Consider the following 47,571-nt stretch of genomic DNA (forward strand, 5'->3'; position numbering starts at 1 on the left):
AAAAAGCCAACAAAAATTGTTGGCTTTTTTTATTAATTTTATAGAAACTTAAAAAACTAAAGTTGCAAACAAAAGAACTCACAACAATTCAGGAAATGCTTTCTCAATTTGAGACTATGAAATTTCTGTATCCAAAACTCACTATCCAGAAATACGAATCCTATCTTCAGGAAATGATTACGCGCAATTATACTCAAATTACCGTTTTTGATAATGAAGAATGTATTGGAATAACAGGTTGTTGGTTTGGTATAAAACTTTGGTCGGGGAAATATTTAGAAATCGATAATTTTATTGTGCACCCAGACTATCGATCGAAAGGAATAGGAAAAATTCTCACCGATTATGTAAACCAAAAAGCTTTAGATTTAGGTTGTACAAACATTGTTCTCGATGCTTATACACACAACTTTACAGCACATCGTTTCTTTTATAATCAAGGTTATGGTCCAAAAGGGTTTCACTTTGTAAAAATTCTAGATGAAGAAGGTTTAACATAAAATAACTTTCGGCACCTTTTTTGTTATACCTTTATATAAATATCTTCAAATTGTACTAAAATGAAAAAAAGTGTAATCATACTATTGTTTTTTTTTAGCGGGATTACAACTTGTTTTTCACAAGTGGTAATGTCTAAATATTTTGACACAAAAATCCAGAAAGTATATTACCAAAACTGGGTAGCTGGTGTAAGAGGCGGCGGTGGCGGAACAAATGTTTCTATCGAATTTACAGAAAAACCATCTAAACACTTTGTTTTAAATCATTTGTATTTTAGAAATAAAAAAGTAAAAGTCACAGAATCAACCGACAATGTTTACTTTGCAAATTTGGTTAGAGATATAAATCGAAGAGTGAACGATGAGATTACTGACGATGCAAACCCATCGGAGAAAGAAAAAAGAATAAAAACACCGTTTCCAATTTCAGAAAAAGAAGCCATTTTAGAATATACTTATAAAAACATGAAAAGATATTACAAAATTTCTAAAATAGAAGAAAAAGAAATGCTCATGTATCCATCGGCAAAACCAATAAATTAGTTATTTTTGTTACTGAAAAAACAAATTCTAAATAACAGAAAATTTGCGAATTTGCGGTAAAATATCCCAACATTGAGTCTATACAAATCACTTTTCAAACAAACATTAATCTACGGATTGGCAACAGTATTGCCTAGAATGATTAGTTTTTTACTCAATCCGCTGTATACAAAAGTTTTACCAAAACAAGAATTTGCGGATGTTTCCATTGTATTTGCCTACTTGGTTTTTTTCAACGTAGTACTTTCTTATGGGATGGAAACCGCTTTTTTTAGATTTTATAATCAAGAGGACACAAGCAATAGCGAACTGGCGAAGCAAAATAAGAAAAAAGTAATTTCTACAACCACAATTTCTATATTCTGGAGTACAATTGCGTTTCTTGTTTTAGGTTTGTTGTTCAGGAAATCGCTTTCACATTGGTCTGACATCAACGTGCAATACATCACCTATACAATCTGGATATTAGTACTCGATGCACTAGTAATCATCCCATTTTCTAGACTTCGTGCCGAAAAAAAACCAATGGTTTATGCCATAATCAAAATAGGAAATGTAACAACAAATTTTTTACTCAATTTATTTTTTTTACTATTATTACCCAAAATTGCAGTATCAAATCCGACAGATTTTTTAAGCACTATATATTTCGAAAACTTTCAGGTAGGCTATATATTTGTGTCAAGTTTACTGTCAAGTTTGCTTACATTTATAGTCCTTTCCCCCAATTATTTCAAAATAAAATGGAAATTCGATTTCCCACTCTGGAAAAAAATGATGCAATACGGATTCCCCATTCTAATCGCAGGCATCGGGTTTGCTATCAACGAGCATTTCGACAAAATTCTACTTGATTGGTTTCACGTTTCTAAGTCAGATATTGGCGCCTATTCCGCATGCTACAAAATAGGAATGTTCATGGTTTTATTTAGAACCGCCTTTACTTTAGGTATAGAACCATTTTTTTTCAGTCATGCAGGAAACGAAAATGCACCACAAACCTATGCAACAGTAACCAAATATTTTGTCATAACAGGATCATTCATCTTGTTGTTCGTCATCGTTTTTGTCGATATTCTCAAAATACTTTTGGTGCCAAATCCAAGTTATTGGGAAGCAATGAAAGTTGTCCCACTTATTATTTTAGCTAACTTTTTCCTAGGAATTTATACTAATTTATCCGTTTGGTACAAAATCATCGACAAAACAAAAATTGGCGCCTATATTTCAATCATAGGAGCAGTAATCACGTTGCTTCTAAATTATTTATTAATCGAAAAATTCAGTTATTATGGCTCAGCCATTGCCACGATAACCGCCTACGGAAGCATGATGTTTATATCCTATTATCTTGGTCAAAAAAAATATCCAATTCCCTACGAAATCAATAAAATAGGCTCTTATTTAGGAATTTCAATCCTACTTTCGGGATTATCCTTTTACATACCACTTTTCAGAGACAGTTATATCTTCGGAATATTTGCACTAATCCTATTTGGTTATTATATTTACCGAAACGAAAAACAAGTACTTTTAAAAATTTTAAAGAAAAATTAGGAGCTATTTCCTGCTGTCCGCTATATCTTTTCTCCCGCAAAAAAGCGGGGAAAAAGGATGCTGCTTCCATCAGGGCTAAAAAAACGTAAAAACAAACACTAAATAATCCGCGAAAATCGGTTCAATCCGTGTTATCCGCGTGCCAAAATCCAAAAGATGCAAATAAAAATAATCAACAAATCCCAACACGAATTACCCAACTACGAAACCATAGCTTCGGCAGGAATGGATTTACGTGCTAATATTCAAGAACCTATAACCTTGCAACCACTCGAAAGAACACTTGTAAAAACAGGCCTTTTTATAGAGTTGCCAATAGGTTTCGAAGCGCAAGTGCGACCACGTAGCGGATTGGCTTTCAAAAAAGGAATAACAGTACTCAATTCACCAGGAACAGTCGATGCCGATTATCGTGGAGAAATTGGAGTAATTTTAGTAAATTTATCCAATGAAGTATTTGTAATCGAAAACGGAGAACGAATCGCACAACTCATCATTGCCAAACACGAACGCGCCCAATGGATAGAAGTACAAGATTTATCTGAAACTTCACGTGGCGAAGGCGGTTTTGGGAGTACAGGAGTAAAATAAAATTTAATAATTCAAAGATTAAAAAATTTAAAGATTATGATTATTAATTTTTAAATCTTTCAATCCTTAAATCTTTCAATATAAAAATGAAAATAATAGTACCAATGGCTGGTCGTGGTTCACGTCTTCGCCCACACACGCTAACCATCCCCAAACCATTAATTCCTATTGCTGGAAAACCAATCGTGCACCGTTTGGTCGAAGATATTGCAGGCGTTATCAATCAAAAAATTGATGAAATAGCTTTTATCATTCACAAAGATTTTGGCAAACAAGTAGAAAAAGATCTTATAGCCATTGCCGAAAAATTAGGATCAAAAGGAACCATATATTACCAAAACGAAGCTTTAGGAACCGCTCACGCTATTATGTGTGCCAAAGATTCTATGACTGGACCAATCGTTGTGGCTTATGCCGATACACTTTTTAGAGCCGATTTCACGTTAGATACTTCTGCCGATTCTGTAATTTGGGTAAAACAAGTGGAAGATCCAAGTGCTTTTGGTGTAGTACAACTCAATGAGAACAATCAGATTGTCGATTTTGTCGAAAAACCAACAGAATTTGTTTCAGATTTGGCTATCATCGGAATTTATTATTTTAAATCTGGTGAAGCATTGCGTTCGGAATTGCAATATTTATTGGACAATAACGTTGTAAAAGGTGGCGAATACCAACTAACAGACGGTTTAGAGAATATGAAACAAAAAGGCATGAAATTTGTGCCTGGTAAAGTTGATGAATGGATGGATTGTGGGAACAAAAACGTAACAGTCGAAACCAATTCTCGCTTGCTAGGTTTCCTACACAACGACGGAATACATTTAGTAGATTATGATGTAAAATCAGAAAATTCGACAATCATTCCGCCATGTTACATAGGCGAAGATGTTGTTTTGATAAATGCAACTGTAGGGCCAAATGTATCTTTAGGAAGAGGAACGCATGTCGTGAATAGTACTATAAAAAACAGTTTGGTACAAACTCACGCACACATAAAAAATGCTAAATTAGACAATGCCATGATAGGAAATCATGCTAGTTTCGATGGTAATTTTACAAGTATAAGTATTGGTGATTATTCGGTTTTAGAATAAAAAAATGAATAAAAAAGTGTCAAATATAAAATACTTTATTATCGGAATGTTTATCATTTCTGCAAACGTATTGGCACAAACCCAACCGGAAGATGTAGCGTTAGAAAAAGATGATTTTAAAGAATCTTATTACGAATCGCTCATTCAAAAAGGAATCGAAAATTATGACAAAGCTGTTGTTTCTCTCGAAAAATGTTTAAAAATTCAACCAGAAAACCCGGTTATTTATCACGAACTAGGTAAGAATTATTTTTTCCAGAAAGACTATCAAAATGCCGAACAAGCTTTTACAAAAGCAGCACAACTCGACACAAAAAACAAATGGTATTTGATCGATTTGTATGAAGTGTATTATGAAACCAAAAATTACAATCAAGCGCTAGTTATTGCACAAAAAATAATTCCGTTAGACAAGAAATATAAAGAAGATTTGGTGTCGCTTTATATGTACACACAACAGTTTGACAAAGCTTTGGTGTTAATAAATGAATTGGACGAAAATGTAGGCAATACGGAACTTCGAGATAGATACAAACTGCAAATCACATCACAAACTAGAACCAACTCGTCGGACAAAAACACTTTAGAAAAAGCTATTGAACAATCGCCTAACAACGAGGAAAATTACCTTTCGCTAATTTATATGTATTCTGATAACAATCAGGAAGAAAAAGCCTTGCAAGTGGCTAGAAAATTAGAAAAAAACATTCCAAATTCGACTTGGGCGCAAGTTTTTTTATACAAATACTACATTAATAATAACGATGGAAACAGCGCTGTAAAATCTTTAGAAATGGTTTTAAATAGCCCTAAAATAGATAAAAAAGTCAAGTACCGAGTGTATAATGAATTTCTCATTTTTGCATTAAAAAATCCAACTTTCGAAAACGAACTAAACAAAGCAACAGTCTATTTTGAAAACGATTCCGAATTTAATGTTTACAAAGAAATTGGGAAGTTCTATTACAAGAAGAAGAATTGGGATTTGGCTATAAAAAACCTAGAAAAAGCATCGAATACCGATTTGGAAACAAATATATTTCTGTTAGCTTCTTACGAAGAAACCAGTAAATTTGAAGTTTTAGCAACCAAAGCTTCGGAACTAATAGATACTTTTCCCAACCAACCAGAATATTATTTTTTTGCTGGAAGAGCTTCCAATCAATTAAAAAATTATAAAAAAGCAAGTGATTTTCTAGAATCTGGTATAGATTATGTTATAGATAATGTAGCTTTAGAAATCGATTTCCTAAACCAACTAGCGGAAGCTTCAAAAGGACTTGGAAATACACAAAAAAGTGACCAATATTTGGCGAAAGCCAACAACCTAAAAACAACACAAAAATAATGCGCAGAATTCTCCCTTTTTTATTGGTTTTGGCTTTATTGTCTTGTAAATCGAAGCAAAAAACAATTGCATCACAACCTGTGGTTACAGGAGAAACGGCAACGGTTTCTAATATTATAAAAAATCATTATGCGATAAAACGCGATTTTAAAACAGCTTACATCAAAGCAAATATCGATTATGCAGATGATAAACAATCTCTAAGCCTTTCGGCAGATATTAGAATAAAAAAAGACGAAATTATTCTGGTTAGTATAAAAATGTTGGGAATAACAATGGCAAAAGCCATAATTACGCCAACTCAAGTTCGTTATTACGAAAAAATTGGCGGTAAATATTTTGAAGGAGATTACAAAACATTAAGCAATTTGTTGGGAACCGATTTAAATTTTCAGAAAGCTCAAAACATGCTGTTAGGTCAAACTATCGATGATTTATCTAAAGGAAATTATTCTCTTTCTATGGAAGAAGGATCTCCAAAATTAGAAGAAATAACAAGAGAAAATTTTAATAAAAGTTACCTTTTCGATGGAAATTCTTTTTGGCTAAAACGTCAAGAAATCACTCAAAAAACACCAGTAAGAAAAATGATGGTCAATTATTCTAATTATAATTCGTATCCTGAATGTGTTTTACCAGGAGAACTTCTTATTTTTGCAAATCAAGACAATAAAACCACTAATATTACTATCGAATATAAAAACGCTACTTTCAACGAAGATTTAACATTTCCGTATAGTGTTCCAGGTGGTTACGAGCAAATCAAATTATAATAATTAGATAAAATTTTAGGATGTTAAAATATATCATTTGTTTTCTGTTAATACTTTCAACTTCGCTCTCATGGGGGCAAGAAGAGGAAAGACAACGCAAACTCGAAGAGCAAAAAGAACGTTTGCAACAAGAAATTAGAGCGCAAGAAAAATTATTGCAAAGTCAGAAAACTAAAGAAAAATCGGTAGTAAAAGTGGTGATACAACAAACCGCTAAAATTAATTTGCAACAAAAACTGATTAATACAACAGCCAAACAAGCAAAAGTTTTGGGAAATAGCATGTACATTAATCAGGTAAATGTAAACAAACTAAATAAAGATTTAAAAATCCTAAAAGAGGACTATTCTAAAATGATTGTAAAATCATACAAAAGTCGTTCTGAGCAAAGTAAAGCGATGTTTTTACTTTCGTCCGAAAACTTTTTGCAAGCCTACAAACGAGCACAATATATGAAACAGTATTCTAGTTTTAGAAAATTGCAAGGAGAAGAAATAAAAATAAAAACCATAGAATTAGAACGTTTCAACAACAAACTTTTGGGGCAAAAACAAGAAAAAGTAAAGCTAATTGCCGAAAGCGAAAAGGAAAAACAAGTTCTAGAAAAAGATAAACAAGAGCAACAAAGATTATTGTTTTCTATAAAGAAAGACAAAGGAAAAATCATTGCCGATATTAGAAAAAAGCAAAAAGAATCTAAAGCAATAGAAAGACAAATAGAGAGATTAATTAGAGAATCTATTGCCGCAGCAAATAAAAAAGCAGGTAACACAACAAACACAACAACATTTGTATTAACGCCTGAAGCAAAAGAATTAGCAAACGATTTCAAAACCAATCGCGGTCGCTTACCATGGCCAGTAGAAAAAGGATTGTTAACTAAGAAATTTGGAAGACAACCACATCCGCTAGAACCATCTATCATGATTGAAAGTAGCGGAATAGAAATTTCTTCAGAAAGAGGTGCAAAAGCACGTTCTGTATTTGCAGGAGAAGTTAGTGACGTGCAACAAGCCGCAAATGGTACAGCAACAATTGTATTGCGTCATGGGGATTATATTACAACCTATTCTAATATCGGAAAAGTGTTTGTTCGTAAAGGAGATAAAGTTTCGACTAAACAAGTTTTAGGCGAAGTGTTTTTTAATACATTTACTAATAAGGCTATTTTAAAATTCCTTATTTATCAAAATATTACAAAATTAAATCCACAAAGTTGGATTATGAATATGTAAGATTATAAAAAAAGAAATACCTCCAATTATCACAAAACATTTGTGATAATTGGAGGTATTTCTGTTTAAAATTTGCAGATATTATCTACAAAAACAATGCTTTTAACTCCGTTGCATCACTCGGTTTCATTTTTCCAGCAAGAACTAAACTGAGTTGTTTCCTGCGCAAAGCGGCTTCAAATCTAGCTTTTTCTTCATCAGTTTGAGGGTCTATTGCAGGAACTTCAACAGGATGTCCAGTTTCATCGACCGCTACAAAAGTATATATTGCTTCATTTGCTTTGCTTCTGTTTCCAGATTCGCGATCTTCAACCCAAACATCAATAAAAATCTCCATCGAAGTTCTAAAACTTCTAGACACTTTTGCCTCAACAGTAACCACGCTTCCCAGAGGAATAGATTTGTTAAATGCCACATGATTTACCGATGCTGTTACCGTAATTCTGCGAGAATGTCTTCTGGCAGAAATACTTGCTGCACGATCCATTCTAGCTAGTAATTCACCACCAAAAAGATTGTTTAATGGGTTGGTTTCGCTTGGAAGAACTAAATCGGTAAGAATTGTCAATGATTCTGAAGGAAATTTTGCTTGCATGAGATTTTTTCTGCAAAGATAAACGGAAAACTATAAATTACAGAAAAAAATTAGCCACAACCCGAGCTTTTGCGAACTGGCGAAGCAATTCAAGAATTTAGGGCTAAATATTTACATTGGTATTTGTTTTATAATTCCTCGATAAGGAGCCAAGCAGCAGGATTTATCGAATCTTGTATTTGAGTCATTTTGTATTGCGCTTCGGTATAAGTAGCAAAACTCCCATAAACTACAGGAATTAATCCGTTTGCATTTCGTTCAAAAATCCTAGCATTAAACCCTTTCGAAATTAAATCTTCTAATTCTCTATTGGCATTTTTTTCATTTCTAAAAGCACCTGCCATAATATGAAAAGGCAATGTCTTTTCTGTTTCAATTTCACTAATTGGATTGCCTATAAAAAAAGTAGCTTCCTGAATTTTAGCATCTACTTCTTTCTGAACATCAGCTTGCACCATCAGTGTTTCTGATTGTTCTGTCTGATTTAGATATGATTTATAACCAAAACCAGTTGCGCCTAATGACAATATAAAAACAGCGGCATATTTCAAATATGGATTTAAATATCTTCTGTTTTCAGTTGGAATTTGATACACAACTTCTTTTTCTTCAATTTCTTCCGTCTTAGAAATCGACAATTCTCTTTTTATTGATGGCGAAACAAAAGAACTTAACCCGAAAGAAGCAGTCAAATAATTCAAGTGATTTGAAGGTTCAAAAACCAAATTATTTTCTAGGTTTAATCTTAATTCACCAATATTTTTAAGTGATAAATGACGCGTACTTTCTAATTCACTTTTCCACAAAAAGATAGCGTTTTCAATAACAACAGTTGCTTGTTCGTAGCTCATTTTTTCCGTTACCGAAATGTGATTGGCTAATAATCCGTCATTATTTTTCAGATGAGGATTAAAAGAAATTACTTTCTTTGGCGGATAAAAAGTTTGATTGCTTTCATGTATGTTTGCAGAAATAGTTTCGGTCAAAAAAGCACCAAAACCAGGAACAGTAACACACTGAAAACGATATAATAATTGAGATATGTGATTGGCTATATTCATTAAAGCAAAATTATAAACTACAAGCGAAAATAATAATTTTATCAACAAATGTTATTAACAATTTTACATTTATTTGATACTTTTACAATCTTCTTTAAATATTTATGACAGAAACCGAATTACATTATTTACTTGCACTACAAAAAGTAGAAGGCGTTGGTGATATTATGGCAAAAAAATTACTGAATCATTGTGGTTCTGCGGAAGCTGTTTTTACTACCAAAACTTCGCAACTCGCAACTATTGATGGTATCGGTAGGGTTTTGCTAAACAATTTAAAAAACAAAACTATTTTCGGTCAAGCCGAAGAAGAACTCAAATACATTCAAAATAATGATATTAATATTTCTTATTTTAAAGACGAAAATTATCCAGAAAGACTAAAACATTGTGTAGATGGTCCAGTTTTGTTATTTACGGCTGGAAATATTGATTTGAAACAAAAACGAATCATTAGTATTGTTGGCACACGTCAAATTACCTCATATGGAATCGATTTTTGCAAAAAACTCATCGCCGATTTAGCTCCACTCGACCCAATTATTGTAAGCGGTTTTGCTTATGGAGTAGATATTGTAGCGCATCAAGCTGCTCTAGAAAACAACTTGCAAACCATTGGTGTTCTTGCTCATGGATTGAATCAAATTTACCCAAAAACGCATAAAAAATACATGTCTAAAGTTCAAGAAAACGGCGGCTTTATGACTGAGTTTTGGAGTAATTCTAGCCCTGAAAGAGAAAATTTTGTTAGAAGAAATCGTATTGTAGCAGGAATTTCGGAAGCAACAATTGTTATAGAAAGCGCCGATTCTGGCGGTTCACTAATCACAGCAAACATGGCAAATGATTACAATCGCGATGTTTTTGCTGTTCCAGGAAGAATCTCAGACAAATACAGCCAAGGTTGCAACAATCTCATAAAAACCCAACGTGCCCATTTGCTAACAAGTGCGGCCGATTTGGTTTATATCTTAAATTGGGAACTAGAAAAGAAAGAAAAAACTATCCAAAAACAATTATTTGTTTCGCTCGAACCCGAAGAGCAATTAATTTACGATTTCCTTCAAAAAAATGGCAAGGAACTGATGGATACCATCGCAATTGAATGTAATTTTCCAATTTTTAAATTATCATCGTTATTATTAAATATGGAACTAAAAGGTGTGATGCGACCTTTACCCGGAAAATTGTTTGAAATAATATAAAAAGTTATAAATTTGCACCCAAATCCTTCCATTTAGGGTTTATTATATTTCTCACTTAAACGTTTATAGCATGCAACTGTATAACACCTTAAGCGCAGAAGAAAGAGCCGAGCTGATAGATCAAGCAGGCAAACAACGACTTACTTTGTCTTTCTATGCGTATGCCAAAATTGAAAATCCACAACAATTTCGCGACGATTTATTTTTAGCTTGGAATGCTCTCGATGCTCTTGGCCGAACGTATGTTGCCAAAGAAGGAATCAACGCCCAAATGAGTGTTCCTGCCGAAAATTTTGAAGCATTTCGTGAAACATTAGAATTCTATGATTTCATGAAAGATATTCGTCTAAACGTGGCTGTCGACCAAGATGATCATTCGTTTTTAAAACTGACTGTAAAAGTTCGTGACAAAATTGTAGCAGATGGTTTGAATGATGAAACTTTCGATGTAACGAATATCGGAGTGCATTTAAAAGCCAATGAATTCAATCAGATATTAGAAGATCCAAATACAATTGTGGTCGATTTTAGAAATCACTACGAAAGTGAAATTGGTCATTTCAAAGGAGCAATTACACCGGACGTGGAGACTTTTAGAGAAAGTTTGCCAATCATCAACGAACAATTAAAAGACCACAAACAAGATAAAAACCTAGTGATGTACTGCACTGGCGGAATTCGATGCGAGAAAGCTTCGGCTTATTTCAAACACCAAGGTTTTAAAAATGTATTCCAATTAGAAGGAGGAATTATCAATTATGCCAAACAAATAAAGGAAGAAAATCTCGAAAGTAAATTCATAGGTAAGAACTTTGTTTTTGACCATCGTTTGGGTGAAAGAATTACAGACGACATCGTTTCGCAATGCCATCAATGCGGAAAACCTTGCGATAATCATACGAATTGCGAAAATGAAGGTTGCCATTTGTTGTTCATTCAATGTGATGAATGCAAATCGGTGATGGAAAATTGTTGTTCTGCTGAATGTCAGGAAATCATTCACATGTCATTGGTAGATCAAGTAAAATTGCGTCGTGGCGTAAAAAACGGGAATATGATTTTCAGAAAAGGAAAATCAGATAAATTATTGTTTAAACATTCGGGGGAACTAACTGATGTTGCTTTGGCAAAAGCAATAGAACCGAAGGACATTCGTCAGAAAATAAAAATCAAAAAAGCACTCATTGGTAAAGCCGAACATTATTATGCAAAATCTGAAATTGGTTCATTTTTGATAGAAAACCAAGAACTGAAAACAGGTGATAAAATTTTAATTTCTGGGCCAACAACTGGCGAAAAACAATTGGTTCTAGAAAAAATGTTTGTGAACGGAAACGAAGATTCTGAAGCTAAATCAGGAGATAAAATAACATTTTCAATTCCATTTAGAGTAAGATTATCGGATAAATTATACAAAATATTGGAATAAAAATCTTTCAAAAAAGTATCAAAAAAACCTATTAAACATTTAGTTTTAATAGGTTTTTGTTTTAGAAAACTTTAACCATTTCTCGCTTTTAACCATTGTAACTTAAACTAAAAAAATACTATCTTTACCCATTAAACGTTTTATTAAAAGTAGCTCTCATAACGGAGCAATCAATATATATTCAATTATGGCATGTACAAGTTGTTCAACTTCCGATGGTGGTGCACCAAAGGGGTGTAAAAATAATGGGACTTGCGGCACCGATAGCTGCAACAAACTAACTGTTTTCGATTGGCTCTCTAACATGACTTTACCAGGAGGACAAGCACCTTTTGATTGTGTGGAAGTTCGTTTTAAAAACGGAAGAAAAGAATTTTACCGTAACTCAGAAAAACTAACGCTAAGTATTGGCGATATTGTGGCTACTGAAGCTTCTCCAGGACATGATGTAGGAATTGTAACTTTAACAGGAGAATTAGTTAAAGTACAAATGAAGAAAAAAGCAGTAAATCACGAAGGTGAAGTTGCTAAAATATACCGAAAAGCATCTCAAAAAGATATCGATATTTGGAGTACGGCTCGTGACAGGGAAGAACCTATGAAGGTTCGTGCTCGTGAAATGGCAATAGCTCTAAAGCTTCAAATGAAAATTTCCGATATCGAATTTCAAGGAGACGGATCTAAAGCTACATTTTACTATACGGCTGAAGACAGAGTCGATTTTAGGCAATTAATACGTGATTTTGCTTCTGCTTTTAGTACAAGAGTCGAAATGAAACAAGTTGGTTTTCGTCAAGAAGCCGCTCGTTTGGGAGGAATTGGGTCTTGTGGTCGTGAGTTGTGTTGTTCTACTTGGTTAACGGATTTTAGAAGTGTAAATACATCGGCAGCACGTTACCAACAATTGTCCTTGAATCCTCAAAAATTAGCAGGACAATGCGGGAAACTAAAATGTTGTTTAAACTATGAGTTAGATACTTATATGGACGCTCTGAAAGATATTCCAGATATGGAAACCAAACTTTCTACCGAAAAAGGTGATGCAATTTGCCAAAAAATTGATATTTTTAAGGGCTTAATGTGGTTTGCCTACATAGGAAATTTTGCACAATGGCATATTCTTAAAGTAGCACAGGTTAAAGAAATCATGGCGCAAAATAAAGAAAAAATTAAAGCATCTGCATTAGAAGATTTTGCTGTCGAAATTGAAAAACCAGCAGTTGAAAAAACTTTTCAAAATGCGATGGGACAAGATAGTTTAACTCGTTTTGACCAACCTAAAAAGAGTAATAATAACAAGAAATCGAATAAAAATCGCCGTCCAGAAGTTGCAGGAAAAGAAAAAAGTCCAAACGCAGCACCAAAGGTGATTCAAAAAATTACTCCAAATTCAAATCAGAATAATCCAAACCAGAGTAATCCGAACCAAAATAAGCCAAACACAAACGGACCAAAAATTAGAAATGAAAAGAAAGATTCTAACAAATAGTTTTTTATTATTTTTTGTCGCTTTTGGATTAGTTTCTTGCGATAAATCTCAAGTTTTCGATGAGTATCACACTTTTGATGATGGTTGGAAAAAAAATAGCATCATCAATTTTACTTTCGATCAAGAGGTTTCAAAAAAACCTTACAATCTATTCATCAACATTCGTGATAACGATGATTATGAGTTTAGTAATTTGTTTTTGATTGTAAAACTAGAACATCCAGATGGTTTAACAAAAGTGGATACTTTAGAATATCAAATGGCAAATCCTGACGGAACATTGCTTGGTGAAGGGTTTTCGGATATAAAAGAAAGCAAATTGTGGTATAAAGAAAAAATGATGTTTTCTAAAAAAGGGAAATACAAACTCTCGATACAACAAGCCGTGCGACAAACAGGAAAAGTACAAGGAGTCGAAAAATTAGACGGAATTACAGAAATAGGTTTTAGAATAGAATCGTTAGAAAAACAATAAAAAAATGGCACAAAAACTGAATACTCGAAAACCAGATTATTCACAATATGTGAAAAAGTTTTGGAAATATTTCTTCATCGCTTTTGGCGGAATATTATTGTTTTTTCTATTTGCTTCTTGGGGATTTTTTGGTTCAATGCCATCATTTTCTGAGCTAGAAAATCCAGAATCTAATCTCGCTACCGAAATTATTTCTGCCGATGGTGTAACGCTAGGTAAGTTTTACAACGAAAACAGAACACCTATAAAATATAAAGATCTACCCAAACATTTGGTCGATGCATTAATATCTACCGAAGACGAACGTTTTAGAGAACACTCAGGAATCGACGGAAGAAGAACCTTAAGCGCCACTTTAAGCTTAGGAAGACGAGGCGGAGCCAGTACATTAACACAACAATTAGCAAAATTACTTTTTCACGGAGAAGGATCTAAATTTTTACCTTTTAGAATTATTCAAAAAGTAAAAGAATGGATTATTGCTATTCGTTTAGAACGTCAATATACTAAGGACGAAATTATTGCGATGTATCTTAATAAAGCCGATTTTATTAACACCGCAGTAGGAATTCGTTCAGCATCAAAAGTATATTTTGCAAAAGAACCCAAACAACTAACAGTCGATGAGGCTGCAATGTTAGTAGGAATGCTAAAAAATCCATCATTATTTAATCCATTACGAAGAGAAGAAAAAGTTAGAGAACGCAGAAATGTGGTTTTAAAACAAATGGAAAAAAACGGTTGTTTATCAACTTCGGCCAAAGAAAATTTTCAAAAAAAACCTATTCTACTTACTTTTTCACCAGAAAAATATAACGAAGGTTCAGCAACTTATTTCCGAGAATACCTTCGCGAATACATGAAAAATTGGGCAAAAGAAAATAAAAAAGAAGATGGATCAGATTATAATATTTATTCCGATGGTCTAAAAATATATACTACCATCGATTCTAGGATGCAATTATATGCCGAGGAAGCGGTAAAAGAACACTTAAAAAACCTGCAAGAAGAGTTTTTCTTAGAAGCCAAACAAAACAAAACAGCACCGTTTATTAGAATTACGCAACCCGAAATAGATAAACTGATGTTGCGTTCTATGAAAAACACAGAACGTTGGCGAATCATGTCGGAAGAAGGAAAAGATGAAGATGAAATTATAAAATCGTTTAGCATCAAAACAAAAATGACGGTCTTTACTTGGGACGGCGACAAAGATGTCGAAATGACTCCTACAGATTCAATCCGATACTACAAGCATTTTCTGCAACCAGGTATGATGTCTATGGAACCACAAACAGGACAAGTAAAAGTTTGGGTTGGCGGTATCGATTACAGATATTTTCAGTACGATCACGTAGGTTTAGGAGCACGCCAAGTAGGATCAACATTCAAACCATTTGTATATGCAACCGCGATCGAACAATTAGGAATGTCACCATGTGATACCATAATCGATGGACCATTTAAAATATATAAAGGAAAACATAATGTGACTGAAGATTGGGAACCGAGAAACTCTGACGGAAAATACCGAGGCATGGTAACACTCAAAAAAGCGTTAGCCAACTCTATCAATACCGTTTCAGCAAAACTAATAGATAAAACAGGACCAGATGCAGTAATTTCCTTAGTAAGAAAGTTAGGAGTAAATTCTGAAATTCCGTCGCAACCATCTATCGCACTTGGAGCTGTAGATATCACTGTCAAAGATATGGTTGCAGCATATAGCACATTTGCCAACCAAGGAATATACATGAAACCACAAGTAATTTCGAAAATAGAAGACAAAAACGGAAACGTGATTTACGAGCCAAAATTGGAATCTAAAGACGTACTAAGTAAAGACATAGCCTATGCCGTAATCAAATTATTAGAAGGTGTTACCGAATCTGGTTCTGGAGCTAGATTAAGAGGAACAGGGTCTGGCGGTTATGCTTACAAGCGAGTAACAGGTTATCCGTACGGATTTACAAATCCAATTGCAGGAAAAACAGGAACCACACAAAACCAGTCTGACGGTTGGTTTATGGGAATGGTTCCCAATCTTGTAACGGGCGTTTGGGTAGGAAACGAAGACCGTTCGGCACATTTTCGAACCATTGCAAACGGACAAGGAGCTACTATGGCATTGCCAATTTGGGCATTATTCATGAAAAAATGTTATGCCGACCCTAATTTACACGTATCCAAAGAAAAATTCGAACGCCCAAAAGACTTAACAATAAATGTCGATTGTGCTGCCGAAAGAAGGATAATACGCGATACTACAGTTAGGGATTCAACAGCAGTAAAACCGGAAGAAGAACAAAACACAGACGAGTTTGGTATTTAATTTGGGAGCTATTTCCTGCTATACGCTATATCTTTTCTTGCCTAAAGGAGGCAAGAAAAGGATGCCGCTTCTATTAGGGCTAGGGCAAAAAAACAAAAAGGAACAAACAAATTACAATTAAACCAAACTTATATTTCATAGATGGTTTAAAAAACAAAATGTAAGTCAAAATGTAAGTCAAAATGATAAACAAAAAAGTAAACAACGTACAAGAAGCATTACAAGACATACAAGATGGACAAACCATCATGTTGGGAGGTTTCGGACTTTGCGGAATCCCAGAAAACTCTATTGCCGAATTAGTAAAAAAAGACGTAAAAGAATTGACCTGTATCTCCAATAATGCAGGAGTCGATGGTTTCGGATTGGGTTTACTTTTAGAAAAACACCAAATCAAAAAAATGATTTCTTCTTACGTGGGAGAAAATGCTGAATTTGAACGTCAAATGTTATCAGGAGAACTAGATGTAGAACTCACGCCACAAGGAACGCTTGCCGAAAAATGCCGATCTGCACAAGCAGGAATTCCAGCATTTTTTACACCAGCAGGTTACGGAACCGAAGTTGCTGAAGGAAAAGAATCAAGAGAATTTAACGGCAAAATGCACATTATGGAACTGGCTTATAAAGCTGATTTCTCTATCGTAAAAGCTTGGAAAGGCGACACAGCTGGCAATTTAATCTTCAAAGGAACAGCTAGAAATTTTAATTCCTGTATGGCTGGTGCAGCAAAAATAACCATTGCCGAAGTCGAAGAATTAGTTGAAGCAGGAACATTAGATCCAAACCAAATTCACATTCCAGGAATTATGGTAAATCGTATTTTTAAAGGAGAAAAATTCGAAAAAAGAATAGAGCAACGCACTGTTAGAACAAGATAATTATGGCTTTAGATAAAAATCAAATTGCAAAAAGAATTGCCCAAGAAGTACAAAATAATTATTTTGTTAACTTAGGAATAGGAATTCCAACATTAGTAGCTAATTATGTTCGTGAAGATATTTCGGTCGAGTTTCAATCTGAAAACGGAGTTCTAGGAATGGGACCATTCCCTTTTGAAGGAGAAGAAGATGCCGATATTATCAATGCAGGAAAACAAACCATCACCACATTGCCAGGAGCAAGTTTTTTCGATTCTGCTTTTAGTTTCGGAATGATTCGTGCGCAAAAAGTAGATTTAACTATTTTAGGAGCAATGGAAGTTTCTGAAAATGGTGATATTGCCAATTGGAAAATACCCGGAAAAATGGTAAAAGGAATGGGTGGTGCGATGGATTTAGTAGCTTCTGCCGAAAACATCATCGTGGCAATGATGCATGTAAACAAAGCTGGAGAATCTAAAATTCTTAAAAAATGTACCTTACCACTTACAGGTGTTGGTTGTGTGAAAAAAGTAGTGACAGAATTGGCCGTTTTAGAAATCACCTCAAAAGGATTTAAATTACTAGAACGTGCACCAGGAGTTTCGGTAGATGTTATTATAAAAGCCACCGAAGCGGAATTAATTATAGAAGGAGAAATCCCAGAAATGGCTATATAAATAAACATTTACTTGTTAATTTTCACAAATAGTGACGTCAAAAAGCGTTGCTATTTTTTTTCAAACAACTTATTTTAAGCCACTTACAAACTTTTGCATTTTGTCGTTTTTATTTGCATTTTGTCGATTTTATTGATGAAAAATCAAAATAATTTACAAAAGGTTAAATAATTAATAATTATTTGTTAAGTTTGCCGAGCATTTCAACAAAAAGCAACCTAAACCAATTGCTTTGAAATGTTAGTTAACCAACCAAAAACAAATAATTATGAAAAAACAATTTGGAGGCATTGCCTCAGTGTTTGCAATGTCCTTATTTGCGCTATCCAGTTTCGCTCAAGAAACGGATAAAAATGTAAATCAGAAATCTTTAGGCGAAAACGGTTTGCCAAACCTGATTACATTCAACGAAGAATCTGCTTATAAAAGTTCAGATTTTCAACAAGTTTTTAGAGATCAATTAGGTCTAAAACAAAACGAGTCATTTTCTCGAATTAAAAATGAATCAGATCCTGAAGGGTTTACTCACGAAAAATTTCAATTATTTCACGAAGGAATTAAAGTAGAGTTTTCAACCTACACACTACACTCAAAAAACGGTAAAATAGCTTCTATGAGTGGTGAGTTTTATAACATTAATAATGTAAACATAGCGCCGTCAATGTCGGCTCAAGCTGCTTTTAATAAAGCGATAGCTTATACTGGAGCCAAACATTATTTGTGGGAAAACAAAGCTGATGCAGACAATATAGGTTATCAAAAACCACAAGGCGAGTTGGTTTTATTGCCTGTTATACAAGACCAATCACAAAAAAGAACTACAGATAATTTACGTTTGGCTTATAAATTTGATATCTATGCTACAAATCCAATAAGTCGCGGCGATTTATATATTGATGCTAATACTGGAGAACGTTTATTTTACAATGCAACCATCAAGCATTTAGGTGAATATAGCCATGGTGGTAAATCGAGTGCTACAACTGAAAAAAACACTAAAAGTAACAATTCAAATATAGCTTTAGTAGCAGCAAATGCAGCTACTCGTTATAGTGGAACACAATCTATTCAAACTTTATTAAGTGGATCTTCTTATATATTATCGGACAACACTCGTGGTAATGGGGTTCAAACCTATAATTCAGCAAGAACAGCTACTTATCCAACAACTAATTTTACTGATGTAGATAACAACTGGACTGCTACCGAATTTAATAATACAAATAAAGACAATGGAGCGCTAGATGCACATTGGGGAGCCGAAAAAACATATGATTATTTTTCAGCTGTTCACGGTAGAAATAGTTATGATAATGCAGGAGCAAAAATAAAAAGTTATGTACATTATAATTTAATAGCTGCTGGATATCCTGACAACAACAATGCTTTCTGGAATGGTAGTGTAATGACTTATGGTGATGGAAGCGGAACGGGAGGTTTTGATGTTCTAACTGCATTGGATGTTGCTGGACACGAAATTGGACACGCAGTTTGTTCGTATACAGCAAACTTAACATACCAAAATGAATCAGGCGCAATGAATGAAGCATTTTCAGATATTTGGGGAGCTTGTATCGAATATAACGCTGCACCAACAAAATCTACTTGGTTAATAGGAGAAGATATCGAAAGAAGATCTGGCCATCTAGCATTGCGTTCTATGAGTAATCCAAATGCGGAAGGTCAGCCAGATACATATAAAGGAACAAGTTGGTATTCAGGAACTGCGGATTCTGGAGGAGTACATACAAATTCAGGTGTTTTAAATCATTGGTTTTATATCCTATCAGTTGGAAAATCAGGAACTAATGATATCGGAAGTGCTTTTAATGTTACAGGAATAACAATTGCTAAAGCGGCCAAAATTGCTTATCGTTTAGAGACTGTTTACTTAACAGCAAATTCGACTTATGCTAATGCAAGAACATCTGGAATTCAATCAGCAATTGATTTATACGGAGCAGGTTCTGCCGAAGTTATTGCAACAACAAATGCATTTTATGCCGTAGGAATTGGCGCTGCATATGCTGGTTCTACCGATACAACAGTACCTTCTACACCAGCTAGTTTAGTGGCTTCAGGTACAACTTCAACTTCAACAAACTTATCTTGGACAGCTTCAACAGACAATGTTGCAGTAACAGGATATAATGTTTACCAAGGAACGACTCTTAAAGCAACTGTAACAACAACATCTTATGCAGTTACAGGACTTACAGCATCAACAGCTTATACTTTTTCTGTAAAGGCAAAAGATGCTGCTGGAAACTTATCCGCTTCAAGTAATACGGTAAATGTAACAACTCTTGCAGGTTCTGCGGTTACTTATTGTGCATCAACAAGTAATAGTACTGCCGATGAAAAAATAAGCAAAGTTGTTTTCGGAACAATAAGTAATACTTCAACTGGTACAGCTGGATACGAAAATTTTACAGCACTTTCTACAAATGCGGTTAGAGGAGTTGCAAAAACTATCACGATTACACCATCTTGGACATCGACAGTTTATTCTGAAGGTTATGCAGTTTGGATAGATTATAACAAAAACGGATTGTTTACAGATGCTGGTGAATTGGTTTTTTCTAAAGCAACATCGACAGCAACATCTGCAACTGGATCAATAACTATTCCCGCAACTGCTTTATTAGGAGCAACAAGAATGAGAGTTTCTATGAAATATAACGGAATTCCAACTTCTTGTGAAACTTTAAGTTACGGTCAAGTGGAAGATTACACGGTAAACATTACTGCGTCTTTAGCTATTACTGCAACAACCGAAGTAAATAATGCTGCTGAGGTTTTATCTTTCAATTTATATCCTAATCCGGTAGAAAATGTATTGAATGTTTCTATGATTGATAACAGAAAAGCAACCTATAGAATTTACAGTATGATTGGACAAGAAGTGAAATCTGGAAGCCTTAATGAAAATGAAATTAGCGTTTCTAATCTTGAATCAGGACTTTATATTTTTGAAGTAAATGATGGAGAGAAAACGATAACTAAAAAGTTCGTTAAGAAATAAATTCATTTATATTAAAACTAAAATGCCTCACAAATCGTGAGGCATTTTTTATTAGTAAAGATTATATTTTAGTTTTAATCAGTTTTCTAACACCTTCTGATTGTCCAAATTCTAGGCTTTCTAAAAAAGGATAAGTAGTTTCTGGAAAACTTACCCAAGGATTAACACCTAAATAAAGCTCTTTCATATTAATAAAATTTACAATTTCTGGAGGAAGAGTTTTAATTAAATTTCCGTCTAAATCTAACAATGTTAAGTTAGTTAACTTACAAAGTTCGACAGGAAATTTTCTAATTTGATTTTTTTCTAAATTTAGAATTTTTAGATTTATTAGGTTTCCAAGTTCTATAGGAACAACTTGTATCAAATTCCCTTTCAGGTTAATAATTGTCAATTCAGACAAACTACCAACTTCCGAAGGCAAGACTCCAACATTATTTTTTTCTAAATTTAAAACCTTTAGTTTAGATAAAGCGCCTATTTCTAAAGGGATTTCCGTTATTTTGTTATCAAATAAAATAAGTTCAGTTAAGTTTCTTAGATTGCCAATTTCGACAGGAAGAGCTTCGATTTTATTATTACTTAAGTTGAGTTTTTTTAGTTTTGATAATTTTCCAATATAGGGAGAAATAACTTCCATTTTATTTTTTTGAAACTCTAACCTTTCTAAACTGGTTACTTTACCAAGTTCGATAGGGAATTTTAAAAACAAATTATTGTTGATATATAGTTCCCTCAATTTAGTTAGTTTCCCAATTTCAAAAGGCAACGACTGAAGATTATTATAGTTTATCCACAGTTTTTCAATGTTTACAAATCGACCAATTTCGACAGGAAGTTTCGTGAGATTTCGGTTGTTTAAATTAAGCTCTTTGTATTTTTCGGGATTTGGCGCGTTCATGATTTCGGTCATAGAACGACTTTCTGCTTCTTGCGCATTTACAGAAAAAGCTACGCAACCAAACAACACTAATAAAAGTACATTTTTTAGGGTTTTCATATTTCACTAAATTTGGGATTACAAAAATAGTAATCTTTAGATAAGATTCTGAAAATGGGACAGTTATTTAATAAAAAAGATTAAAAAAACCAGCTCGCCACAAAAATAGCCGTAATCACACAAATTAAATCCACTAAAAGCATCGTTCCTAGGGCATAACGAGTGTTTTTAATATTTACTGAACCAAAATAAACTGCTATTACATAAAAAGTACTTTCGGCACTACATTGAAAAATACTACTCAATCTTGCCGTTAAGGAATCCGCACCAAAAGTATTCATCGAGTCAATCAAAAACCCACGCGACCCCGCAGAGCTAAAGGGACGAAGTAATGCAACTGGTAAGGCATCCGTAATTTGCTTACTTACTCCCATATTAGAAAAAATGAAAGCGATCCAATTGCTAATAATTTCAAATAAACCACTGTTTCTAAACAAAGAAATAGCAACTAACATACCCATTACATAAGGAAAAATAGTTACTCCAGTTTTTACACCATTATTTGCTCCTACTACAAAAGAGTCAAACACAGTTGTACTTGCGGCAGAAAATTTCTTCTCATTTATAAATGAAAAAATCAAGGTAAAAGCAATAATTCCAATTAATATTAAAGCAGAAAGATTAGAGGTAAAATAGTTTTTTCCAATTAAATCCAAATGATTTACATACATCAACAAACCAACAATTCCAGCTATTAATGTCATCAATACAATAACCAAAGAAGCACTTTTGAAATTAATTTTTTGTTTAACTCCAACAATTAAAAAGGCTGCAATCGTACCAATAAATGAAGTGATAATACAAGGCAACATCACATCAGCAGGATTGCTTGCATTAGCAGCAGCACGGTATCCTATAATAGAAGTAGCGATTAAAGTAAGACCTGAAGCATGCAGACACATGAACATAATTTGTGCATCACTGGCTTTGTCTTTCTCTGGATTTATTTCTTGTAAACTCTCCATGGCTTTTAGACCAAAAGGAGTTGCAGCAGAATCTAATCCTAAGAAATTGGCAGCAAAATTCAAGGTCATATAGGATATCGACGGATGGTTTTTTGGGATACTGGGAAACACTTTTACAAAAACTGGACTCAATGCTTTAGCTAATTTTCCAGAGGCTCCGGAAATGATTAAAAGCTCCATTAATCCACAGAAAAAAGCCAAATAAGCAATAAGCGGAATAATTAAATCTAACAAAGTACTTTTACATGTTGGCAATAAACCATCTGATTTTTGAATACCACTATATATTTTTACCGTTTTACTTTTATAAACGTAAGTCGTATCGGCGTTTATCGTATCACGATTTATCACCATGGTCATCTCAGGTGCTTTTTCGATACTGTCTTTTACAAATTTTGGAATTTGGTTTAAGTATTTTTCAGATATTAAAATGGGATCATCTTTTTTCCCGTTCAAAACATAATCAATTGTGTAACTGTTACCAGCAAACAAACTGAACACAACAAATACAATTGAAGAAATAAAAATAGTTAACCAAAATCTACTCAATACCATAATTTTGTTTTTTGTAAATGTAATAAATCAATGTCAATTGCAATAATCAATTACAATGACAATAATTTAAATATTAAACGTGAATAATCTCTTCTTCAATTAATAAATCTTCTCTTCGCAATCGTAAGAAAATCTGAGCAACAGCAATGGTGTCTTTTTCACAATAAGTTACAATTCGGTCAATGTCTTTTTCTACATAAAAAACATGACCTACTTGCGAACCATCAATATCTCCTTTTGGAGAAGGGATTCCTAACACTTTACACATCAATTTCAAAGAAGTGAAATGTTTATAATCGCCAAATTTCCATAATTCTAAAGTGTCTAAATGCGGAATTTCCCAAGGTTTTTTCCCAAATAAATTCAACTTGTTTGGAATCGAAATTTGATTGATAATCATGCGTCGAGCAATAAACGGAATGTCGAATTCCTTTGCATTATGACCACATAAAACATGTTGCGGTTGGTTGAAATGATTGTTTAATAAATTAATAAAATCGTGTAAAATTTTCTTTTCTTCACCAAAAAACGAAGTCACTCTAAAGTTTCGAATATCTCGTTTTATCGTAAAATAACCCACAGAAATACAAATAATTTTTCCAAACTCAGCCCAAATTCCTGCTCTATCATAAAATTCTTCACCCGAAAAATCCTCTTTGCGCTGGTATTGTGTTTTTAGCTCCCAAAGTTGTTTCATTTCATCATCAAGCGAATTGAAATTTTCTTCTTCAGGAACGGTTTCTATATCTAGGAAAAGTATGTTGTTGAGGTTTATTTTTTCAATCATAATTTAGACTTCTTAGATTTTCAGACATACTTAATTTGAATTGTTAAATCTGAAATTTTTAAAAATCTAAGATAGTCTAAATTTCTTACAATCTAAAAGGTCTAGCCTAAAATAAACTTTGCTGATTTGTTGGATTTTCGTGTTCTAACAACCATTTTTTGCGCCACAAACCGCCAGCATAACCAGTAAGCGAACCATCGGTTCCAATGACGCGATGACACGGAACAACAATCCAAAGTGGGTTTTTGCCATTTGCCGATGCTGCTGCACGAATCACTTTTGGGTCACCTAATTTTTTAGCTAAATCGAGATAAGACATAGTTTTCCCGAAAGGAATATTGCCTAATTCCTGCCAAACTTTTTGTTGAAAATCGGTTCCTTTGGGATTGAGCTTAAAAGTAAAATCAGTTCTTTTTCCGTCGAAATAGTCGCGGAGTTGATTTACGGCTTCTTCTAGTTCTAAAGGAATTTCAATAGAAATTTCTCCTTCAGATAAAACAGAAATCACAGCAATTCCGTTTTCGTCTCCTTCTATTTTTGTAATGCCTAATGGCGAATTTATAAAGACTGTATTCATGCTCTAAATATAATGATTTTAAACAAAAAAATCATCCGAAGATGATTTGATTTTATTTCGAAAAACTTAGAATATAAGTTTCCAAACCTTTCAATTCTTCGTCAGTCATTGATTTTGTGATAGCAAAATTTGTTTTCATTACCTCATATTGACTAGGATCTACAAGCGGATTTGCATCGTTTTTTAAGAAATCGATGATATTCCCATTTTTAGCTTTATAAATTTTTGCAATGTCTTGAATACTTGGGCCAATAATTTTTTGATCGACTTGATGACAAGCTACACAATTTCCTTTCCCTTCAAATAATTCTTTCCCAAGTTCTGATGAAGATTGATTTTTGGGACTAGTTTCTTCTGTTTCTTGATTTTTACAACCTAGCAATAGAAAAAAGCAACTCAATAAAAATAATTTCTTCATTATTATTGATTTAAAAGTATTGCTGCTTCTTTAGCAAAATAAGTAGAAATTAAACTCGCTCCAGCTCTTTTGATACACATTAATTGTTCCATCATGACTTTGTCGTGGTCGAGCCAACCTCTTTCGGAAGCAGCTTTTATCATGGCATATTCTCCCGAAACATGGAAAACAGTTACCGGAACATTCACGGCATTTTTAACTTCACGAACGATGTCTAAATAGGCGATCCCTGGTTTTACCATCACCATATCGGCACCTTCTTCAACATCCATTAATGCTTCTTTGATGGCTTCGATGCGATTGGCATAATCCATTTGATAGGTTTTTTTGTCTTTCGGAATTTCAGCATTATCAACAGGTGCACTGTCTAATGCATCACGAAATGGCCCGTAAAATGCCGAAGCATATTTAGCCGAATAACTCATAATTCCCACATTATGAAAGCCAGCAGTATCTAAACCTTGACGCAAACGCAATACACGTCCGTCCATCATGTCGGAAGGCGCAACAAAATCGGCTCCAGCCTGAGCATGAGAAACTGCCATTTTTACTAACGCTTCATTGGTTGCATCATTGGCAATATCACCATTTGCAATAATTCCGTCGTGACCGTAAATAGAATATGGATCTAAAGCCACATCTGGCATAACAATCATTTCTGGACAAGCAGTTTTGATGGCTTTGATGGCTCTTTGCATCAATCCATCAGGATTCCAGGCTTCTTTTCCTGTATTGTCTTTTAGAGATTCATCAACTTTTACATAAATGTTTACTGCACGAATTCCCAAAGCGAATATTTCTTTCACTTCTTCGACTGTTAAATCGATAGAACGACGATAAATTCCAAACATGGAAGGGATTTCTACTTTTACGTTTTCACCTTCTGTAATAAACATTGGAAACATAAAATCTTGTGGACTTAATGTTGTTTCGCGAACTAATGAACGAATACTTTCGTTTACTCGTAATCTTCTGCCTCTTTGTAATGGAAACATAGTAAATGATGATTTATAATTAATAATGGATGATTAAATCCAATCAATTGGTTTTTCTAATACTTTGATTAATTTTTCTTCTTCGCTTCCAACTTCTGGATGATAGTCATAATGCCATTGCACATGTGGAGGTAAACTCATTAATATACTTTCGATTCTTCCATTGGTTTTTAGTCCGAAAAGTGTGCCTTTATCGTGAACCAAATTAAATTCGACATAACGACCACGACGAATTTCTTGCCAAGTTCTTTGTTCAGGAGTATACGGTAAATCTTTTCTTTTCTCTAAAATTGGAGCATAAGCATCAACGAAACTATTTCCAACTTCGGTTACAAAATTGTACCAATCTTCCATAGACATATCTTCTGTCTTTTTGCAATAATCAAAAAATAATCCGCCAATGCCTCGCGCTTCGTTTCGGTGCGCGTTCCAAAAATATTCATCACATTGTTTTTTATATTTTGGATAAAAGGCTGAGTTATGTTTGTCGCAAGCTGTTTTACACGTTTGATGAAAATGAATCGCATCTTCTTCAAACAAGTAATAAGGCGTGAGATCTTGTCCGCCGCCAAACCACGAATTGATTACGTTTCCGTTTTCGTCATACATTTCGAAATAACGCCAGTTAGCATGAACTGTTGGCGCCATTGGATTTTTTGGATGAATGACTAAACTTAATCCGCAAGCAAAGAAATCTGCTTCGCCAACTTTAAACATTTTTTGCATGGCTTCAGGCAATTTACCATGAACTGCCGAAATGTTTACACCACCTTTTTCGATAACATTTCCGTTTTCTATCACACGAGTTCTTCCTCCACCGCCTTCAGGACGTTCCCAAATGTCTTCACGAAATTTTGCTTTTCCTTCAACGGATTCTAATCCTTTACAGATTTGGTCTTGAAGGTTTTCTATGTAAGTGTAAAATTTATTTTTCATCTTTAATATAATCTGATTTCAGCAACCCAAAATAAATAATATCTTCTAGGATTCCTTCGTTACTTTTGAATTCCTCACGCAAAATCCCTTCCTGAATAAAACCTTGTTTTAAAGCGATTCTTTGACTTCCAAAATTAATTTTTGAAGTGCAGATAAAAATTTTATTCATAAATAATTCTTTAAAACAAATAGTAATAACATCTAAAACTGCTTTTGAAATGATTCCTTTTCCTTCGAAATCTTTGTCAATAAAATAGGCTAATTCGCATTTAGAAATATTGAAATCTATTTTTTTAATACAGATATATCCTATTAAATCATTAATTTCTAAATTTCTGATATAGAAATAATAACCCGTTTTTTGTTTCTCGATTTGAATATTATTAGTAATAAATTTTGCTGTTTTTTCTAAATCGATACAATTTGAAACAGTAACTGGAAATGTTTTACCTATATGATTTCTATTTCTATCAATCAAATTAAAAAATTCTTCGGCAAGAATATTTTCTATTTTTTCGAGTTTCCAGTTAGTGAATTTCATTTTTGTTATTGATTATATTCTTTCACCGCATCAACAAATGCTTTGGCGTGATCTACAGGAATATTTGGCAAAATACCGTGACCTAGATTTACGATGTATTTGTCTTTACCGAATTCATTAATCATTTCATGTACCATTTTTTTAATCACAGGAATTGGCGAAAGCAAACGACTTGGATCAAAATTACCTTGTAATGTGATGTTTCCACCAGACAAATATCTTGCGTTTCGTGGCGAACAAGTCCAATCTACACCAAGTGCCGATGCTTTACTTTTTCCCATATCGCCAAGAGCAAACCAACATCCTTTTCCGAAAACAATAACAGGTGTAATATCTGCCAATGCTTCGACGATTTGATTGATGTATTTCCACGAGAATTCCTGATAATCTACTGGGGATAACATACCGCCCCAAGAATCGAAAATCTGAATAGCATTACAACCAGCTTTCACTTTTTCTATTAAATATGCGATTGTTGTATCTGTAATTTTTTGCAATAAAACGTGCGCTGCTTCTGGATGTGTGAAGCAAAATCCTTTGGCTTTATCAAAACTTTTAGACCCTTGTCCTTCAACGGCATAGCACATAATTGTCCATGGTGAACCCGCAAAACCAATTAGCGGAACTTCATCATTTAGCATTTGTTTGGTCAGTTTTATAGCATCAAAAACATAACCCAATGTTTCGTGAACATCTGGAACAATGACTCTTTCTACATCTTGAATTGTACGAATAGGATTTGGTAAAAATGGACCAACATTTTCTTTCATTAACACTTCAATTCCCATGGCTTGTGGCACGACCAAAATATCTGAAAATAAAATGGCGGCATCTGGAGCAATTCTACGAATAGGTTGCACGGTGATTTCGGCTGCTAATTCTGGGGTTTGACAACGGGTAAAGAAATCATATTTGTCACGCAAAGCGATAAATTCCGGTAAATATCTTCCTGCTTGACGCATCATCCAAACTGGTGGACGTTGAACGGTTTCTCCTTTTAATGCTTTTAGAAATAAGTCGTTTTTAATCATTTTTTTATTGTTAGACCTGACCAGGTTTATTTATTATTTATATTCGTTAATACATTCTTCAATCACATCTTCGATAGTTGGGTTTTCGGCAATGATGATGTTTTTTGTAATTTTTTGTAAGGCTTCTGCGGTGGTTTCTCCAATGCAAAAACACGTTTCTTTTTTGATTGTGTTGTCTTTCAAATAACTTTCTACTCCGGATGGACTAAAAAACAATAGAACTTCTACGGTATCTTTTATTTTTTGAGGCGTGAGAGTTGTTTCGTAAACTTTAATCTCATTAAAATCTACTCCTGCTTCTTTTAAAGTTTGAGGCAACATTTCTCTACGTAAGTTTCCGCTGAAAAAAGTAAAGCTGTCACTGCTGTGAATTAAGGTAATGATTTCGGATAAATCGGAAGCGTAACCTGTGTAAACATCGACATTAAAACCATTTTCAGATAATAAAATTTTTGTTTTTAATCCAACACAAAAAACAGGTTTTGTTTTTAGTTCTTCACATTTTGGATGTTGCAAAATGCTGTGAACGGCATTTTGACTGGTAAAAATTAAATTGTCTTTAATGTTTTTTAAATCAAAATCTTGGTGTTCTGTTTTAATAAAATCAGCTTCAATGACATTAAAATCGGCGTTTACCAAGGCTTCTTTCTGAATGTTTGACAGTATTTTTGTAGATAATATTTTGATTTGAGCACTCATTATTTTTTTAGTTTTTCTTTTATCGATTCCATCAATTTTATACCGCCGTTTTCAAAAATTTCTTGAGCAGCGTGATAGCCTAGTTTTTTCCATTCTTGGATTTCGACTATTTTATTCACTTCTATTTTCTCACTTCCGTCTAAAGAAAATAAAACTCCTTGAAAATGGATTGTTTCATCTTTTTCGTTAAATTCTGCAAAAGCTCCAATTGGCGCAGTACAACCCCCTTCTAAAGTTCGTAAAAACTGACGTTCGATATAGGTTGTTATTTCAGTTTCAACATGATTAAGTTGTGCTAAAGCATCTAAACAATAACTGTCATTTCCCATAGCAACAACCATCATTGCTCCTTGTGCTGGCGCGGGAATCATCCAATCTAGATTGATATAATTTTCCGGTTTTAAGTTTATTCTTTCTAAACCTGCAGCGGCAAAAACTGCTCCATTCCAATTGTTATCTTTCAGTTTTTGCATTCGTGTGTTTACATTGCCGCGCAAATCGACAACAGTATGATTCGGGTATTTGTGCAACCATTGGGCTTGTCTTCGCAAACTTCCGGTTGCTATTGTTGCATCACTATCAAGAAAATCGAGATTATTATTATATACTAAAATATCTTTTTCATTGGCTCTTTCTAAAACGGCTGCTTGCACGATTCCTTGTGGTAGAGCGGTTGGAACGTCTTTCATAGAATGCACAGCAATATCAATATCACCATTTATCATAGCTATATCGAGTGTTTTTGTGAAAATTCCCGTTATTCCGAGTTCGTAAAGTGGTTTGTCGAGAATAATATCTCCTTGAGATTTTACAGCTACAATTTTTGTTTTATAGCCTAAATCATTTAACATTTTCTCGACATGATGTGCTTGCCAAAGTGCTAATTCACTATCACGAGTTCCTATGCGAATTATTTTAGTCATTATTTGGCTTTTTCTATTTGGAAAACTTTCTGAATCCAATCGATGCTTTCGTCGACCATTGTTTCTTCGTCTTTGAGATGATTGGCAAAATGATTGGTTATCTTTTGAATAATACGATTACTAATGAGTTCCGCTTGTTCTTCATCGAAATTTGATAATTTTTTTCTTTGAAAGGTCAGCTCTTTTTCTTTAATCGTATTTAATTTTGCTTTGAGTGCATGAATTGTCGGAGCATATTTTCGACCGTTCATCCAAGCTGTAAATTCGTCTTTTATTTCTTCGATAATGGCTTCGGCAGCAGGAATGTGCTGCTTTCTGTTCTCGAGAGTTTCATCGGTAATTTGAGATAAATCATCTAAATGCACGAGTGTTACATTTTCTAATTCATTCACATTAATATTTACATTTTTCGGAATCGATAAATCTAAAATCAATAATGGTTTTTTAAGATTTAAAATAGCTTTGTCTATTGTTGGATTTTGTGCGCCAGTGGCTACAACGAGAACATCTGCTTTTTGTAATTCGATATGTAAATCGGCATAATCTTTTACAATCAAATTAAGTTTTCCAGCTAATTTTTCTGCTTTATCTTTCGTTCGATTTATTAAAGTTATATGCTCGTTTTTAGAATGTTTTACTAAATTTTCGCAAGTATTTCTTCCTATTTTCCCTGTACCAAAAAGCAAAATATTTTTTTCGCCAATATTTTCTACATTTTTCATAATGTATTGAACCGATGCAAACGAAACTGAAGTTGCTCCCGATGAAATTTCGGTATCTGTTTTTATTCTTTTACTGGCCTGAATGACTGCATTTACCAATCTTTCCATAAAAGAATTGGCAAGATCTAAAGCTTTACTCTCTGTAAAGGCAATTTTTATTTGGCTAATAATTTCGAAATCACCAAGAATCTGACTGTCTAAACCAGTTCCCACTTTAAACAAATGAGAAATGGCTTCTTGATTTTTATATACGTAAGCCACTTTCTGAAAATCCTCAACTGTTCCTTTCGAGTTCTCGCAAAGTAATTTAATAAGTTGAAACGGATGTTGGGCAAAACCGTAAATTTCGGTTCTGTTGCAGGTCGAAGTAACGATTAGACTTTCTATTCCTTCGATTTTTGCTTGTTGTAATAAGTTCGATTTAGATTGTGCATCAATACTAAATTTACCACGCATCTCGGCATCAGCTTTTTTGTAATTTAGGCCAATGGCATAAAAAGAAGTGTGCTTCGAAATTGTATTGTTCTCCATAATTGTCACTTCATTCAAAAAGTTACACAAAAGTATTATTATACAATTTATAAAAGTAACGCTAGAAGGTCAATTTGTGTCGCTATGAGAATTTTACTTTAAAAAATAGATTTTTATCGTTATTTCTCTTATTTTTGTATTAAAATCAAGGCATATGAAATTATTTATTTAGAACAATTCTAAATAAATAAAATATAATTTCATCAAAAACTAATAAAAAAACATCGCTATGAGTTCACCTGAAGAAATAAAGATTGATGATGATTTTATTTTAATTCGTTTTCAGAATGACACAGATGAGATGATTTCCTTTGAACGTCAGGTAAATAACGGGTTGATTCAGTTTCATTTCGGATTAAAAGGCAATGCAAAATTTATCTTCAATCAAGGAAATTACACTTTAGACTTGAAAGAAGAAAAGTCATTGTTGTTTTATAACCCACAAAAAGAATTGCCGTTGCACCTAGAAATTGGACCAAAATCATGGTTGATTTCTATATTAGTTTCTATCAGAAAGTTTCATGGTTTATTTTCTACTGATACCGAGCATATTCCGTTTTTGAGTGATGAAAATAGAGACAAAAAATATTATGGCGAAGAAAACATTTCTCCATCAATGGCAATTGTTTTAAATCAAATGTTTCATTACAATTTGAATCCATCAATAAAAAATCTGTATTATAAAGGAAAAGGTTACGAGTTGTTGAGTTTATTTTTTAACCGTTCCGAAGATCCAAATGCCGAGCAATGTCCGTTTTTGATTGATGAAGAAAATGTTTTAAAAATAAAAAAAGCCAAAGAAATTATTATTGCTAATATGGCTGAACCGCCAGGATTACAAGAATTAGCTGATGAAATTGGTTTAAATTTAAAGAAACTAAAAATGGGTTTCAAGCAAATATATGGCGATACGGTTTATGGTTTTTTGTTTGATTACAAAATGGAACAAGCTCGAAAATTATTAGATTCTGGCTCGTATAATGTAAATGAAGTTGGGTTAAAAATCGGTTACAGCACAGGCAGTCATTTTATAGCTGCTTTCAAGAAAAAGTTTGCCACAACACCAAAAAAATATTTATTAGAAAAAAGTTTATAAAAAGATGAAAGGAGTTTTATTAGTAAATCTAGGTTCGCCAGAAAGCCCAACAGCAAAAGATGTTAAGCCATATTTAGATGAATTTTTGATGGACAAATACGTGATTGATGTTCCGTATTTACTAAGAGCATTATTAGTTCGTGGGATTATTTTAAGAAAAAGACCTGAAAAATCGGCCGAAGCGTATGCTAAAATTTGGACACCCGAAGGTTCGCCGCTTATTGTGATTTCGAAAAAAATGCACAAAAAAGTTCAAGCTCTAACAGACGTTCCTGTTTCCTTAGCGATGCGTTACGGAACAATGACAATCCTAAAAGGCTTGCAAGAGCTAAAGGATAAAGGAGTTACCGACGTGATGCTTTTTCCATTGTATCCGCAACATGCAATGGCGTCTACAACAACAATTTTAGTTTTGGCAGAAGAACTTCGCAAGAAACATTTTCCTGAAATGAAGTTTACAATAGTTCCCGCTTTTTATAATAAACCAGATTATACAAAAGCTTTAGCTAATTCCATAAAAAAACATTTAGGCAGTTACGATTACGATCATTTATTATTTTCTTATCATGGAATTCCAGAACGTCATATTCGCAAGACTGATATTACCAAATCACATTGTAAAATAGATGGTTCATGTTGCAACACACCATCTCCAGCACACGAGTTTTGTTACCGCCATCAGTGTTATGAAACCACAAAACAGGTTGTGAAATTGTTGGAAATTCCCGAAGGAAAATACAGCCAGACTTTTCAATCACGATTGGCGGGCGACAAATGGTTAGAGCCTTACACTGATATTGAAATTAATAAAATGCCTGAAAAAGGCATCAAAAAATTAGCCGTTGTAACACCAGCTTTCGTATCCGATTGTCTAGAAACATTAGAGGAAATTGCTATGGAAGCCGATCATCAGTTTAAAGAACATGGCGGTGAAGAATTTCTAGCAATTCCTTGTATGAATGATGGAGATGAATGGTGTGATGTTGTGGCGAATTGGGTTAAGGATTTTAAGAAAAAAGACTAAAAAATTTAACAATGGAAATTTACAACTACATAAAATCACTACACTTAATTTTCGTAATCACTTGGTTTGTAGGATTGTTTAATATTGTTCGCTTCTTTGTATATCAAATTGAAGCTAATGAAAAACCTTCGCCTGACCGTGAAATTTTGCTTGCTCAATTCAAAATAATGACTTACCGTTTGTGGTATATTATCACTTGGCCAAGTGCAATTTTAGCAACATTTTTTGCTGTTTGGTTATTAATTTTGATGCCAGCTTGGTTGCAAATGCCTTGGATGCACGTAAAGCTTGGCTTTGTTTTCCTTTTGTTTTTATACCATTTAAAATGTCATCAAATTTATAATCAATTGCAAAAAGACGAATTCAAATATTCCTCAAACTTTATGCGTTTGTGGAATGAAGGCGCCACATTAATCTTGTTTGCTATTGTTTTTTTAGTAATTTTAAAAAATGCTTTCAACTGGATTTATGGTGTAATTGGAATCTTTTTATTTTCGATAATAATCATGCTGGGATTTAAGTTTTACAAACGAATAAGAGAAAAAAATCAATAAATGAATTCCATTTTTAAAGTTAAAAGTTGGTCATTGCGTGTAAGAATCTTTTTATCGATGATTCTTATTACCCTGATATCTTCTATTTTAATTGCAGGAGTTTCGTTAATTCATTTTCAAATTGAAAGTAAAGAATACAACCAAGAATTACTCATAAATAAAGAAAATCAGATAAAACAACACCTTCAGTACGTGTTAGCAATCACACCACATCCTTTAACTACGTTTAATATTCCATCGATATTTAAAGATAAAATTTTCGAAATTTCAGACATTCATAATATCGAAATAGATATGTATGATTTAAACGGAAGATTACTGACAACTTCGAATGCACCAATGATTCAAGGGCAAATCTCTCCAAACATTTCGGATTCGATTCTTACTAAAGTGAAGCAATCTAAAAAAAACAGGTATGTAGATATTGCTGAAAGCAAAGGGAATAAATTTCAATTTTCGTATAGTTATTTAATGGATTATGTCGAAAACAATCCTATTGGAATCATAAGACTTCCATATAAAGAAGACAATACATTTTACCAAAAAGAGATAGAAAAATTCCTAACCATTTTCGGATTCGTATATCTTGGCATGTTCATTATTTCTATCTGGATTGCCTTATATTTATCTCGATATATTACCAAATCTTTAGAAACAATTTCTAATAGATTAACCAAAACCAGTCTAACCGAAAAAAATAAGAAAATAGAATTGGTTAGCAACAGTTACGAAATAGATAAATTGGTTAAATCATATAACAATATGATTGATGAACTAGAAGAAAGTGCCAACAAATTAGCACAAAGCGAACGAGAAGGTGCTTGGCGAGAAATGGCAAAACAAGTGGCGCACGAGATTAAAAACCCGCTAACTCCTATGCGACTAACGGTACAGAGTTATCAGCGAAAATTTGATCCTTTAGATCCAAACGTAAGCCAAAAACTAAATGATTATTCGAAAACAATAATTCAGCAAATAGACACGATGAGTGCCGTAGCTTCAGCATTTTCTAACTTTGCATCGATGCCAGCACAACAAAATGAAACTATAAATGTGGTCGATGTGGTCAAATTATCACTAGATATTTTTAATGAAGATTTTATTGAATTTAATTCGAGCTCAGCCGAAATTATTACTAAAATAGACAGAACACAACTCATAAGAATTATTACAAATTTGGTTAAAAATGCCTCACAAGCTATTCCCGAAGAACAAGAAATTAAGAAAATTTTGGTTTCGGTAAATAAAGAAGCTAACAACGCTATAATTACTGTAAAAGACAACGGAAAAGGAATAGCGATTGCCGATTTCGATCGAATTTTTGAACCAAAATTTACCACAAAATCTAGTGGAATGGGATTAGGTTTAGGAATTATAAAAAATATTATCGAAAATTATTATGGAACAATTACTTTTGACTCTAAAATAAATAAAGGAACAACATTTACAGTATCATTACCCATAACAAACCAATAAATCATGGCATTAGAAAACATCATCATCGAACACGAAAAAGGAATAGCAACCATTTTTATAAACCGTCCAGAAAAATTAAATGCTCTGAATAAAGCTACGATTCAGGAGTTGCACGAAACATTGAAATTAGCAAATAAAAATCCAGAAATTAAAGTGCTAATTATCACGGGAAGTGGCGAAAAAGCATTTGTAGCTGGAGCCGATATTTCAGAATTTGCTCATTTCTCAGATAAAGAAGGTGCAATGTTGGCAGCTAAAGGACAAGAAATCTTATTCGATTTTATCGAAAACATGAAAACACCAGTCATTGCAGCAATCAATGGGTTTGCATTAGGTGGCGGATTAGAATTGGCTATGGCTTGTCATTTTCGTATCGCTTCGGATAATGCAAAAATGGGATTACCAGAAACTTCGTTAGGCGTAATTCCTGGTTACGGAGGCACACAGCGTTTGCCACAATTAGTTGGTAAAGGACGCGCTATGGAAATGATTATGACCGCAGGAATGATTGATGCTCTAACTGCAAAAGCATACGGATTAGTAAACGATGTTGTCCCACAAGCGGATTTATATGCTACTTATAATCAAATTGCAAATAAAATCATGAGAAATTCGCCAGTCGCTATTTCTAAAGCGATTGAGGCGATAAATGCCAATTACAAAGACGGTACAAATGGTTTTGATGTAGAAATTAAAGCTTTCGGTGAATGCTTTGCTACCGATGATTTTAAAGAAGGAACGACTGCATTTTTAGAAAAAAGAAGAGCGGTATTTACAGGAAAATAAAATGTGTAGGATTTTTCTCTTTTGTAAATATCATTTCATTATAATAATTTGATATCATATTATTATAAAAAGATAACTAATGAAAAAGTTAACCATATAAGGCATAGAAGAACATATAAGTATGCTTTTCATTCTAACTTAAATGACCTTATATGACTTATATAGTAAAAACTAGATATTTTTTGTTTTAGAATAAATACTGACAAACTTACCGTTCTCCATTCCATTCCATATAAAATTGCTCAAGAAAGGTTTCCATATAAAGGTGACGTTCTTGGGCAATTTTTTTACCAGTTTCGGTATTCATTTTATCTTTCAACAAAAGTAATTTTTCATAAAAATGATTCAACGTTGGCGATTCAGAATTTTTGTATTCTTCTTTACTCATTGTAAGATTTGGAAGAATTTCAGGATTATATAACTGACGATTTTTGAAACCACCATAATTGAAAGTCCTTGCAATTCCTATCGCTCCAATAGCATCTAATCTGTCAGCATCTTGAACAATTTCGAATTCTTTTGACGTAAATTTCTTATCGAAATTCCCGCCTTTGAAAGAAATATTTTTAATAATATTAATCACATGAATAATTATTTCTTCAGAAACACCTTCGGATTCTAGGAATTCTCTAGCAACTTTTGGACCAACGGTTTCGTCGCCATTATGAAATTTACTATCTGCAATATCGTGTAATAATGCGCCAAGTTTTACAACAATTTCATTACACTTTTCGGTTGAAGCAATTAGAATTGCATTCTTATAAACCCGTTCTATATGAAACCAGTCGTGTCCGCCTTCGGCATTTTTGAGTTTTTGTTTTACGAACTGAATGGTTTTGTTTATTAAATCTGGATTGCTCATTTTTGTGTTTTATTATTAAAAAAATGTTGATTTCTAAAGACAAACTTCAAAAATCAACATTCGTTAATTTTAAATCAAAAATCTAAATTCTGGCAGGTTCTACCCATTTAAAAATTTGAGATTCAGCAGGAATGATTAATCTTTCAGAAATTTTTGCCATTCTTGCAGGCAATTTCATCAGATAATCACGTGCTTTTTCGGCTTCGTCAGTAAGACCCGAAAGTTTTTCTATTTCCCATTTTTCGATGAGTTTTTGCATAATATCTACATAATCCGAAGCTGTGTAAACGCCAATTCGTTGCGCAGAATCAGAAAAATTCAAGAATGCCGAACTTATTTTTTCTCCAGATTCACGAAGAAATTGAGCCGGCATTACAATTTTTTGTTTCATCATATAATTGAAAGCCAAAAGCATTTCGCTTGGATCTACTTTAAAAATTTGAGTTACAAATTCTGAATAAGCGTGATGATGACGCATTTCGTCGCCAGCAATCATTTTGCATATTTTAGCTAATTTATTGTCACCATATTGTTTGGCAATCTGCGAAACTCTGTTGTGAGAAATATAGGTTGCTAATTCCTGAAAACTAGTATAAACAAAGTTTTTGTAAGGATCACGACCTGTCCCAATATCGAAACCATCGGCAATAAGATGTTGTGTAGTCATTTCTATCTCACGCATGTTTACGCGACCAGATAAATACAAGTATTTGTTTAGTAAATCTCCATGACGGTTTTCTTCACCAGTCCAATGGCGAACCCATTTAGACCAACCATTGTTTTCTACTTGCCCTACACCATCTACGTCCATAAGCCATGATTCGTAGGTTGGCAAAGCTTCTTCGGTAATTGTATCTCCTACAAGAGTTACCCAGAAATCATAAGGTAAATCTTTTGCGATTTCGCGTAATTCTTTTACTTCTTCAAAGAAAGTTTCACTTTCAGAATTGGGTAAAAAATCGGTTGGTTGCCATATTTTTTCCACAGGAATTAAATATTGGTCAACAAATCCGTCAATTTTATTTTCTAAAAATTGCATAACTTCTAGACGTATGTTTTTTGTAGACATTATAATTTTAGATTTTAGATTTTAGATTTTAGATTTCTCCTAAATCATTAAATCTAGTTATATTTTTATTGATTCAATTATGGTATTTTCTGTTTTTGTCATTAATTCTTCAAACGAAAAATCTTTTACAGCAATGGCTTCGTGTATTATAAATTGTAATTTATTTCCCAATCCCATCGGAAAACTTCCAAATTTAACCATTTTCCAAGAATTATTTATAGTTATTGGGACAATATAAGCAGATGGAGCATATTTACACAACATTTTGAGTCCACTTTCTGAAAATTTCTTAGGTTCTCCAGTTTTGCTTCTGGTTCCTTCTGGGAAAATTACTGCCGAACGTTTGTTTTTTTCGATATATTTTGACAATTGACCAATGGCTGAAATGGCTTGTTTAGGGTCTTTTCTATCAATAAGAACCGAACCACCGTGTCGCAAATTGAAAGAAACACTCGGAACACCTTTTCCCAATTCTTTTTTGCTCACAAATTTTGCATGAAAACGGCGTAAAAACCAAATTACAGCAATGATATCATATAAACTCTGGTGATTTGCAACAAAAATAATAGGAACATTTTTAGGAATCGAATCTTTGTTTTCGAAATGATAAGTTGTTCCTAAAAGATTAGTACATTTTACCAAACAAAAGTTCAAATAATCGACACTTTTTTTATGTGCTTGATAACCAAAAATATTCAAACAAATCCATTGTATGGGATGAAAAATAAGCAAACAACTTATAAAAAAAAGATAGTATATAACGGATATTGGATAAGATATAAATTTTTCCATTTTATTAGAAATTTTCGTCAAAGATACTTTTTTAAATAAAAAAACCACGTCGAGACGTGGTTAGATTTATTGCTTTTTAATTAACAAAATTCTGCGTAAGCGTCTTTTAAATTTTCAGCAATTAGTTCTGCCGGACGACCTTCAATATGATGACGCTCTAACATGTGAACCAATTCGCCATCTTTAAACAAAGCCATACAAGGCGATGATGGAGGGAAAGGGAACATGTGTTTGCGAGCTGCATCTACCGCATCTTTGTCTACACCTGCAAAAACAGTAATTAACTGACTAGGTTTTTTTGCTCCGTCTAAACTCATTTTTGCTCCCGGACGCGCATTTCTTGCTGCACAACCACAAACTGAATTTACAACTACAAGCGTAGTCCCTTCTTTTGCTAAAGCAGCTTCTACTGCTTCGACACTATATAAATCTTGAAAACCAGCATCTGATAATTCAGCACGCATTGGTTTTACCATTTCTTCTGGATACATAATTTTTGTATTAAAAATATTATTGAGTTGCAAAGTTACAAAGTTTGCAAGGAAGTAATAGAGAAGTTAATAGTTTTTTAACTATCGACTAAGAATTTTAAGCATTCATGAGTTCTTGAAACAAATTTACAAATTGTCCGACATGATAACCATCCATTAATCCGTGGTGAACGTGAACAGACATCGACATGGTTTTCTTGCCATTTTCAATCATCATTTTTCCAAAAGAAATTTTCGGGCAACTATCAGGAAAAGTGAAACTTCGTGCATGAGAAAACGAAGTAAAATTGAGCCACGGTAATGCTGAAAAATGTATTAAATTTTCTTCAAAATCTCGAGTAATAAGTCCTGTTGTGTTTTGTATTCTGGCAATTTCTGTTTTAGTAATTTCGGCAAAATCGTTTATATTATTCGAATATTCCATTAACGAAAAACCAAAAGTTTTATCTTCACGCATAATGGTTGCAGAAGCATCAATGGTATCGAAAATGTAAATTTCATCGTTAATTATTCGATAGCGAAAATTCTCGATAGCATTTACAGCGAGTAATGTTTTGTGTAAGTAAAAGGTAAAAAATGAAATGTCTAATTCTTTGGATTTATCGTAAGCATTCGTACAATCGATGGTCGTTGTGATGCCAAAAAAAGGTTCTTCCATTTGTTTGAAAAACAAGAAATGCTCCTTTCGGTTCCAAGTATTTAAGTTTAGTTTTTGTTTCATTTTTTGAAAATTACTTCAATAAAATAGGCAAAACATCAGTAATTTTTTCTAATGTTTTAAAATTTGGATGTTCTACTTTATGACTAATTTTTTCGTGTTCCCAAGTGGTATGAAAAGGAATGTGAACGGCATAACCTCCAATTCCCAAAACGGGTAAAACATCACTTTTTAAAGAATTTCCTATCATAAAAAACTCATCTGCATTTATTTCTAAACGCGTTAATAATTTCTGATAATTTATTTCTTGTTTGTCGGCCATGACTTCAATATGGTGAAAATAATGCCCCAAACCCGAACGATGCAACTTGCTTTGTTGGTCTTTTAAGTCACCTTTTGTCGCCACAATAAGCTTATATTTTCCGCTTAAAGCTTCTAAAGTTTCTTCAACTCCGTCTAACAATTCGATTGGTTTTTGTAATAATTCTTTTCCAAGATCTATTATTTTTTCGATAATTTCTATCGAAATAGTGTTGTTAGAGATTTTCATTGCTGCTTCAATCATCGACAGAATATAACCTTTTATTCCGTAACCATACAAATCTAAATTCTCGATTTCTACTTTAAACAATTCTTGAGATAATCCTTGATGTGACAAATAATCTTCCATCAAAGCACAGAATTTGTGTTCCGTTTCTTGAAAATAAGGTTCATTGACGAATAATGTGTCGTCGGCATCGAAAGCGATTACTTTTAGGTTCATGGTTGTTTTTTTCTAATTAATACCTTCTCCATTTCCAACTCCAGCAACATCAGGATTTACAAAAGCTAGTTTTCCGTTAGGTAAATTGGTCATCAAAATCATACCTTGGCTTTCTACACCGCGCAAAGCTCTTGGAGCAAGATTCACTAAAACAGTGACTTGTTTCCCTATGATTTCTTCTGGCGAAAAACTTTCGGCAATTCCAGAAACAATTGTACGAACATCGATTCCAGTGTCTATTTTTAGTACTAACAATTTGTTTGCTTTTGGCATTTTTTCAGCTTCGATAATTGTTCCTACACGCAAATCCATTTTGGCAAAATCATCATATTGGATTAGTTCTTTTTGTGGTTCAGCTTTTTTGTTTTCGGCAATATTAGCAGTTTTTGTAGCTTCCAATTTGTCTATTTGTTTTTGTATTTGTTCGTCTTCTATTTGTGCAAACAATATTTCTCCTTCGCCAATTTTGTGTCCTGAAAGAATCAAATCTAAATTTGTAGCAACATCATTCCAATTTAATTGAGATTCCTCCTTCGTCGGAATGACAAGAATACGTGATAATTTCTCAGCAGTAAATGGCAAGAAAGGCTCACATAAAACACGCAAAGCTGTTGCGATTTGCAAAGCCACATACATTTGAGTTTTTACACGTTCTGGATCAGTTTTTACCATTTTCCATGGCTCTTCGTCAGCTAAATATTTGTTTCCTAAACGAGCCACATTCATTAATTCACCCAAAGCTTCACGGAAACGGTATCTTTCTATTGAGCTAGAAATTACAGCAGGATAAGCTTTCAATTCGGTTAGCGTTGCTTCATCTACTTCCGAAAATTGGTTAGGTGTTGGTACAACTCCTTCGTAATATTTATTGGTTAAAACCACCACACGATTGATAAAGTTTCCAAAAATGGCAGCCAATTCGTTATTATTTCTCGCTTGGAAATCTTTCCAAGTAAAATCGTTGTCTTTACTTTCGGGCGCATTGGCGGTAAGCGCATAACGTAAAACATCTTGCTGATTCGGGAAATCTTCTAAATATTCGTGTAACCAAACTGCCCAGTTTTTTGAAGTCGATAATTTATTTCCTTCTAAATTCAGGAATTCATTGGCAGGAACATTGTCTGGCAAAATATAACTTCCTTCCGCTTTTAGCATCGCAGGAAAAATAATACAGTGAAAAACAATATTGTCTTTTCCTATAAAATGTACCAGTTTTGTATCTTCATTTTTCCAATATGGTTCCCAATCTTTCCCTTCACGAGCCGCCCATTCTTTGGTCGCAGAAATGTAACCAATAGGCGCATCGAACCAAACATATAATTTTTTTCCTTCGGCACCAGCCACAGGAACATCTATTCCCCAATCTAAATCACGAGTAACGGCACGAGGTTCTAATCCGCCATCAATCCAAGATTTTACTTGACCGTAAACATTAGGTTTCCAATCATTTTTGTGACCTTCAAGAATCCATTTAGTTAAAAAATCTGAATAACGATCTAAAGGCAAAAACCAGTGTTTCGTAGATTTCATAATCGGAGTTTCGCCAGTAATGGTCGATTTTGGATTAATTAAATCCGTAGCATTTAAGGTTGACCCGCATTTTTCGCATTGGTCACCATAAGCTTCTTCGTTACCACATTTTGGACAAGTTCCTACCACAAAACGATCGGCAAGAAACTGATCCGCTTTGGCATCATACAATTGCTCCGTCACTTCTTCGATAAAATCACCTTTGTCATACAATTTCTTGAAAAATTCCGAAGCGGTATCGTGATGAATTTTCGCTGAAGTTCTAGAATAATTATCGAACGAAATTCCGAAATCGATAAATGATTTACGGATAATCCCATCGTATTTATCAATCACTTCCTGAGGCGTAATGCCTTCTTTTTTGGCTTTCATAGAGATTGCTACACCGTGTTCGTCGCTTCCGCACATAAATGCCACGTCTTTTCCTTGCAATCTCAAATAACGTGAATAAATGTCTGAAGGCACATAAACACCCGCTAAATGCCCAATGTGAATAGGTCCGTTTGTATAAGGCAAAGCTGCCGTAATCGTATATCTTTTAGGATTCTGAATCATAATCAATTAAAAATTAAAAATTACGAATTAAAAATTATAATTCGCCATTATAAAATGATTGCAAAAATAAGTTTTTTTAGAGCTATTTCCAGCTATCCGTTACAATCTTTTGCTTTTTAAAGAAAAAAGCAAAAGGATTTTCACTTCTATCTGGGCTAGGGCATTCCGTTTCAATTCAAAAATCTGTGTAAATCAGCAATATCCGTTTCATCCGTGTGTCAATAAATAAATAACTTTTATACATTTGTAATAAGCAGATAAAAAATGAAAAAAGCATTTGTACTATTTTTACTTTTCACCATTTCAAACATTCATTCTCAAACCAAAATGATAACACCACCGTACTTAAAAAAAGGCGATACCATTGCTATAGTTGCTACCGCTCGTAAAAACATAGATGATAATTTAAAATTCGCAAAAGATTTACTCACCAATTGGGGATTGAATGTAAAAGTAGGAAGCACAATCGGACTGGATTTAAATCAATTGGCAGGAACCGACGAGCAACGCGCAGCCGATTTTCAAAATCAAATGGATAACGAAAACATCAAAGCCATTTGGTGTGTTCGTGGCGGTTACGGAACAGTGAGAATGATAGATTTGTTAGATTTTACAAAATTTAAAGAAAATCCAAAATGGATAATTGGTTTTAGCGACGTAACGGTTTTGCATAATCATCTCAATACGATGGGTTATAAATCTATTCACGGAATAATGCCTGTAAGCTCAAAAGCCACTAAAGAAGCCAAAGAAACTTTGCGAATTGCCTTATTTGGCGACAAGTTAGAATACGATATTTTGCCACATTCTATGAATCGTTTTGGGAAAGCTTCGGGAGAATTAGTAGGAGGGAACTTGTCTATTTTGTATAGTTTGATGGGTTCTAAATCCGCAATAAACTGTGATGATAAAATTCTTTTTATGGAAGATTTAGACGAATATTTGTATCATATCGACCGAATGATGATGAACTTGCAACGCAATGGTTGTCTAGAAAGCATCAAAGGAATTATTGTAGGTTCGATGACAAAAATGAAAGACAATGATATTCCTTGGGGAAAAGATGCTTTGCAAATTATTGAAGATGTGACTAAGAAATATAATATTCCTATTATTTATAATTTTCCGGCAGGACATATTCAAGACAATCGCGCCTTGATTATGGGAAGTAAAATTTCGATTGATGTGAATAGTGAATGTAGTAAAGTATTTTTCGAATAGACTTGCTTAGATATTTAGACTTACTTAGACTTCTTAGAAAGTTAGATTAAGTCTAAGTCGTCTAACCAATCTAATAATCTAAGTCGTCTATAAAATGGCAGAACACAACGATCTCGGAAAACTAGGCGAAGAACTTTCGGTCGAATTTCTTCAAAAAAATGGTTACACAATTCTGGAAACCAACTGGACTTTCCAGAAAGCAGAAATTGATATTATTGCCCAAAAAGACAACGTTTTAGTCATTATTGAAGTTAAAACGCGTTCATCAATAGATTTTGGTTCGCCTCAAGATTTTGTAAAACCAGCTAAAATTCAGCTTTTAGTCAAAGCGGTTAATGAATATGTGATTTCGAACGATTTAGATTTAGAAATTCGTTTCGATATTATTGCGGTTTATAAAGAAGGAAAAGAATTTAAAATCGAACATTTGGAAGATGCTTTTTATCATTTTTAATTACGGCGCAGGATTTGGAATTAATTCCTGAATTTTATTTATTTCAGCTAAAACAGCATCGGTTAACATTATATCGAAAGCATTAATATTTTCTTCTAATTGGTCGATGCTCGTTGCGCCAATAATAGTTGAAGTTACAAATTGCTGATGATTTACAAATGCAATAGCTAATTCAGTTAATGTCAACCCGTAATCGTTGGCTAAATCTTGATACATTTTTGTTACTTTATAGCAATTTTCATTGGTATATCGAACAAAATTTGGGAACAATCCAAGACGAGAATTGGCTTGAATTCCGGTTAGATATTTCCCAGTTAAAAAACCAAAACCCAAAGGAGAATAAGCTAGTAATCCCACATTTTCACGCATGCAAATTTCGGACAAACCTACTTCGAACAAACGATTTAATAAAGAATATGGATTTTGAATCGTAGCGATTTTTGGCAAATTATGTTTCTCACTTTCGTTTAAAAATTTCATAACTCCCCAAGAATTTTCGTTAGAAACACCAATGTGTTTTATTTTACCTTCTTTTATCAATCCATCAAAAATGTTTAAAACATCAAAAATGGAATCTTTCCATTGTTCGTCTATTTTAGAAACGCCTCGTTGTCCGAACATGTTCATAATTCTTTCTGGCCAATGCATTTGGTACAAATCGATATAATCAGTCTGAAGATTTTTTAAACTTAAATTGACAGCATCGTGTATGTTTTTTTTAGAAAAATCTAACGGTTCACGTATGTAACCCATGCCTCGATTTGGGCCAGCAATTTTTGTAGCTAAAACTATGTTCTCTCTTTTGCTTTGACCAATTTTTTGAATCCAAGAACCTATATGACGTTCCGTACTTCCAAAAATATGCTCGTTTCCTCCTATTGGATACATTTCGGCAGTATCGATAAAATTGATTCCTTTTTCTACGGCAAAATCTAACTGTGAATGGGCTTCATTTTCGGTATTTTGATTGCCAAAAGTCATGGTGCCAAGGCAAATAGTACTAACTTTTAGATTTGTGTTGGGAAGTGTGGTGTATTTCATTTTTTTCGGAGGTGAAAAGGTTCGGAGGTGAAAAGGTTTTTTTAAAAAGGCGCTGAGGTTCTAAGGCTCAAAGGTACAAAGGTTTTTAAAACTAAAAAAGGTTCAACATTGAATAAAGAACAGCGAATTTTGAAAAAAGAAAAGGCTCTAAGAAAACCTTAGAACCTTTGTATCTTAGAGTCTTTGTGCCTTTAAATGTCATTCAACATTTTAGAAATTTCGTCTAATTTTGGAGTCAAAATAATTTCGATTCTTCTGTTTTTTGATTTGCCTTCTGGTGTGTCATTACTCATTAATGGTGAGAATTCTCCACGACCAGCTGCAGTAAGATTTTGCTTGTTTACTTTGGCATTTTCACTAATAATATTTACAATCGACGTCGCTCTTTTTGTAGATAAATCCCAGTTGTTTTCTATTTGACCAACTGCTCCGCCAAACTTATCATTATCGGTATGGCCTTCTATCAGAACCGAAATGTCTGGATTATCGCCTAAAACTTTCCCTACAGCTACAACCGCTTTTTTCCCTTCAGCACCAACCGCCCAACTTCCAGATTCGAAAAGCAATTTATTTTCCATAGAAACATATACTTTTCCGTCTTTTTGCTGCACAGTAAGCCCTTTTCCTTCAAACGCTTTTAGCGATTTAGATAAGGTTTCTTTTAGTTTTTTCATCGAAGCTTCTTTAGCAGCAATCATTGCTTCGAGTTCGTTTACTCTGTCAGAACGGTCTTTAAAATCGGTACTTAATTTTGCTAAACGTGATTTTTCGGCAGCTAGTGCTTTTTCTTTTGCTTCCAATTGTGCTAGTAAATCACGGTTTTTGTCCATGTTTGCTTTTAGCGATTCGTCGCTATTTTTCTCTAAAGCATTGTATGAACTTTGCAATGTTTTTAAGTTATTACTTGATGCAGTATAATCGGCAGCGAGTTTATCTCTTTCTGCTTTTAGTTTGTCAAGTTCTGTTTTTAGTGTTCCGTTGTCTAATTCAAACTGATTCTTAGCAGTCTTTAAACCTTCATTTTCGTCAGAAAGTGCGTTGCGTTCTTTTTTTAATTCAGCAAATTTTGTTTCTAAATCAGCATATATTTTTTTAGAAACACATGAAGTTGTTATGGCTAATACCAATAATCCTAAGGAAATTTTCTTTATCATTATTTTAAATTTATTTATTTTTATTATTTTCAAATATTCTGTAACCTAAAACAACAGAAATAGTTTTAAATTTAGTGTTAAAAGGATTATCATTTTTAATACTATGTGCGTATCTAAATTCAAAACTATACTTTTTATTATAATTGTATCCTAATCCCAAATTATAACTTGTAAGTGAATCTATTGTAAGTTCTTCTTGTTTTGTATTGTTTCTAAGTTTAGAATTTAGTTTAGGATTAAAAAGGTAACTAACATTTAGAAAAAGTTTTGATGATTCATTAATATACATATAATGTCTAAGACCTAATGCTAAGTCTAAAGCTGTATAACTTGCAAACCAGTCTTGAGTGTATGCAAATGCACTTTGACCAACAACAACCGTCTTGGAAGCCTCATATTTTGTTTTGTAAGTTGGTTCAAAATACATAGCCCATTTGTTATTATTATACGGAAATACATATTCAACCTCAAAACCAATTCCGTATATGTTTTTATTCCCAAAATCTACATTAGGGATTGATTGAGATGGGGTTCTTCCTTCTAGTGACAGAGAAGATGAGTTTGCAGAAA

Annotated in this window: 47 protein-coding genes; 23 read left to right on the top strand and 24 right to left on the bottom strand. The window is 33.5% G+C overall.

Features of this window, described 5'->3' with window-relative positions; genetic code table 11:
* Positions 1-95 precede the first annotated feature (95 nt).
* From ACH2BG_RS02830 to ACH2BG_RS02865, 8 genes are all read left to right on the top strand, one after another.
* Positions 96-500: a GNAT family N-acetyltransferase gene (locus ACH2BG_RS02830; RefSeq protein ID WP_395046265.1), complete on the top strand. Its 405-nt coding sequence runs from the start codon at positions 96-98 to the stop codon at positions 498-500.
* Positions 501-560: 60 nt separating this feature from the next.
* Positions 561-1,043, top strand: a complete 483-nt coding sequence (locus ACH2BG_RS02835) for a hypothetical protein (protein ID WP_395046220.1) — start codon at positions 561-563, stop codon at positions 1,041-1,043.
* Positions 1,044-1,115: 72 nt separating this feature from the next.
* A complete protein-coding gene (locus ACH2BG_RS02840) occupies positions 1,116-2,600 on the top strand; it encodes an oligosaccharide flippase family protein (protein ID WP_395046221.1) in 1,485 nt (494 codons plus the stop codon).
* A gap of 156 nt (positions 2,601-2,756) precedes the next feature.
* Complete coding sequence (gene dut / locus ACH2BG_RS02845; RefSeq protein WP_395046222.1) at positions 2,757-3,191, top strand: dUTP diphosphatase; 435 nt, start codon at positions 2,757-2,759, stop codon at positions 3,189-3,191.
* A gap of 86 nt (positions 3,192-3,277) precedes the next feature.
* Positions 3,278-4,288, top strand: a complete 1,011-nt coding sequence (locus ACH2BG_RS02850; RefSeq protein ID WP_395046223.1) for a sugar phosphate nucleotidyltransferase — start codon at positions 3,278-3,280, stop codon at positions 4,286-4,288.
* 4 nt (positions 4,289-4,292) lie between these two features.
* Positions 4,293-5,636, top strand: a complete 1,344-nt coding sequence (locus ACH2BG_RS02855; RefSeq protein WP_395046224.1) for a tetratricopeptide repeat protein — start codon at positions 4,293-4,295, stop codon at positions 5,634-5,636.
* On the top strand, positions 5,636-6,409 hold the full coding sequence (locus ACH2BG_RS02860; protein ID WP_395046225.1) for a DUF4292 domain-containing protein: 774 nt from the start codon (positions 5,636-5,638) through the stop codon (positions 6,407-6,409). The genes ACH2BG_RS02855 and ACH2BG_RS02860 overlap by 1 nt, the downstream gene beginning before the upstream one ends.
* A gap of 20 nt (positions 6,410-6,429) precedes the next feature.
* Positions 6,430-7,644 carry a murein hydrolase activator EnvC family protein gene (locus ACH2BG_RS02865; RefSeq protein WP_395046226.1) on the top strand — a complete coding sequence of 405 codons (1,215 nt, stop codon included), beginning with the start codon at positions 6,430-6,432 and terminating at the stop codon, positions 7,642-7,644.
* Positions 7,645-7,729: 85 nt separating this feature from the next.
* On the opposite strand, the gene ACH2BG_RS02870 is transcribed toward ACH2BG_RS02865, so the two are convergent.
* Entirely contained in the window at positions 7,730-8,239 is a 510-nt protein-coding gene (locus tag ACH2BG_RS02870; protein WP_395046227.1) for an acyl-CoA thioesterase, read from the bottom strand.
* Between the two features lie 128 nt (positions 8,240-8,367).
* Entirely contained in the window at positions 8,368-9,300 is a 933-nt protein-coding gene (locus ACH2BG_RS02875; RefSeq protein ID WP_395046228.1) for an SPOR domain-containing protein, read from the bottom strand.
* A 104-nt stretch (positions 9,301-9,404) separates the two neighbouring features.
* Here ACH2BG_RS02875 and dprA point away from each other — a divergent pair, with 104 nt between their 5' ends.
* The 8 genes from dprA (at position 9,405) to ACH2BG_RS02915 (ending at position 20,795) form a co-directional block, all read left to right on the top strand.
* On the top strand, positions 9,405-10,505 hold the full coding sequence (gene dprA, locus ACH2BG_RS02880) for a DNA-processing protein DprA (protein ID WP_395046229.1): 1,101 nt from the start codon (positions 9,405-9,407) through the stop codon (positions 10,503-10,505).
* Positions 10,506-10,575: 70 nt separating this feature from the next.
* Positions 10,576-11,934 (top strand): rhodanese-related sulfurtransferase, encoded by a 1,359-nt coding sequence (locus tag ACH2BG_RS02885; protein WP_395046230.1) that lies wholly within the window; start codon positions 10,576-10,578, stop codon positions 11,932-11,934.
* Between the two features lie 187 nt (positions 11,935-12,121).
* The gene (locus tag ACH2BG_RS02890) at positions 12,122-13,423 is read left to right on the top strand and encodes a stage 0 sporulation family protein (protein WP_395046231.1); all 1,302 of its coding nucleotides are present in this window, start codon (positions 12,122-12,124) and stop codon (positions 13,421-13,423) included.
* Positions 13,398-13,898 (top strand): gliding motility lipoprotein GldH, encoded by a 501-nt coding sequence (locus ACH2BG_RS02895; protein ID WP_395046232.1) that lies wholly within the window; start codon positions 13,398-13,400, stop codon positions 13,896-13,898. Before ACH2BG_RS02890 ends, ACH2BG_RS02895 begins: the two co-directional genes overlap by 26 nt.
* A 4-nt stretch (positions 13,899-13,902) precedes the next feature.
* A complete protein-coding gene (locus tag ACH2BG_RS02900) occupies positions 13,903-16,230 on the top strand; it encodes a penicillin-binding protein 1A (RefSeq protein WP_395046233.1) in 2,328 nt (775 codons plus the stop codon).
* A 182-nt stretch (positions 16,231-16,412) separates the two neighbouring features.
* Positions 16,413-17,111: a CoA transferase subunit A gene (locus ACH2BG_RS02905; RefSeq protein WP_395046234.1), complete on the top strand. Its 699-nt coding sequence runs from the start codon at positions 16,413-16,415 to the stop codon at positions 17,109-17,111.
* 2 nt (positions 17,112-17,113) lie between these two features.
* The gene (locus ACH2BG_RS02910) at positions 17,114-17,770 is read left to right on the top strand and encodes a 3-oxoacid CoA-transferase subunit B (RefSeq protein WP_395046235.1); all 657 of its coding nucleotides are present in this window, start codon (positions 17,114-17,116) and stop codon (positions 17,768-17,770) included.
* A gap of 268 nt (positions 17,771-18,038) precedes the next feature.
* Positions 18,039-20,795, top strand: a complete 2,757-nt coding sequence (locus tag ACH2BG_RS02915) for a M4 family metallopeptidase (protein WP_395046236.1) — start codon at positions 18,039-18,041, stop codon at positions 20,793-20,795.
* Positions 20,796-20,856: 61 nt separating this feature from the next.
* Here the strand turns inward: ACH2BG_RS02915 and ACH2BG_RS02920 are convergent, their stop codons facing one another.
* From ACH2BG_RS02920 to hemA, 12 genes are all read right to left on the bottom strand, one after another.
* The gene (locus ACH2BG_RS02920) at positions 20,857-21,795 is read right to left on the bottom strand and encodes a leucine-rich repeat domain-containing protein (protein WP_395046237.1); all 939 of its coding nucleotides are present in this window, start codon (positions 21,793-21,795) and stop codon (positions 20,857-20,859) included.
* Between the two features lie 80 nt (positions 21,796-21,875).
* On the bottom strand, positions 21,876-23,315 hold the full coding sequence (locus ACH2BG_RS02925; protein ID WP_395046238.1) for a nucleoside recognition domain-containing protein: 1,440 nt from the start codon (positions 23,313-23,315) through the stop codon (positions 21,876-21,878).
* Positions 23,316-23,388: 73 nt separating this feature from the next.
* On the bottom strand, positions 23,389-24,102 hold the full coding sequence (locus ACH2BG_RS02930) for a 3'-5' exonuclease (protein WP_395046239.1): 714 nt from the start codon (positions 24,100-24,102) through the stop codon (positions 23,389-23,391).
* Between the two features lie 106 nt (positions 24,103-24,208).
* Positions 24,209-24,679: a methylated-DNA--[protein]-cysteine S-methyltransferase gene (locus ACH2BG_RS02935; protein WP_395046240.1), complete on the bottom strand. Its 471-nt coding sequence runs from the start codon at positions 24,677-24,679 to the stop codon at positions 24,209-24,211.
* Between the two features lie 52 nt (positions 24,680-24,731).
* Positions 24,732-25,097: a c-type cytochrome gene (locus tag ACH2BG_RS02940; RefSeq protein WP_395046241.1), complete on the bottom strand. Its 366-nt coding sequence runs from the start codon at positions 25,095-25,097 to the stop codon at positions 24,732-24,734.
* A 2-nt stretch (positions 25,098-25,099) separates the two neighbouring features.
* Positions 25,100-26,092 (bottom strand): porphobilinogen synthase, encoded by a 993-nt coding sequence (gene hemB / locus ACH2BG_RS02945; RefSeq protein ID WP_395046242.1) that lies wholly within the window; start codon positions 26,090-26,092, stop codon positions 25,100-25,102.
* 33 nt (positions 26,093-26,125) lie between these two features.
* A complete protein-coding gene (hemF, locus tag ACH2BG_RS02950) occupies positions 26,126-27,028 on the bottom strand; it encodes an oxygen-dependent coproporphyrinogen oxidase (protein WP_395046243.1) in 903 nt (300 codons plus the stop codon).
* A complete protein-coding gene (locus tag ACH2BG_RS02955) occupies positions 27,018-27,569 on the bottom strand; it encodes a GNAT family N-acetyltransferase (protein ID WP_395046244.1) in 552 nt (183 codons plus the stop codon). Before ACH2BG_RS02955 ends, hemF begins: the two co-directional genes overlap by 11 nt.
* Positions 27,570-27,574: 5 nt before the next feature.
* Positions 27,575-28,600 carry a uroporphyrinogen decarboxylase gene (hemE, locus tag ACH2BG_RS02960; RefSeq protein ID WP_395046245.1) on the bottom strand — a complete coding sequence of 342 codons (1,026 nt, stop codon included), beginning with the start codon at positions 28,598-28,600 and terminating at the stop codon, positions 27,575-27,577.
* A 33-nt stretch (positions 28,601-28,633) separates the two neighbouring features.
* Positions 28,634-29,299 carry a uroporphyrinogen-III synthase gene (locus ACH2BG_RS02965; RefSeq protein WP_395046246.1) on the bottom strand — a complete coding sequence of 222 codons (666 nt, stop codon included), beginning with the start codon at positions 29,297-29,299 and terminating at the stop codon, positions 28,634-28,636.
* Entirely contained in the window at positions 29,299-30,222 is a 924-nt protein-coding gene (hemC, locus tag ACH2BG_RS02970) for a hydroxymethylbilane synthase (RefSeq protein WP_395046247.1), read from the bottom strand. The genes ACH2BG_RS02965 and hemC overlap by 1 nt, the downstream gene beginning before the upstream one ends.
* Positions 30,222-31,475: a glutamyl-tRNA reductase gene (gene hemA / locus ACH2BG_RS02975; RefSeq protein WP_395046248.1), complete on the bottom strand. Its 1,254-nt coding sequence runs from the start codon at positions 31,473-31,475 to the stop codon at positions 30,222-30,224. Before hemA ends, hemC begins: the two co-directional genes overlap by 1 nt.
* Before the next feature lie 229 nt (positions 31,476-31,704).
* Here hemA and ACH2BG_RS02980 point away from each other — a divergent pair, with 229 nt between their 5' ends.
* From ACH2BG_RS02980 to ACH2BG_RS03000, 5 genes are read left to right on the top strand one after another with little or no spacing between them, the layout of a single operon-like run.
* Entirely contained in the window at positions 31,705-32,571 is an 867-nt protein-coding gene (locus tag ACH2BG_RS02980; protein WP_395046249.1) for a helix-turn-helix transcriptional regulator, read from the top strand.
* A 4-nt stretch (positions 32,572-32,575) separates the two neighbouring features.
* A complete protein-coding gene (gene hemH, locus ACH2BG_RS02985; RefSeq protein WP_395046250.1) occupies positions 32,576-33,595 on the top strand; it encodes a ferrochelatase in 1,020 nt (339 codons plus the stop codon).
* An 11-nt stretch (positions 33,596-33,606) separates the two neighbouring features.
* The gene (locus ACH2BG_RS02990; protein WP_395046251.1) at positions 33,607-34,149 is read left to right on the top strand and encodes a CopD family protein; all 543 of its coding nucleotides are present in this window, start codon (positions 33,607-33,609) and stop codon (positions 34,147-34,149) included.
* Positions 34,150-35,625 carry an ATP-binding protein gene (locus ACH2BG_RS02995; RefSeq protein WP_395046252.1) on the top strand — a complete coding sequence of 492 codons (1,476 nt, stop codon included), beginning with the start codon at positions 34,150-34,152 and terminating at the stop codon, positions 35,623-35,625. It abuts the gene before it with no gap.
* A gap of 3 nt (positions 35,626-35,628) precedes the next feature.
* Positions 35,629-36,411 (top strand): enoyl-CoA hydratase/isomerase family protein, encoded by a 783-nt coding sequence (locus tag ACH2BG_RS03000; protein WP_395046253.1) that lies wholly within the window; start codon positions 35,629-35,631, stop codon positions 36,409-36,411.
* A gap of 208 nt (positions 36,412-36,619) precedes the next feature.
* On the opposite strand, the gene ACH2BG_RS03005 is transcribed toward ACH2BG_RS03000, so the two are convergent.
* The 7 genes from ACH2BG_RS03005 to metG form a co-directional block, all read right to left on the bottom strand.
* A complete protein-coding gene (locus tag ACH2BG_RS03005; RefSeq protein WP_395046254.1) occupies positions 36,620-37,273 on the bottom strand; it encodes an HD domain-containing protein in 654 nt (217 codons plus the stop codon).
* An 82-nt stretch (positions 37,274-37,355) separates the two neighbouring features.
* Positions 37,356-38,342, bottom strand: a complete 987-nt coding sequence (locus tag ACH2BG_RS03010; protein WP_395046255.1) for an acyl-ACP desaturase — start codon at positions 38,340-38,342, stop codon at positions 37,356-37,358.
* Between the two features lie 57 nt (positions 38,343-38,399).
* Entirely contained in the window at positions 38,400-39,134 is a 735-nt protein-coding gene (locus ACH2BG_RS03015; RefSeq protein ID WP_395046256.1) for a lysophospholipid acyltransferase family protein, read from the bottom strand.
* Positions 39,135-39,214: 80 nt separating this feature from the next.
* A complete protein-coding gene (locus ACH2BG_RS03020; RefSeq protein WP_395046257.1) occupies positions 39,215-39,625 on the bottom strand; it encodes a BrxA/BrxB family bacilliredoxin in 411 nt (136 codons plus the stop codon).
* A gap of 97 nt (positions 39,626-39,722) precedes the next feature.
* Positions 39,723-40,346 (bottom strand): CatA-like O-acetyltransferase, encoded by a 624-nt coding sequence (locus ACH2BG_RS03025; protein WP_395046258.1) that lies wholly within the window; start codon positions 40,344-40,346, stop codon positions 39,723-39,725.
* Between the two features lie 10 nt (positions 40,347-40,356).
* Entirely contained in the window at positions 40,357-41,046 is a 690-nt protein-coding gene (locus ACH2BG_RS03030; protein ID WP_395046259.1) for an HAD family hydrolase, read from the bottom strand.
* Positions 41,047-41,058: 12 nt separating this feature from the next.
* Positions 41,059-43,131, bottom strand: coding sequence for a methionine--tRNA ligase (metG, locus tag ACH2BG_RS03035; protein WP_395046260.1), 2,073 nt, complete (start codon positions 43,129-43,131; stop codon positions 41,059-41,061).
* Between the two features lie 327 nt (positions 43,132-43,458).
* Between metG and ACH2BG_RS03040 the strand changes: the two genes are divergently transcribed.
* Together ACH2BG_RS03040 and ACH2BG_RS03045 are read left to right on the top strand one after the other, a co-directional pair.
* Positions 43,459-44,352 carry an LD-carboxypeptidase gene (locus ACH2BG_RS03040; protein WP_395046266.1) on the top strand — a complete coding sequence of 298 codons (894 nt, stop codon included), beginning with the start codon at positions 43,459-43,461 and terminating at the stop codon, positions 44,350-44,352.
* Positions 44,353-44,446: 94 nt separating this feature from the next.
* Positions 44,447-44,806 (top strand): YraN family protein, encoded by a 360-nt coding sequence (locus ACH2BG_RS03045; protein ID WP_395046261.1) that lies wholly within the window; start codon positions 44,447-44,449, stop codon positions 44,804-44,806.
* Here ACH2BG_RS03045 and ACH2BG_RS03050 read toward each other — a convergent pair whose 3' ends face one another.
* From ACH2BG_RS03050 to ACH2BG_RS03060, 3 genes are all read right to left on the bottom strand, one after another.
* The gene (locus ACH2BG_RS03050; protein WP_395046262.1) at positions 44,807-45,847 is read right to left on the bottom strand and encodes an aldo/keto reductase; all 1,041 of its coding nucleotides are present in this window, start codon (positions 45,845-45,847) and stop codon (positions 44,807-44,809) included.
* A 191-nt stretch (positions 45,848-46,038) separates the two neighbouring features.
* Entirely contained in the window at positions 46,039-47,001 is a 963-nt protein-coding gene (locus tag ACH2BG_RS03055; RefSeq protein WP_395046263.1) for an OmpA family protein, read from the bottom strand.
* A 10-nt stretch (positions 47,002-47,011) separates the two neighbouring features.
* The coding region (locus tag ACH2BG_RS03060) for an outer membrane beta-barrel protein (protein WP_395046264.1) at positions 47,012-47,571 on the bottom strand (560 nt) is incomplete at its 5' end.

Source organism: Flavobacterium sp. (assembly GCF_043779715.1).
Taxonomy (GTDB): domain Bacteria; phylum Bacteroidota; class Bacteroidia; order Flavobacteriales; family Flavobacteriaceae; genus Flavobacterium.

What these genes read in the sequence shown, in the direction of transcription:
- ACH2BG_RS02830 (WP_395046265.1), top strand. Translation starts at nt 96, where the DNA reads ATGCTTTCTCAATTTGAGACTATGAAATTTCTGTATCCAAAACTCACT.
- ACH2BG_RS02835 (WP_395046220.1), top strand. Translation starts at nt 561, where the DNA reads ATGAAAAAAAGTGTAATCATACTATTGTTTTTTTTTAGCGGGATTACA.
- dut (WP_395046222.1), top strand. Translation starts at nt 2,757, where the DNA reads ATGCAAATAAAAATAATCAACAAATCCCAACACGAATTACCCAACTAC.
- ACH2BG_RS02850 (WP_395046223.1), top strand. Translation starts at nt 3,278, where the DNA reads ATGAAAATAATAGTACCAATGGCTGGTCGTGGTTCACGTCTTCGCCCA.
- ACH2BG_RS02855 (WP_395046224.1), top strand. Translation starts at nt 4,293, where the DNA reads ATGAATAAAAAAGTGTCAAATATAAAATACTTTATTATCGGAATGTTT.
- ACH2BG_RS02860 (WP_395046225.1), top strand. Translation starts at nt 5,636, where the DNA reads ATGCGCAGAATTCTCCCTTTTTTATTGGTTTTGGCTTTATTGTCTTGT.
- ACH2BG_RS02865 (WP_395046226.1), top strand. Translation starts at nt 6,430, where the DNA reads ATGTTAAAATATATCATTTGTTTTCTGTTAATACTTTCAACTTCGCTC.
- ACH2BG_RS02870 (WP_395046227.1), bottom strand. Translation starts at nt 8,239, where the DNA reads ATGCAAGCAAAATTTCCTTCAGAATCATTGACAATTCTTACCGATTTA.
- ACH2BG_RS02875 (WP_395046228.1), bottom strand. Translation starts at nt 9,300, where the DNA reads ATGAATATAGCCAATCACATATCTCAATTATTATATCGTTTTCAGTGT.
- dprA (WP_395046229.1), top strand. Translation starts at nt 9,405, where the DNA reads ATGACAGAAACCGAATTACATTATTTACTTGCACTACAAAAAGTAGAA.
- ACH2BG_RS02885 (WP_395046230.1), top strand. Translation starts at nt 10,576, where the DNA reads ATGCAACTGTATAACACCTTAAGCGCAGAAGAAAGAGCCGAGCTGATA.
- ACH2BG_RS02890 (WP_395046231.1), top strand. Translation starts at nt 12,122, where the DNA reads ATGGCATGTACAAGTTGTTCAACTTCCGATGGTGGTGCACCAAAGGGG.
- ACH2BG_RS02895 (WP_395046232.1), top strand. Translation starts at nt 13,398, where the DNA reads ATGAAAAGAAAGATTCTAACAAATAGTTTTTTATTATTTTTTGTCGCT.
- ACH2BG_RS02900 (WP_395046233.1), top strand. Translation starts at nt 13,903, where the DNA reads ATGGCACAAAAACTGAATACTCGAAAACCAGATTATTCACAATATGTG.
- ACH2BG_RS02905 (WP_395046234.1), top strand. Translation starts at nt 16,413, where the DNA reads ATGATAAACAAAAAAGTAAACAACGTACAAGAAGCATTACAAGACATA.
- ACH2BG_RS02910 (WP_395046235.1), top strand. Translation starts at nt 17,114, where the DNA reads ATGGCTTTAGATAAAAATCAAATTGCAAAAAGAATTGCCCAAGAAGTA.
- ACH2BG_RS02915 (WP_395046236.1), top strand. Translation starts at nt 18,039, where the DNA reads ATGAAAAAACAATTTGGAGGCATTGCCTCAGTGTTTGCAATGTCCTTA.
- ACH2BG_RS02920 (WP_395046237.1), bottom strand. Translation starts at nt 21,795, where the DNA reads ATGAAAACCCTAAAAAATGTACTTTTATTAGTGTTGTTTGGTTGCGTA.
- ACH2BG_RS02925 (WP_395046238.1), bottom strand. Translation starts at nt 23,315, where the DNA reads ATGGTATTGAGTAGATTTTGGTTAACTATTTTTATTTCTTCAATTGTA.
- ACH2BG_RS02930 (WP_395046239.1), bottom strand. Translation starts at nt 24,102, where the DNA reads ATGATTGAAAAAATAAACCTCAACAACATACTTTTCCTAGATATAGAA.
- ACH2BG_RS02935 (WP_395046240.1), bottom strand. Translation starts at nt 24,679, where the DNA reads ATGAATACAGTCTTTATAAATTCGCCATTAGGCATTACAAAAATAGAA.
- ACH2BG_RS02940 (WP_395046241.1), bottom strand. Translation starts at nt 25,097, where the DNA reads ATGAAGAAATTATTTTTATTGAGTTGCTTTTTTCTATTGCTAGGTTGT.
- hemB (WP_395046242.1), bottom strand. Translation starts at nt 26,092, where the DNA reads ATGTTTCCATTACAAAGAGGCAGAAGATTACGAGTAAACGAAAGTATT.
- hemF (WP_395046243.1), bottom strand. Translation starts at nt 27,028, where the DNA reads ATGAAAAATAAATTTTACACTTACATAGAAAACCTTCAAGACCAAATC.
- ACH2BG_RS02955 (WP_395046244.1), bottom strand. Translation starts at nt 27,569, where the DNA reads ATGAAATTCACTAACTGGAAACTCGAAAAAATAGAAAATATTCTTGCC.
- hemE (WP_395046245.1), bottom strand. Translation starts at nt 28,600, where the DNA reads ATGATTAAAAACGACTTATTTCTAAAAGCATTAAAAGGAGAAACCGTT.
- ACH2BG_RS02965 (WP_395046246.1), bottom strand. Translation starts at nt 29,299, where the DNA reads ATGAGTGCTCAAATCAAAATATTATCTACAAAAATACTGTCAAACATT.
- hemC (WP_395046247.1), bottom strand. Translation starts at nt 30,222, where the DNA reads ATGACTAAAATAATTCGCATAGGAACTCGTGATAGTGAATTAGCACTT.
- hemA (WP_395046248.1), bottom strand. Translation starts at nt 31,475, where the DNA reads ATGGAGAACAATACAATTTCGAAGCACACTTCTTTTTATGCCATTGGC.
- ACH2BG_RS02980 (WP_395046249.1), top strand. Translation starts at nt 31,705, where the DNA reads ATGAGTTCACCTGAAGAAATAAAGATTGATGATGATTTTATTTTAATT.
- hemH (WP_395046250.1), top strand. Translation starts at nt 32,576, where the DNA reads ATGAAAGGAGTTTTATTAGTAAATCTAGGTTCGCCAGAAAGCCCAACA.
- ACH2BG_RS02990 (WP_395046251.1), top strand. Translation starts at nt 33,607, where the DNA reads ATGGAAATTTACAACTACATAAAATCACTACACTTAATTTTCGTAATC.
- ACH2BG_RS02995 (WP_395046252.1), top strand. Translation starts at nt 34,150, where the DNA reads ATGAATTCCATTTTTAAAGTTAAAAGTTGGTCATTGCGTGTAAGAATC.
- ACH2BG_RS03000 (WP_395046253.1), top strand. Translation starts at nt 35,629, where the DNA reads ATGGCATTAGAAAACATCATCATCGAACACGAAAAAGGAATAGCAACC.
- ACH2BG_RS03005 (WP_395046254.1), bottom strand. Translation starts at nt 37,273, where the DNA reads ATGAGCAATCCAGATTTAATAAACAAAACCATTCAGTTCGTAAAACAA.
- ACH2BG_RS03010 (WP_395046255.1), bottom strand. Translation starts at nt 38,342, where the DNA reads ATGTCTACAAAAAACATACGTCTAGAAGTTATGCAATTTTTAGAAAAT.
- ACH2BG_RS03015 (WP_395046256.1), bottom strand. Translation starts at nt 39,134, where the DNA reads ATGGAAAAATTTATATCTTATCCAATATCCGTTATATACTATCTTTTT.
- ACH2BG_RS03020 (WP_395046257.1), bottom strand. Translation starts at nt 39,625, where the DNA reads ATGTATCCAGAAGAAATGGTAAAACCAATGCGTGCTGAATTATCAGAT.
- ACH2BG_RS03025 (WP_395046258.1), bottom strand. Translation starts at nt 40,346, where the DNA reads ATGAAACAAAAACTAAACTTAAATACTTGGAACCGAAAGGAGCATTTC.
- ACH2BG_RS03030 (WP_395046259.1), bottom strand. Translation starts at nt 41,046, where the DNA reads ATGAACCTAAAAGTAATCGCTTTCGATGCCGACGACACATTATTCGTC.
- metG (WP_395046260.1), bottom strand. Translation starts at nt 43,131, where the DNA reads ATGATTCAGAATCCTAAAAGATATACGATTACGGCAGCTTTGCCTTAT.
- ACH2BG_RS03040 (WP_395046266.1), top strand. Translation starts at nt 43,459, where the DNA reads ATGATAACACCACCGTACTTAAAAAAAGGCGATACCATTGCTATAGTT.
- ACH2BG_RS03045 (WP_395046261.1), top strand. Translation starts at nt 44,447, where the DNA reads ATGGCAGAACACAACGATCTCGGAAAACTAGGCGAAGAACTTTCGGTC.
- ACH2BG_RS03050 (WP_395046262.1), bottom strand. Translation starts at nt 45,847, where the DNA reads ATGAAATACACCACACTTCCCAACACAAATCTAAAAGTTAGTACTATT.
- ACH2BG_RS03055 (WP_395046263.1), bottom strand. Translation starts at nt 47,001, where the DNA reads ATGATAAAGAAAATTTCCTTAGGATTATTGGTATTAGCCATAACAACT.